Source organism: Rhodospirillaceae bacterium (assembly GCA_002746255.1).
Classification (GTDB): Bacteria; Pseudomonadota; Alphaproteobacteria.
The window spans coordinates 1-57,671 of record NVWO01000002.1 but is presented as its reverse complement, the minus strand read 5'-3'; the positions used below and the strand labels follow the sequence as shown (position 1 = coordinate 57,671).

The following is a 57,671-nucleotide window of genomic DNA, read 5'->3' as shown; positions in this document are numbered from 1 at the left end:
AGGCGTTCCGTCTCCACCCGGTCGAGGAAACGGGCCAGTTCGGCGGCAAGGGTGGCGGCCTGCTCTGGCGTTGGGCGATCGCGCCCGTCCTTGCGGAGCAGGCCCTCATGCATCAAAAGTTCGCTTAAAAGCAGGCGGCGGCGCAGCTCCGAAATTGCCGGGGGCAGGTTCAGGGCGTCTTTGGCGAACGGGCTTTCCTGAAAAAGAAAGGCCTCTTCATCCACGTCGCCGATTGGCAGCATGGCTGGAAGCACCATCGGCTGCCCGCCACGCAAACGCAGAAACGCTTCACGAAGGGCGCGAACGGCGCGACGGGTCGGAAGAAGAATGCGGTAATCGGCAAGACGGAAAACGTCCTCGCCAATTTCGTCCAGAATGCCGGCAGCAAGCGCATCGACAAAACCCTTGCCGGGCGCAATCGACAAAACCTTCGGCCGCGTGGTCATGCTTGCCCGATCATGGCTGGCCTTCCTGAAAGTTTTCTTCGACCATGGCCAGGCCGGACAGGGTGCCAATATGAAACCATGCGCCTTTATGAGCCAGGCCGAAAAGGCGTCCCTTTGACAGGGCCTGATCGTATAGAAGGTTGAGGGAAAAACGCCCTTCCGGTGCCGTGTCAAAAAGCCTTGGATGAAGAAGCTGCACGCCGGTAAAGACGAAGGGGGCCGAGGACCCCTGGCGGCGTTCTAGGCACCCATCCGCCGCCATTTCAAAATCCCCCGCACCGTCGTAGCCGACGGCACGCGCAACGGGCTGAAGCAGGAGAAGCCCATCCATCTTCGCGTCGTCCCAGGCCGCCGCCAGCCGGGCCAGCGCCGGGGGCCCAAAGTCCTGCCAAAGCACGTCGCCATTGATGGCAAAAAAATTCCGGCCCTGAAAATGGGCCAGCGCATGGGCCAGACCGCCGCCGGTTTCAAGGGCTTCGGCCTCTTCGGAATAGGTGATCTTCAGGTCACGCCGGGGGGCAAGCTGTGTGCGAATCTGCGCGCCCAGATAATGCAGGTTAACAACGACGTCTTCGATGCCCGCCACCACCAGCCGGTCCAGTGTGCGATCGAGAAGGCTGCGCCCGGCAATGGGAACAAGGGGCTTTGGCAGGCTGTCCGTAAGCGGGCGCAGGCGTTCGCCGCGCCCCGCCGCCAATACCATCGCCCGAAAGGGTATTGCCTGCGAGGGTGCGCCTTGTGCCATCTTCAAGATTTCGCCTCTGGGGCGTTCCGCAACGCCGGCGGCAAATTCGCGTCCAGCCAATCGCGCAACGGTGCCAGTTCGCGCGCGGCCAGATTTTCTTCCAGCAACCGCCAGACACGCGGGATGTGCGAAAGATAAAGCGCCTTCCCGTCACGCCGGAAAAGACGCGTAAAGATGCCGAGGATCTTGCAATTTCGCTGGGCGCCTAAAATGGCGTAAGCGCGTGCAAACGCCTGATGGTCCAGATCCGGAAAGGCGGCAAGGTAACGCGCCTTCATCCGTTCGACACAGGCAAGCGCAACATCGCGGCGCGCATCCCCAAGAAGGGAGACAACATCATAGACCGCCGGGCCGCAAAGCGCGTCCTGAAAATCAAGAAGGCCGCACGCGCCAACCCCGTCCCGGTCCGGCAGGTAGAGAAGGTTGTCCACATGGTAGTCGCGCAGGACAAGCGTTTCTGAGCCTGTGCGCGCCAGGTCAAGCAATGGCGGCCAGAGCGCGGCAAAGGCTGCACGTGTTTCCGGCGAAGGCATGTCGCCCGTCATCGCCGGCAGATACCAATCCACCAGCAGCATGGCTTCTTCAAGAAAGCGTGCATTCGTATAGGCCGGAAGTTTTTCCGGCACCGCAATTTCCAAAGGGTGCCGGTGAAGGTTGATTAAAAGATCGACCGCAAGGCTGTAGAGGGGTTCTTCCATTTCCGCGTCGGCAAGCATGCGCGCATAGGTCGCCTCGCCCAAATCTTCGAGAAGCAGAAAGCCGTTTTCTGCATCGACGGAAAACACTTCCGGCGCGCTGTAACCAAGGCCCTGAAGATGCCGGGCGATTGCCACAAACGGACGCACATCTTCGCAATCGTGCGGCGCGTCCATCAGAATAAAACCGCCGTCCCTGCCAGCAACGCGCGCATAACGGCGGAAGGACGCGTCGCTTGCAAGCGGCGTCACAGCCGCATCCCCCAGCCCGCACGACGCCAGAAAGCCCTGCTGCAATCCGCTTCGTTCAGTCATCGCTGCCCGCCCGGGCTTCAAATTCCACAAGCGCGTCGGCAGCGTCCAGGGCTTCCAGCCGCATCACCCAACTGCCATGACCCACCAGCACGGCCTGGCGAGCGTCCACAGCCACCCCTTGCGTCAACAGGATGTCGAGTCGGTCCCTGGGCAGCAAGGGCCCAAGCCGCCCTGGCCATTCGATGAGGGAAACCCCGTCGGCAAAGGCGTCCTCAATGCCAAGTTCCACGGCGTCTTCTGCCTTCGCAAGCCGATAGAGATCAAAATGCCAGACAGGAAATTCGGCAAGGTCGTAAATTTGCGCAAGCGTAAAGGTCGGCGATGGCACATCCTCTTTCACGCCCCCGGCACGCGCATGAATGAACGCACGCGCAAAAGCCGTCTTGCCCGCGCCCAACTCCCCGCCAAGGCCGATTACGTCGCCACGGCAAACGTGATGGGCAACAAATCGGGCAAGGGTTTCCGTCGCTGCAAGGTCGGGAAGATCCAGTTTTACAACCCGGCTTGGAAAATCTTTTTCAGCCATAAATCCGTTTCCCGTCATACCGATCGCGGCACGCCGCCTTGCCGCCAGATGTCAGCTGTCGCGCTTCAAAGACGGGTCCGTGACCTGCCCCTGCGCAGACGCAAGCCTTTCCCCACCAACCAGAGGCCTGGCAACCGGCCGATCATAGGGCAGGTAGCAGCGAACGGTCGTGCCTTTGCCAGGCGTGGATTCAAGCACGACCCGGCCGCCGCTTAATTCAATGAACTTCCTAACCAGCGGCAGGCCAAGGCCCAAACCAAGGCCCTTGCTTGCGCTGCCGCGTTCAAACCGATCGAAGATGCGTTCTTGCTCCTCCGGCGGAACACCAATGCCCGCATCCGATATTTGCAGGACGAGCGCCTTCTTTTCCTGGCGCGCGGAAAGCGAAATCTTTCCGCCCGGCATGCTAAATTTGATCGCGTTGTTCAGAAGTTTGAAGAGCGCCTGCTTCAGGCGCTGCTTGTCAGCATGGATCGGCGTTAAATTTGGCACGCAATCCATCACGACAATCACATTTTTTTCATTTGCCCTTTGCTGAACGAGCCCAAGCACGTCTTCCAGCAGGGGACGAACGGCCACATCTTCCCATTTTGGCTCCAATTGGCCAGCCTCGATCATCGCCATGTCCAGAATGTCGTTGATAAGCGAAAGCAGCACTTGTGAAGAATCGAGAATCCCACCCACATAAATTGTCTGCTGATCCGTAAGCTCGCCAAAATAACGTTGTTCGAGCATCTGGGTAAAACCGATGATCGTATTCAGGGGGGTGCGGAATTCATACGAAACATGCGCAACAAATTCCGACATCAATTTATCCGCCGCTTCCAGTGCTTCGTTGCGCTCGCGCAGGGCGCGTTCCACCCGTGTGCTGTCCGTCACATCAATGTAGCGCCACAAAACCCCGCCGTCGGTAAGCGGCAGGCTGGCAAAATCCACCGTCGTGCCGTCTTGGCGGTGGAAGCGGCCACGCTTTGAGACGCGCGCGCAGGTGCCAACGACGATCTTTTCACGCAACGTCGGCCAGTCGCTCGCACAGGTAAATTCCTTTATCCCATCCACCAATTGGGAGACATGCGGGTCGCCATCAAGGTCATCCGGCGAAAGCTCCCAGATCCGCGCATAGGCCGGGTTGCTGAGCTTCAGACGCCCGTCGCTGCCAAAGACAGCCACGCCTTCGTAGAGGTTGTCCAGGGATTGCTGCTGAACCTTGATCAAGGTGTTGTAGGAGCGCTCAAGGGCCAGTTTGTTTGTCACATCCTCATAGGTGCAGAGCAGCCCCCCAAAGGGATGCGGCAAAACCGTCGAGCGCAGCGTCGCGCCATCGGGAAGGTGCAAAAGTTCTTCGACAGGGTCGATCAACGAGGTGAAACGGGCAAGTTGCTCGTTCTTATAGGCAGGGAAATCGACCGTTTCCGGCAACCGTCTTCTAGCGCGCAACGTTTCCAGAACTTCGCCCTGCATCGGTTCTTTCTTCAGCCAGCTTTCGTTCAGCCCCCAGAGCGAAGCGAAGGCCTGGTTGAAGAATTTCAGCCGCATGTCCGGCCCATAGATGGCAATCGCGATTGCCAGCGCACCCAGCACCTTTGCCTGGGCGTCGACGTGACGGCCAAGCTCATCCTGGACGCGCTCGATTTCCGTAAAGTCCTGGGCATAGCCGGCCATCCCGCCCTGATCCAGCAGGGGAATTTCGGTAATTTCAAGAAGACGGCGGAAGCCTGCGACGACAAAATGGTGGCTCTCCGATTGCGGCGAACCGACACGCTGGGCACGCCTTGCCACCTCCTGACCGCCGTCACCAACGACCCCTGCGGCAAGTTCCCGCTTGTGCGCAACAACCTCGTCGGGACGCACGCCGAGGACGGATGCATAAGCGCGGTTGGCAAAGGCAATCGCCAAATCCTTTCCCCGCCGCCACACCGGAAAGGGAATCTGATCGAGAAGAAACCGAAGCTGGTCCCGATCCTGAGAAAGCCTTGCCGTTTGTTCGGAAAATTCCGCCGCGTGGGCAGCGGCTTCCGTCACGTCCTCGAACCAGACGCCTTCCCCAAGACTGCCCTCATCAAGGCCGCTTCGACCCGGCGCTTCAATCCGCCGGCCATGGGCTTTCAGCTTGCACCCATCCACCGTCGCAACATCCAGGGAAAAGCTCTTGCCCGTCGTGCGAAGTTTTGCAACCGCGTTGCGAAGCGCCTCGGCCATAGCCGGATCGAGGCAGGCCAGCACGCCATCGAAGCGGGTTGGCTGATTTGCCGGCAACGTCAAAAATTCCGAAAAATCGCCGAAGGCTGTCTCCGCCTCACCACCTGCCCGCCAAAAGAAGAAGCCGCCCGAAGCGGCGCCAAGAAATGCGCGCAGGCAAGCCACATCCGCCACGGCCCGCTTTGCGATCCGTCGCGTGGCCCCTAGCCGCCGCCGCAGGGGCCGCACAAAAAGAAAATAGCCAAAGGCCAGCCCGACAGCCAGCAAAGCCGCGCCTTGAAAAACAGGGTCCAATGCCACGTTCAACATGCCCCCTTTCCCCCAGACCCTCCGGCGGGCGGCGTCATGGTAAAAAGATTCCGCAGCGGCCGGCCGGCGAGAGGCCGCAGCCTATCCCCGATTTCCACATGGCGATGAGTTTAAGCGCGAAAAAAGGCGCGAACAAGACATCCCGAAAGCATCGCCCGAAAGCATCGAAGATCAAGAGAGCCGATTGCCAGGAACGCTAGTAACGGTAGTAATCGGGTTTGAAGGGGCCTTCCGGCGTGACGCCTATATATTGCGCCTGTTCCTTCGTCAGCGTCGTCAGCTTTACCCCAAGCCGCGCAAGGTGCAACGCCGCAACCTTTTCATCGAGATGTTTCGGCAAGACGTAGACCTGGCGCTCATATTTTGTATTTCCCTGCCACAGCTCGATCTGCGCCAGCACCTGGTTCGAGAAGGAGGCACTCATCACAAAGCTTGGATGGCCGGTGGCGCACCCTAAATTGACGAGCCGCCCCTTCGCCAGCACAATCAGCCGCTTGCCATCCGGAAAGACAACTTCATCAACCTGGGGTTTGACTTCCTCCCAGGTGTAATTGCTCAACGCGTCGATTTGAATTTCGCTATCGAAGTGACCGATGTTGCAGACAATGGCGCGGTCCTTCATCTCGCGCATGTGATCCAGCGTAATCACGTCCAGATTGCCGGTCGCGGTTACGAAGATGTCGCCAATTGGTGCCGCCTCTTCCATCGTCGTGACCTGAAAGCCTTCCATGGCGGCCTGAAGCGCACAGATGGGATCGACCTCTGTCACCAGAACGCGCGCGCCCTGACCCTGAAGCGAGGCAGCACAGCCCTTGCCCACGTCGCCAAAACCGTTCACGATGGCGATCTTGCCGGCCAGCATGACATCCGTTGCCCGCTTGATGCCGTCAATCAGGCTTTCGCGACAGCCATAGAGATTGTCGAATTTTGATTTCGTCACCGAATCGTTCACATTAATGGCCGGTGCCATCAACCGGCCCGCGTCCTGCATTTCACGAAGGCGCAGCACGCCGGTCGTCGTTTCTTCGGAAATACCCTTTACGTCCTTCATCAAGTCTGGAAATTGTTCGTGCATGACGCGGGTCAAATCCCCGCCATCGTCCAGGATCATGTTCGGTCGCCAGCCATCCGGGCCCTGAACGGTTTGCGCGACGCACCAGTCATATTCTTCTTCCGTCTCGCCCTTCCAGGCAAAAACGGGAACGCCGCTGTCTTTTACGACGGCCGCAGCAGCGTGATCCTGGGTCGAGAAGATGTTGCACGAACTCCACCGAAGCGAGGCACCCAAATGGAGCAGCGTTTCGATAAGAACCGCCGTTTGAATCGTCATATGCAGGCAGCCAACGATGCGCGCGCCCGCCAGGGGCTGGGACTTGCCATATTCCTCGCGCAGCGCCATCAACCCCGGCATTTCCGTCTCGGCGATCGCAATTTCGCGACGCCCCCAACCAGCCAGTGCGATGTCTTTGATCTTGTAATCGGTCAAGGCTGCCATGGAACGCCGAATCCTTCTGTTGCCGCCGGATGTTTCCGTCTGAAAGCACCGGCACGGTACCGGAGAGTGGGCCTCGACATAGCAGTATTTTTACACGGCAATCAAGGGGCGAACGCCCCGGCATGCGTCAGCTTTCCTCAAATTTATCCCGCACCAGCGCCGCCAGCGCCGCCAGCGCCGCCGCCGCCTCCTGGCCAGAAGCCTTGACCTCGATCCATGTGCCGCGACTGGCCGCAAGGGTCAACAAGCCCATGATCGAAAGCCCGGAAACGCTATTCCCCCGACAGGCGACGACAATTTCCGCTTCGAAGCGCGCCACGCAGCGAACAAATTTCGCCGCCGCCCTGGCATGCAGGCCGCGCTCATTCTGGATCCGGAGATGTTGACACAGGCCATCCCCTGATTCGGTTTCCCGCCCCACTGGCTTCGCTCCGCTAGGTGTTTTCTTCTTCGGCGAGAAAATGCGAAGCAACGTTGATGTATTTGCGGCCCGCGTCCTGTGCCGCCGCCACTGCCGTCACAACGTCGGTTTTTGCACGAACGCTCGCAAGCTTGATCAGCATCGGCAGGTTCAACCCGGCAATCACTTCAGCGCCGGCGTGATCCATGGTCGAGATGGCCAGGTTTGACGGCGTGCCACCAAACATGTCCGTCAAAACAACGACACCATCGCCCGTGTCAACGTCCGCAACGCGCGCCAGGATTTCCTCACGGCGTTTTTCCATATCATCTTCCGGATGAATGCAAACGGTTTGAAGCTGCTTTTGCGGCCCGACAATATGCTCAAGCGCTTTGGCAAATTCATCCGCCAGGCAACCATGGGTTACGAGTACGAGTCCTATCATCTGGCCCTCTTAAGAAAATTCCGCCGGCAAAACACCGAGATCCCGATGCCGAAGGGATACTTTCCGGCCTTCCTTCGACAACCATGCATAAAGTTTTTCGGCGACAAAAACCGAACGGTGCCGGCCACCTGTGCAGCCGATCGCAATCGTCAGATAATTTTTTCCTTCTTCTTCGAAGCGGGGAAGCAACATGGCCAGCATGGCCGTCATCCCATCGAAGAACAAATCAAAACCCGGATCTTTTGCAATGCATTCCCCAACCTCCCTATCACAGCCGCTAAGCGGTCGCAACGCAGGCACATAATGGGGATTGGCCAGAAAACGAACGTCGAACACCAGGTCCGCCTCACGGGGAAGTCCGTTTGCGTAGGCAAAAGACGTGACAAAAAGCCGCAATTTGTGCGTGGTGCCGTCAACAAAGATTTCTTTCAACTGCCGGCAAAGTTCCCGAGGCGAAAGCCGCGTCGTATCAATGGCAATATCCGCACGCTCACGGATGGGGGCAAGCAACTGACGCTCATGGGTAATTTCGTCCAGCACCGGCCGATCGCCGCCCAGCGGATGCCGCCGACGCGTTTCCGTAAAGCGACGCAACAACACGTCGTCGTCACAGTCGAGGAAAAGAAGCTGTAGATCAAACCCATCGAACGCACCCAGCGATTCGATTTCCTCCAACAGGTTTGCAGCTTCGAAATCCCGCGTGCGAATGTCCACCCCAATGGCCAGGGGGCGCACAAAACTATCCGGGGAATGCAGAAGATGCCGGAGAAGCGAAAGCGGCAAATTGTCGATTGCTTCAAAGCCAAAATCCTCCAGCGCACGAAGCGACGTCGTGTGACCGGCACCGGAAAGGCCGGTGACCAGAAGAACGCGCCGATCCGAGGCGGCCGCCGTTTTTTTCCTGTGCGCCGTCACGCCGCACGACCGTCGTTGCGGGCTGCTTCGATTGCGTAACGCAGTTTCACCACCGCCGAACCCTCAAAGGGCGCAATGAAAACCTGCGGCAGCGTTATCCCCAGATAGACGCAGCACGCTTTTTCCGGCATGCGCACGACCGCCTCGGGCCGCACAAGATCCACAACCAGTTCGAGTACGGCTGGCCGGGCGCTTGCCACCTTGACAATGCCAATGCCGCGAATTTCGAGCAGGCCGGAAATCGGCGGCGGGGCGGACGCGATAAGCCGCCCCGCCTGAATTTCAAGGATGGTCCGATCGTCAGCAATCAGCGCGCCTCCGGCCTCGACCAGGCGCAAGGCCAGATCGGATTTGCCGCTGCCCGACGGGCCGCGCAAAAGAAGGGCCGCGCCCTTCCAAACGATGCTGGTACCGTGAACCTGGAGCATTCGGCGGTGAACCCTCGCCGATCTTTTTTTGCCTGACGGCAAATCGGCGGCCTCAAAAGGGGCTTGAAGACACCGGGAGGATCGCAGGATTGTGGAAAACCCGCAAGCCCAGGGTCGCCGGCGCACGAACCTGATCTGTGCCGGAGACCCGCCGGAACCCAGCGGCCCATGAAAGCCCGTGGCAAACCACCAAAAATCCGGGAGGCTCCCTCCCAAATGCCACAAAAAAGGTTGCTTTTCAGCAGGGTTGTCAATTTGATTAGAATGACTGCTTCCGGCATGATACACGGCATTGGAGAGGGGGGTCGCATGTAGCCGAAAAAGCCCCCGAACGGTAACAGCACCTTCCAAAAGAAACACCCGCCAAAGAGGACAAAACCTTGCAGCAAACTGGCCCCGTACAAAGCAGCCATGGACTTGAGAAGCATGGCATCCGGAACGTTTCAACCGCCCATTGGAACCACACGACCGCTTCGCTTTACGAAGAGGCCATCCGGCGCGGCGAAGGCCATCTTGGTCATGGCGGCGCGTTTATCGCGCACACCGGCATCCATACGGGCCGCTCGCCGAACGACAAGTTCTTCACGAAAGAACCGGGAAGCGAAGCCAACATCAACTGGGGCAATGTCAACCGGCCTATGAAACCGGCACAATTCGACGGTCTCTATGCACGCATGCTTGCCTATTTCGAGGGCCGCGAACTCTTTGTTCAGGATTGTTATGCCGGGGCCGACCCCACCTTCCAGTTGCATGTGCGCGTCGTCACGGAGACGGCATGGCACAACCTTTTCGCTCGCAACATGTTTATTCAGCCGACCGAGGATGCGCTACGCAATTTCACACCGCAATTTACCATCCTGCACGCGCCCTCTTTTCAGGCCATGCCGGAGATCGATGGGACGAATTCGGACGTTTTTGTTGTTGTCGATTTCTCGAAACGCCTGATCCTTATCGGCGGTTCAAGCTATGCCGGTGAAATCAAAAAATCCGTCTTCAGCATCCTGAACTATCTGCTGCCGGAACGCGGCGTCCTGCCGATGCACTGTTCAGCAAATATCGGGCCCGAAGGCGATTCAGCGATCTTCTTCGGCCTTTCCGGAACCGGCAAGACGACCCTGTCCGCAGATGCGTCGCGCACGCTTATCGGCGATGACGAGCATGGCTGGGGGGACAATGGCGTTTTTAATTTCGAGGGCGGCTGCTATGCGAAAGTCATTCGCCTGAGCCAGGAAGCCGAGCCGGAAATTTTTGCCACCACCCAGCGTTTCGGCACGATTCTGGAAAACGTTGTCTTCAACGAAGGCAGCCGGATCCTGGACCTGGACGACGCGACGCTGACGGAAAACACGCGCGCCTCCTACCCCATCGACTTCATCCCCAATGCCAGCGAGACGGGCACCGGCAAGCATCCAAAAACAATCATCATGCTGACGGCGGACGCCTTTGGGGTGTTGCCCCCAATCAGCCGTCTTTCACCGGAACAGGCGATGTATCATTTTCTGTCCGGCTATACGGCACGCGTCGCCGGCACGGAAAAGGGCGTCGGGGCCGAACCTCAGGCCACCTTCTCGGCCTGCTTCGGAGCGCCCTTCATGCCGCGCCAACCGACCGTTTACGCCGAGTTGCTGCGCGAAAAGATCGCGAAACACAAGGTCGATTGCTGGCTTGTCAACACAGGCTGGAGCGGCGGCGTCTATGGCGTCGGCAAACGGATGGCAATCGGGCACACGCGCGCCATGGTTCATGCCGCCCTGGATGGCCGGCTGGCGAAAGCCCCCATGACCACGGATCCAAACTTCGGCATGGCCGTACCGGAAAGCTGCCCGGACGTCCCCGATGGCGTTCTAAATCCACGGGATACTTGGGCAGACAAGCAGGACTATGACACGACGGCCCGCGACCTGACCCAACGTTTCGAGAAAAATTTCAAGCAGTTCGAAGAACATGTGGACGACAAGGTAAAAGCCGCCTCGATCCGCGCGGCCTAAAAAACAAACCGTCTTTCACGGTTTTTCGGAAGGCGACGGAAAGAAAAGCCGGCCCCCCTGGGGCCGGCTTTTTAATGGGCCTCGGCCCAGTTCAAAGCAAAATTTGTTTCAACAACAATCGGCACGGAAATCGTCACGGCAGGCGCCGCCGCCGTTTCCATTACATCGGCGACGAGGCGCGCCGTTTCCTCGGCCTCAGCCTCGGGTACTTCTAAAATAAGTTCATCATGGACCTGCAACAGCATGCGCGCGGAAAGCGACGCGGCCTGAAGTGCGGGGCCCAGGCGGATCATCGCCCGCTTGATTAAATCGGCGGCGGACCCCTGAAGGGGCGCATTGATCGCCGCGCGTTCGGAAAAATTGCGCCGCGCCGGGTTCTTGTCCTTAATGCCGGGGACGTAACAGCGCCGCCCGAAAAGCGTTTCGACAAAGCCGTGGCTCCGCGCAAATTCCTTTGTTTCTTCCATATAGGCGCGAATGCCTGGGTAGCGCGCGAAATAGGCTTCGATATAGGCCGTCGCCTCCCCCTGGGCGATGCCAAGCTGGCGGGCCAACCCAAAGGGGCTGATGCCATAAATGATGCCGAAATTGATCGCCTTTGCCTGGCGGCGGATCATCGGATCCATGCCTTCAACCGGCACGCCGAAGACCTGGGAGGCGGTCAGGGCGTGCACATCGACCCCATCCTGAAACGCCTCGCGCAGGGCCGTGATGTTTGCCATTTCCGCAAGCAGGCGCAGCTCAATCTGTGAATAATCGGCGGAAAGAAGCCGCATTCCTTTTTTGGCAATGAAGGCCTTGCGGATTTTGCGGCCTTCTTCCGTGCGAATGGGAATGTTCTGCAAATTCGGGTCCGACGAAGACAGCCTTCCCGTTGACGTTACCGCCATCGCAAAGGACGTATGCACGCGGCCCGTTTCGGGGTTGATCTGCTCGGCCAGGCTGTCGGTATAGGTGCTTTTCAGCTTGGCCAGTTGCCGCCATTCCAGAACAAGTTCCGGAAACCCATGGCCCTCAGCCGCCAGACGATCCAGCACGTCCGCGCCGGTGCCATAGGCCCCCGCCTTGCCCTTCTTGCCACCCGCAAAACCCATTTCCTCGAACAGCACTTCACCAAGCTGCTTTGGCGACGCGACGTTGAACGGGTGGCCGGCCGCCTCATGAATTTTTGCTTCCAGCGCAGCCATACGGCCCGCGAAATCGGCGCTTAATTTTCGCAATTGCGCCTTGTCGAGAAGAATACCGACGCGTTCCATCGCAACAAGGACCGGCACAAGGGGACGTTCGATCGTTTCATAGACCGTTGTGACATGGGCCGGGGCCAGCCTGGGCTTTAGAAAGCGGTAAAGCCGGCCCGTCACGTCGGCGTCTTCGGCGGCGTATTCGCAGGCCGGTGCAAGGGGCACCGCATCAAAGCGAAGCTTCTTTTTGCCGCTGCCAACAACGTCTTTGTACGTGATCGTCTCGATCCCCAGATGCAGGCGCGCCAGTTCGTCCATGCCATGGCCATGCAGGCCGCCCTCAAGGACGTAGGACATCAGCATCGTGTCGTCAAAGGGGGCGATGGAAATGCCATGGCGCGCCATCACCACCATGTCGTATTTCAGATTCTGGCCGATTTTCAGGACATGTTCGTTCTCAAGCATCGGCTTTAGCAAAGCCATGGCCTCGTCAAAATCGATCTGGGAAAAATTTTCTTCTGATGGCGCATCAAGGGCCAGCGTGCCCGCATCCGACCGACAATGGGCAAGGGGGACATAGCAGGCCTTGCCCGATGCAACGGACAGGGAAAAGCCGACAAGTTCCGCCGCCATGGCGTTTAGGCTTGTCGTTTCCGTATCAAAGGCGACGACGCCCGCTTCGCTGATTTCATCAAGCCAGGCCTGCAATCGCGGCGCCGTCTGGACAAGCTCGTAAGCATGGGGCGTTTCTTGCGGCGAAACCGGCGCGCCGGGGCCTGGGCCATCGCCCACGGCCAGGCGGCTTTCCACCCGCGCGGCCAGGGTCTTAAAGCCCTGAAACCTTAAGAATTCCAACAGCTTCGACGGGTCCGGCGCACGGACTTTGAACGATGCGATGGGGGCCGGAACGGCTACGTCGTCGCGAAGCTGAACCAGCCGATGCGAAAGTCGCGCCATCTCGGCATTCGCTTTTAAGCGTTCGCGCCGGACCGGCTGTTTAATCTCGTCGGCATGGGCCAGCAGGTTTTCAACGTCCCCATATTTCAAAATAAGTTCGGCCGCCGTCTTGATGCCGATCCCCGGAACTCCCGGCACGTTGTCGCTGCTATCCCCCGCCAGCGCCTGAACCTCAACCACGCGATCGGGCGCGACGCCGAATTTTTCTTTCACTTCTTTTGGGCCAATGCGACGATTGCGCATCGCATCGAACATCGTGATGTTGGCGTCGACAAGCTGCATCAGGTCCTTGTCCGAAGACACGATGGTTACTTCCGCGCCGTCGCGCGCGGCAGCGCGTGCGTAAGTCGCAATCAAATCATCCGCTTCGAACCCCTGCAATTCGACAGATGCCAGGCCGAACGCCGCCGTCGCCTCGCGGATCAAGGCAAATTGCGGGATCAGATCTTCCGGCGTTTCCGACCGGTTGGCTTTGTATTCCGGGTAAATGTCGTTGCGAAAGGTGATGCGGCCTGAATCAAAAACAATGGCGATGTGATCAGCATCCGTATCATCAATCAGCTTCATCAACATCTGGATGAAGCCATAGACGGCACCGACCGGCGTACCGTCCGACCGGGTTAGCGGCGGCAACGCGTGATAGGCGCGGAAGATAAACCCCGAGCCATCGACAAGAAAAAAATGTTTTGGAACGGCGCCCAAGGTGCTGCGCCTTTCTAGCTGTTTTTCTTTTCCAGAACAAAATAGCGCGAACAATAGGGACAGGCAATTTCGCCGCGCTTCTTCACATCAAGAAAAACACGCGGGTGGCCAGCGGCCCCATCGCCGCCATCGCAGGCAATGCTCGGCGTCGTTACAACAATCGTTTCGTCTTCCATACGCGCATGCTTTCTTTTATCCAGCCAGCCTTAAGCCAGCAAACCTTGCTCTTGCGAGCCTTTCGACGGATGATAGCGATTGGAAGCGCCCAATCAACCGTCCGTCCTTTCAATTCCGGCAAAATGAACAAAACCCATAAAAAATCCGCAACCAGCGTCGAATCTGCGGCCGCACCGCCGCGTGAAAACGCCACTGAAAACGCCATCGAAATCCGGAGCCTGAAGAAAGTCTATCGCGGTGGCGTGTGCGCCCTTGAAGATTTTGATCTGACGATCCCGCGCGGCAGCTTCTTTGGCCTGCTGGGACCCAATGGGGCCGGAAAATCGACCCTGATCAACATCCTTGCCGGCCTAGCCATCAAAACCGCGGGCACGGTAAACATCTGGGGCTATGACATCGACGGCGAGTCACGGCGGACCCGCGCCGCCATCGGCGTCGTGCCCCAGGAATTGAACATCGACCCCTTTCTGACCCCGCATCAGGCGCTGGAAGTTCAGGCCGGGTTTTACGGCGTGCCCCGGCGGGCGCGGCACACGGACGAAATCCTGCGCGCCCTGCACCTTGAAGACAAGGCGGACGCGTATGCGCGCACGCTTTCCGGCGGCATGCAGCGCCGCCTGTTGATCGCCAAGGCGATGGTGCACAACCCGCCCATCCTGGTTCTGGACGAACCGACCGCCGGCGTCGATGTCGAACTCCGCCAGCAGCTCTGGAACCTGCTCCGCGAATTAAATGCAAAGGGCACGACGATCCTGCTGACGACCCATTATCTGGAAGAAGCCGAACAGCTTTGCGAACAGATCGCCATCGTCAACCATGGCCGCCTTGTCGCCTGCGACCGGACGGAAAATCTGCTGCGCCGGATGGACAAACGGGAAATGGTGGTCACCGTGGCCGAAGACCTGCACGCGGTGCCGGAAACGTTGCTGCGCTTTCGCGCCACCCTGCAACCGCCCCGGTGCCTGCATTTTGCGTTTCGAACCAGCAAAACCAGCATTGGCGATATCCTGAGCGCCGTGCGCGAAGCGGGGCTAACGGTGGCCGATTTAACAACACGCGAAAGCGACCTCCAGGACCTTTTCCTGCAATTGACGCGACGGACGCCCGACCAGAAACCGTCCGCCGAAACAGCTGCCGGAACGGTCGCCGGGGCCTGAAAAAAAAGAAGCCGTTTTCGGGGCCTCGCACCCTGATTTTCCCCACCGATTTCGCGCGCGAGCGCAATTTGCGCGGCGTTTGCGGCGGCGGCGGCTTTGGAGTAGGTTTTCTGGCCCGACCCGACAGGTCAGGCATGGCACCCGTAGCTCAGCTGGATAGAGCGCTGCCCTCCGAAGGCAGAGGTCGTGAGTTCGAATCTCGCCGGGTGCACCAGTTTTTACTTAAAGCGGCCTTTTGTCAGCGCAGCTTCAATCACCACCGACAAGCAGGCTTTGCCTATCCGATGTCTTACGCTTTCTCAAAAAAAGCCTGCCGGTGCCTTTCCAGAAAGATCTGATCGGGAAGAAAGCGCGTCGGCAGTTCAAGGCGGCCTGACTCCGCCCGCTCCAGTTCCTGTCTCGCCACAGCCGGTACATGGGAAAACTCAGTGACAGCATCTATTCCGCCTTAATACGGAAACTTTTTGCAATTGCTCTTTTCACATACCAGCAGTTTTGCAATAAACCGCCTTTTTTTTCGAAATGGATCTCACTCACTCCATCTAGGCCATGAGTATAAGCGGCGAGAATTAGATCATCGGTAAGTGTCTCATCGGAAGGAGCATCATCACCCAGATATTGATGACACCTCTGGACTTGAATATCCCGCACATCAAAAGCCGCATCAGGGATTTGTTGATAAACTTTTACTGTAAGTCGCGCTTCTCTCTGCTCTTTCAAAGAAACCGCCGTAAGGTGTGCGTTTCCGCGAGGCCCAGCCAAGTTTGGGTGGCTCAAACAACCGGATAGCATCGGCAAAACCGCAAAAATAATCAAATATCTAAGAAGCATTTTTATATACATCTTATTTATGAAGTCCCTACACATGACCTGCCCACATTAAGAGGCTCAGTTTTTAAGTTAGAACTTGGCCACTATTGCCATCCAGTATCTATGGTTTACGCTATGCTCCAGCCTCCGCAGCATCTCAAACCAATCGTCATCCGTGACGGCGATTATGAAGTTGATACTCACCGCTATTCAATCTGAAGGCCGGGATAAACTATTGTGCGGCGTTTGATGGTCACGCAACCTCCCTCATATCCGCGGCCGGTTCCAACGCCTCGTGCAGCGAAAGACCAAGCAGGCGGCGGCAGAATAGATCAAAGCATGCTGTAAAATTATGGCCGCTCAGCCTCGGTGTAACCGGCTGGAATCGGAATGTCTAAAATTACCATCCGCGCGCGAACCTCTTCATCCGTCGGTTTTTCCGGCAGCGCATCCGTTCTAGAACGCGCATAATCGAAGAGCTTCGAAGCGTGAATAAAAAAGCAAACGGCGTCCCAAATCGCCCGCTCATACCTTCTTGGCATATTGATGCAATGGCGGCCAGTTGCCTCTACCGTTACCTCCTGCCTCGGCAAATTAAGCATTCTCGCGTGATGCACCTGAACATCTGAAATCAGATCGCGCAGGGCATGCCCGACTTTATCGTCGTCAGCATATTCAATGACTTCCCGCAAAACGGGAACAACATCATCAGGAAGCTGTGGAAAAGCATCCTCATACGTTTCAGACTTGTCGAACTTGTCTTGACCAATCAGGGAAAAATCTAGCGCGTGCTCGGCATAATCAACCAGGCGGTTCAGAGCCAATGGCAATATTGCACGCGCCGATTCAAATTTTCTGCTGCGCCGGTCCTTGTTATGACGGTCCGATTGCCTAATTTGGCAAACCAACGCAATAATAGTGAACAAAGCCGCAAGGAGTGCCGCCAAACCGGCTGTCAGGGTTTCATGCTGATAAACCCAGTCCATAAAACCTGTTCCCCCGTTTATCATGCGGCCTCCAACTGTTCCGAAGCCAACACCTTGTACAGCAGCCCACCCCGTGCGGCCCTGCTATGCACCAACCAGCCTTTACTTAAAGCGGTTGCACTCGCGGGCACCATCGCCCCAGAAATCGGTGCATTGGGCTTTTGTCATGTCGCCCTGGCCTTTGATTTTTGCAAAAACATAGGCCGCGACCCGGGCAATGTCGGCGTCGCGTAGGCGCTTCACCGGTTTCGGCGGTTTGTCCTCGCCAAGGTCGTCCATTGTCATGTCATAGCAATTGTATGTTTTATACGCCTTGCGGTGGAAAGCCGGCATGCCGGTCGTCGGCCGTCCACAAGCAATAACCTCGACCAGTTGTTCCTGGTCTAGAAACGTCTCGCGAAGCGAGAGCGCCGCGCCGCCATACCCGCCGCCGCCATCGCCATGCCATTTGTGACAGCCGATGCAATTCGCTTTTTTGTAGATTTTCTTCCCTAGGGCAAGATCGGAGGTGGCGCCGCTGTCCGCCGGGGCTGCCGCCGGTTTCGCCGATGCGGCCTCGGGGGCGGAACTTGCCTCGGAATTATTTCCGAACCAAAACAGACCCAAGACCCCAAAGGCCAGAAAAACGGCGGCAAGCGAGGGGAAAAAATTGCGGAAATTCATCGGGTCACATTCCTTTTAAAAATAGCGGGTTCAAACCCGCTGGAAGAGCAAAGGATGCCCTGCCATCGCTGACAGGGCATCCTTTCCCCCCTGAACGCTTTGACCCTTTATTGCAGGGCAAAGATAAAAAGCATGCTCCCAGGGTTGATGTCCTCCAACCCCTTCGTGCCATCGATAAACCATTTTGGCCACGCACCGCCAAGGCCAACGGCCACGGCAACATATTGCTTACCGGCCACTTCATAGGTAATGGGTGGCGCATTAATGCCGGCGCCGGTTTCAAACCGCCACAGCTCTTTCAGGGTTTTTCCGTCAAGGGCCACAAAAGCCCCTTCCGGATAGCCGACAAAGACAAGGTCGCCCGCCGTCGCCAGAACGCCACCCAGCATCGGGTATTTCGTTTCCTGCTTGGCAACAACCTTGCCGGTCGTCACATCAATGGCCGTCACGCTGCCGGTGATTGGCTGAAACTGCGAAGGCCCGCCGCCGGTGAACCAGTCGCGAACCTTCCGACTGCCGGGTTCAACCGGCTGATTGTCGATCTGGTTGCAGCTTTCAATCACCGGGATGTAGACGACCTTGCGATCGGGGTTGTACGCCATCGGCGGCCAGTTTTTGCCGCCCATGTTGCCCGGGCAGGTGCGGCCCGTTTTGTCCTCACGCGTTGGCGCCGTGCCGGGCTCGTATTTCTGAACGTCAACATCGGGGTCATAGGAATTTGGCCGGCCCGTTTTGGGGTCCAGGCCCTTCGTCCAGGTTACTTTTTTGACAAACTGGGTCGCCCATTGAAACTTCCCGTTCGTACGATCCAGCGCATAGAGATAACCGTTGCGGTTGGCATGGAAGGCCAGCTTCGACGCACCCTTGGCGTTTTCAAGATCCACCAGGATATGTTCGGAAACCGAGTCATAGTCATAGGGATCGTTTGGCGTGTACTGGAAGTGCCACTTGATCTCGCCGGTTGTCGCGTCCAGAGCCAGCACACTTTCCGTATATAAATTGTCGCCGGGACGATAGGCATTGTCCCAATCGGGGCCAGGATTGCCGACACCCCAATAAATGAGATTCAACTCGGCGTCATAGGACCCCGTGACCCAGGTCGGCCCGCCGCCGGTCTTCCAGGCTTCGTGGTCGTCCTTCCAGGTTTCATGGCCCGGTTCGCCCGGCGCCGGGACGGTGTAGGTGCGCCAGATTTCCTTGCCACTATTCAAATTCGTCGCCGCCAGCCAGCCACGAATGCCGTATTCGCCACCGGCAACCCCGGTAATCGCCAAGTCCCGGACGATCAGCGGTGCGCCCGTAATCGTTTCGGAATCGTCGGGGTCGGCAACCGTCCGCTCCCATAGAAGCTCGCCGGTCTCCTTATCGAGAACCAGCAAACGGCCATCGAGAACGTGGGAAACAACCTTGTCTTTCCAGAGTGCGACGCCACGATTGTTCACGCCACAGCAGGTGACATTCCCCGCCCAGTCGCGATCAATTTCCGGATCGTATTTCCAGACCAGTTTAGGGACGCCCTCACGAACGTCATATTTGTAGACGGTGCCCCAGCCATCGGGCAGGTACAGATAGCCGTCTTCAACAAGGGGCGTGCCCTCATACCCTGCAAAAGGCCAGATGCCGCCCGCCTCGATTCCCCCAAGGGCGACCGTACCGGTCACCTGAAGTTTGCTGACATTCTTGCTGGTGATTTCGTCAAGGCCGGAAAAACGATGGGCGTTGTAATTGCCATGATGGGTGATCCAGTTCTCCGGCTCTTTGTAGGTGTTCATGAGCCGTTCGTTTGTCACCTGCGCGATGGCGACGTTCTGCTCACCGCTTTCGACGAAGAGCACGACCGCCAGCAGAACAACCCCCGCAACCGCCAGAAGCCAGGGCCAGCTCTTTGCACTTTTCTTAGATTTCATGGATGCTCCCCATCGTTTTCATGATTTTTTCCCGCCGACCGTTTTTATCGACGGTTGCCGCCGCTTCGGCGGGCTCCCCATGATGCCGCCTTCTTAATTGGCTGCCAACCCTATTTTCCAGACCACAGGGCCGCTGGAATTCAGCCGCCCTCCTGCCCATTCAACCACATTTCGGCGGTGCATTTTTCAGTTGAAGCGAGGCCGCGTGCTGGCCCACACTCGCCCTGGCCCTCACAGCCGCCAAAAGGCGCTGGTCCGGCCATATCCAAGCGAGGGACAAGATGAACCGACAACAACGCCGCCGCCAGGCCCACAGATCGCGACACCGCGAGGGCCAGCCCCAGGGGGACGCCACTTCAGAGCGCCGCCTGGACGATGCCCTTCGCCTGCACCAACGCGGCGAATTCGAACGCGCGGAAGCCATCTATCGAAACGTGCTGCGCCAGCAGCCGGATCATACGGACGCGCTGCATCTTCTTGGCGTTCTCCGCCACCAATGCGGCGCCAGCGAGGAAGCCCGTGAACTTCTTGAACGCGCACTCGAACAAGTCCCATCCTCACCGGACACCCTCTACAACCTTGCCGATATCCTGCTGGCCCAGGGAAAGACGGCGGCGGCGATCGCGCGTTTTCAAAGCGCCCTTTCGCTGCGTCCCGATTTTGCCGAAGCACAGATCAGCCTCGGCGTCGCCTATCGCGCCGATGGCAACATGGAAAAAGCCATCAGCCAGCTTCGCGAAGCGGTTGCAAAACACCCCGATTATGCGGAAGCCCATTACAACCTTGGCGACACGCTCCGCATTCAAAATGACATTGCCGGTGCCAAGGCCGCCCTTGAAAAAGCGCTGGAGATCCGCCACGATTTTCCCGAGGCCGCAAACAATCTTGCCACCATTCTGCGGAACGAGGGCGATATCGAAGGCGCCGCCCGGCATATCGAAAACGCGCTGCGCACCAATCCCGACTTTGCCGAGGGGCATAACAATCTTGGCAACATCCGCAAGGCGGAAGGCAACGTCGAAGACGCCATCCCGCATTTTGAGCAGGCCGTCCGGCTGCACCCCGGATTTGCCGAAGCCCATTACAATCTGGGCAATGCCTATTTGGCGACGGGACGCATTGAGGCTTCGGCAGACGCCTTCAAGAAGGCGCTTTCCCTGAACCCCGATCTTGAAAATGCCCGCGCCGGCCTTTCCGAGGCCCAGCAACGCCAGGTGCCGCGCTGGCATTTTGCCATGATGAACGATCGCGCGCGCAACGAAGCCTACGATCAGGCAATCCGGGAATGCGTTTCAAACGACACCACCGTTCTCGACATCGGCGCCGGGGCGGGCCTGCTGTCGATGATGGCCGCACGCGCCGGGGCGTCGCATGTCACGGCGTGTGAAACCGTCGAACCGATTGCAAAAATGGCGGGCCGCATCGTCCATAAAAACGACCTTGCCGAACGCATAACGATCCTGCCGAAACATTCCTACAACTTAAAAATCGGCGACGACCTGCCGGAACGTGCCGATGTGCTGGTGACGGAATTGCTAAACGCCGGTTTTCTTGGCGAAGGCATCCTGCAAGTCATCGCGCATGCACGCGCAAATCTTCTAAAACCAAATGCGACCATCCTTCCAAAAGGCGGCACCGTCTATGCGATGCTGGTCGAAAGCGAGCGTCTTTTTGAAGAAGACCGCACAAGCGAAGCCTGCGGGTTCGACATGCGGCTTTTCAACGAATTTGCAAGCGCCGAATATCTGACAAAACGCATCAACGCCTATCCACATAAAATGCTTTCTGATTCGGTCGAGGTCTTTTCCTTCGATTTTCTGGATGCCACCCAAAAACCCGAAGCAAAGGAAATTGCGATCCCCGTTACGGCGGACGGCGTTTGCCACGCCGTGCTTCTGTGGTTCCGGCTGAACCTGACGGACACCATCACCCTTGAAACAAAGCCGCGCGAAGACGACACCCACTGGCGCCAGGCAATCTACCTTGAAGCGGCACCGCGACGGGTGCAAACCGGCGAAGCCTGTCAAGTTCTGGCACAGCACGATTGCCGGTATATTTCCCTGAAACTGGCCGCCGGGTAACGGACACGACCCGTCACGCGCGCGCCGCTTCAGGAAATTTCGCGCAAAAGCGCAAGGCCTGAATCACAGGTCACATAGCGCAGCCGGTAACAGATGCCCGATTTTGCAATTTGCAAAAGGCGTCGGACTTTCGCCTCGGCATCAATGCCTTGTGTAAAATTTCGCTTCATGAGGTCGCGGAGAACCTCACTTTTTCCTGTTTTCTCGAGAGCAGGCGTGCCGTGTTCGATGCGATCAAGCAACACGATGGCTGCAATCGGCGCCACCGAACCAAAGCTGGCGATTTCACCGGATTTCAGGCCGACGAATTGTCCGTAATCATTTTCCAAGACAGACCGATCCTTGAGAAAGGCGCGAAAATCCGCCGTCACATTTGCGGGCAGCGGCAGACGAAGCCTGGGCGCGACGCCCAAAGAAAGACCAAGCCCCTCGTCGTCGCGAATGGGCAGCACATCGTCGGTAAAAAGAACAGCCCCCGCCGCCGCCCCATGGACCGCCAGCGTGCTTTTGCCAGCCTTGCCGCTGGCTGGAAAGACGAACAGGCCACTTTTAAAACGTAGAGCTGCCGCATGAATACAAAGAAGGCCTGGGTTGGCGGCAATGAACGCAATGTAGAGTTCGGAAAAAAACCCCGCGACGGCCTCATAGGCATCCGCATAATCATAGGACGTGACGTCATGAACGCAGGACGAAACGCGATACCCTGCCGCCGTCCGGGCAAGGGTCAGGATCGGCTTGGACGCCTCGGCTTCCCCGACAGCAGCTTCCTCGACCGCATGGGGCCAGGCTGAAATCGGTGGGTTCAGAAAGGGAAGAAGGTCATCGCATCCCTGAAAAGAAACGGGACGAGGAATGCCTTCGAAATGAAGCCGCATGAATTCTTACCGGCCCATGAGGGTCAACGGAAAGGCCTTGAAACCTATGACGGTCGCGAAGGCCCAGATGGCCGCGAAGGCCCAGAGGGTCTGGAAGGCCGCGAAGGCCCAGAGGGTCTGGAAGGCCGCGAAGGCCCGGAAGGCCCAGAGGGTCCGGAAGGCCGCGACGGTCCACTCGGACAATGCCCCTTTCCTTTTCCTTTGCCGCAGGGAGAAGGTTTGATCTTCGCCATGGCGCTGCCATCAAGATGCAGCAGCACCGGCACCGTATAAACAGCGGCGGCACCCAGTCCAAGCCGGGCCAGCGCCTTGCGGCGGCTAACCATTTTCGGTCTCGACGCTTTGCTCATCACACCCTTCCCTGGCCCAAATGCTTCCGCCCTTTATCAAGGCCAGCATGGACCCATGCCTTATCTTGAAAATATGGGCCTTATCCTAGCCGATTTCAATAATCAGGAAAACCTGATCAAAAAAATTTACATTTTCCTGTTTAAAATCAACAGCCTAGAAGGCTCGTGCCGTCATAGCCTTTCAAGCACATAAACCCGTTCGACGACGGGCGCGCCAAATTCACGCCGCAGGACCGCCTCGTCCGCAGCGCGAATGCGAAACCGGTCCGCAACCAGCCCCGACAAATAATCCGGATGATGCGCATAGCGGCCGGATGTCTGCAAAACAAAGCCCGGCGCACGGCCCTTTTCAAGGGAGAGGACGAAAAACCCGCCTGGCCGCAACGCCTGGACGGCGGCAGCAATCAGGGGTTCAAGATCGCCGATATAGACGAGCGAATCACAGGCTATCAGAAGGTCGTACCGGCCTGCGGGGGCCTCGGCCAAAAACATCACCGCCTCGGCAATGTGAAGGGCGTCGTAAAGGCTGCGCGCTTTTGCCTGCGCAATCATTCCCGGGGAAAGATCGACACCCGTCAGGCTGCGCGCAAGGCCGTGAAATTTTTGACCGGCAAGGCCCGTCCCACAACCAATGTCGAGAATGTCGAAGCGGGCCCGCCCCTGGCCAAGGAAGCGCCGGGCATGGGCAAAGAGAATTTCCGGCCCGCGATAATCCAGACTTTCGCAAAGATGCTCGTCAAAACTTTCGGCATAATTGTCAAAATAACTCCGCACATAGGCTTCCGGCGCACAGGCGGGCGCGTTCTCGCCCCCAAGGGCGGCAATCATGAAGTGCAATTCAACATCGTCCGGGCTTAATTCCAGGCAGCGTCGATAACAGCGAAGCGCCTCCGGCGTCCGCTTTAGGTGGCTGAACGCTTCGCCAAGCCGCCAAGTGGCTTTCAGATAATCCGGCTTCAACCCAATTGCGCGTTCGAAGAAAGGCACGGCGCGCGCATGTTGACCTTCCCTTGCCAGCGCCTTTCCGATTGCGTACGCATTCTGCGCCTCAAGCCCTGTGCGGCGGCGGCCAAGGACGCGCGCTTCTTCCTTGCTGCCCTGGCCCTCCAGCAGGATTGCCAGCGCCGCCATAGCCGCAAGATGCCGCGGTGCCATGCGAAGAAGTTCACGGTAAAGCGAGATTGCCTGCGCGACCCGGCCAGCCTTTTGCTGCTGCCCGGCAAGATGATAGAGACGCACCGCGTCTCCGGTGTCCGACGATGATTCCGAAGATTGCTTCGGTGGCGGCACGCCGCTTTCCCTTATTTCGAGATCCGGGTGATGGTAGACGTCGTGCTATGCCCGGGCGTGAGATCGGCCAGCAGAATTTTGCCGCCATAGCTCTTCACAAAATCCGCGCCGACCACTTCATCCACCCGGTAATCCGCCCCCTTCACAAGCACGTCCGGACGAAGCGCCTTTAAAAGCCGGACCGGGGTATCTTCCGCAAACAGAACAACCAGATCCACATCGGCAAGGGAGCCCAACACCGTCGCCCGGGCCATCTCCGCCTGCACCGGGCGGTCAGGGCCTTTAAGGCGCGCAACGGAAGCATCGCTGTTCAAACCGATGACCAACCGGTCGCAGGCGGCCTTCGCCTGACGCAGCAGCGACACATGCCCGGGATGCAGCAGGTCAAAACAGCCATTTGTAAACCCGATGCGCAAGCCCTGTCGGCGCCAGCGCTCAACCGCCTCGTTCGCATGTTCCAGTGAAACGCAGTTGTCCGCATTGGCAAGCAGGTCGCGTTCATGCAGGGCCGCAATCAGGTCGTCCGGACGCACAACGGCGGTGCCCACCTTGCCAACGACAATGCCGGCCGCAATATTTGCGAGATAGGCGGCATCCGCAAGGGTCGCGCCGCCGGCAAGGGCGGTGGCAAGGGTTGCAACAACCGTGTCACCGGCCCCGGAAACATCAAAGACTTCCTGCGCGCGGGCTGACAGATGCGTGATCTCTTTTTCCTTCGTCACCAACGTCATGCCGCTGGCACTTCGCGTGACCAGGACGGCATCGACCGCAACCGTCTTCAGCAGGCTTTCCGCTGCCGTAACCACGTCCCCATCCGTTGCAACCGGCATCCGCGTGGCTTCGTGAAGTTCGCGCAAATTAGGCGTCAGCAGCGTTGACCCGCGATAGCGTGAATAGTCAAACCCTTTTGGATCAACGATGGTCGGCACCTTCGCCTGCCTGGCCATGTCGAGAATGCGCGGCACCATGTCGCCAGCCAGCAGACCCTTTCCATAATCCGAAAGCAGCAGCATATCCGCTGCCTGAAGGGCGTCTTCTATGCCGCTTAGAAGTTTGCTGCGCATGACCTCGTCAAGGGCGGTCGGTGCCTCCAGATCGGCCCGCAGAAGTTGCTGGCTTGCTGCAATAAAACGATTCTTGACCGTCGTCTGGCCGCCGTCCTCGATAAAGATGCCGTCATTGCCAGCACCCGACGCGTGAACAAGCTCGCGCAATTCACTACCCGCCGCATCCTTGCCGACGACCGCAAAGAAGCGCGGCTTGGCCCCATAGGCGATGAGATTCCGAAGCACGTTTCCCGCACCGCCAAGAACCGTCGTTTCCCGGCGAATGCAAAGAACCGGAATGGGGGCTTCCGGTGAAACGCGTTCCACATCCCCATAGACGAAGCGGTCCAGCATGACGTCGCCAACGCAGATTACGCGCGCATCATGAAAGGATTCTACTTCGGCTACGAATGCGGATGGATCTGGGGCCGCGCCCGTTTTCTTCTTCATCTGACGCCCTCCTAGACGAGGCCGAGTTCCTGCTCCAGCGCCGCACAAAACATGTGGCCAAGCATAATATGCATTTCCTGAATGCGCGACGTGCGATCGCTGGGCACAATCAAAAGCGGGTCGGCATATTCGTTCAGCCGGCCGCCGTCTTTGCCCCCAAACGCTGCGGCGACAAGACCCATTTTGCGGGCCTGTTTCAGCCCAAGAAGAACGTTCGGACTTTGACCGGAGGTGCTGATGCCGATGGCCACATCACCCGGCCGGCCAAGCGCCTCTACCTGGCGGGCGAAAAGCGCATCAAAGCCGAAATCGTTGCCGATTGCCGTCAGGGTCGACGTGTCCGCCGTCAGCGCAATCGCAGCAATCGCCTTGCGGTTTTCTGAAAAACGAACGGTCAGTTCCGTTGCCAGATGCTGGGCATCGGAAGCGCTGCCGCCATTACCGAAGAAGAGCAGCTTGCCACCATCGCGGATGGCCGCCGCTGAAGTTTCAAGAAGACGTTGAAAGGGCGCGTAAAGCGCCCGTTCCGTCGCCGTGGCGACGGCGGCGTGTTCGGCGAATTCGCCGTCAAAGAAGGTCTGAAGCGGGTCTTTCGTCATCGGCTCAAACGCGTCCCGTCTTTGATAGCAACCATGAAGCGAGAACGTACCAGATAAATTGGCTGTTTGTGACCAAATAGCGCCGCCAGAGACGCCGTGGCTCCGCCCATAACCGAAACAGCCATTCAAGGCCGGCCGCCTGCATCCAGCGCGGCGCGCGTACAAGCGTGCCGGCAAAAAAATCAAACGCCGCGCCGACGCCGATCTGCACGCCCGTAAGATGCGGCGCGTACGCCGCCATCCAGTATTCCTGTTTTGGACAGCCAAGGCCCACAAAGACAAGGCGGGCACCTGTGCCATTGATGCGCGCAACCGTCCCGGAATCCACCTCTGGCGCAAGGGGCAGCAGCGGTGGTGCCTCGATTCCAGCCAGAACAAGGGCTGGAAACTGCGTTTCCAATGCGGCCTTCAAGGCAGCAACGGTCGCCACATTGCCACCGAAAAAATAGACTGGCACACGCGCCGTCTCCGCTTTTTGCAGCAAATGCCGCATCAGATCCGGGCCTGCTACCCGGCGCGCCTTTTCATGGCCGTGACGCCGCAGCGCCCAGACAAGCGGCATGCCGTCGCTGGTTACCCAAAGCGCGCCTTCCATGGCCGCCAGCAGGCCCGGGTCCTTTTTTGCCGTCGTCACCATGTGCACATTCGCGACGCAGACATAGCCGCCCTTGCCCGCCTCGGCTGCGGCAAGGATCGTTGCCGCCGCGGCATCAACGTCACCCACCGTCACCGGTGCGCCAATCACGGCACCCTTTTCAGGCATGTCCAGCGCCGCCGTCCCGATAGGTGCGTTCCCAGTTAAAGGCCGTCTCGACGATGAACTGCAAATCGTCATATTGCGGTTTCCAGTCGAGGGCCGTGCGAATGCGTGACGCATCGGCCACCAGTTCCGGCGGATCGCCCGCACGCCGGGGGCCTTCCTCAACGCAGAAATCGATACCGGACACCTGCTTTACCATCGCGATGACCTCACGCACACTTGCCCCATGGCCATAGCCGCAATTGAGAACCAGCGACGCACCCCCTGCGCCCAGATGGTCTAGGGCGGCCCGATGCGCTGCCGCCAGATCCGAGACGTGAATGTAATCACGCACACAAGTGCCATCCGGTGTTGTGTGATCGGTACCAAAAATTTTTATTTTTGGACGGCGGCCGAGGGCCGTCTGCACAGCGATGGGAATAAGGTGGCTTTCCGGGTCGTGGGCTTCGCCGATCCTGGCACCTGAATCGGCCCCAGCGGCGTTGAAATAGCGCAGGATGACGTAACGCAAATCTGACGCATGGCTCGCGTCCTGCAACACACGCTCGCTCATCATTTTCGATGCGCCATAAGGATTGATGGGAAGCAGGGCATCTTCCTCGGAAACCACCGGGTTCGAAGGCATGCCATAAACCGCCGCCGTCGAGGAAAAGACGAACGATTTGACGCCGAAGCGGAGGCAGCGTTCCAGCAGCGCCAGCGTGTTCCGCGTGTTGTTTCGGTAATATTTCAGCGGATCGGCAACCGATTCGGCAACCTCGATATGGGCGGCGAAATGGACGACGGCATCGAAGGCATGTTCTTTAAAAAGCGCCTCCATCGCCATGTCATCGGCCAAATCCGCGATCACCAGCTTGCCGGCAAGCACCGCCCAGGCATGGCCCGCCGAAAGATTATCGACGACGACCAGATCGTGACCGGCGCCTGCAAGTTCCAAAACCGTGTGGCTGCCGATATAGCCGGCACCCCCGGTGACCAATATGCGCATTTGTAACGCCTCTTTTATGTCCGCTTCACGCGGCGCGCCTCGTCATAAATTTCCATCAGGCGCGTATAGTTTACGTCCGCCGTGTAGTTTTCCGCATAGATCTTTCGGGCATTTACGCCCATGGCGCGCATCGCGTCCGGATTGGCCACGGCGAAGCGCACTTTCGCCGCCAGATCCGACGCGTCCCCCGGTTCAAAATGCAGGCCGGTTTTTCCATCCTCCACGATTTCCGCCATCGCGCCCAGTTTTGATGCGATCACCGGAAGCCCGGCCCGAAAGGCTTCCACCAACACCATCGGAAAGCCTTCGTACCATTGCGATGGCAGGACGAGAAAAGCGGCGCGCGCCATTGCCGCCGCAACGTCTTCTTTCGCCACCGCGCCAGACACCGTGACCGCCGGACCCTTGCGACGGCGCGCCTCTTCCAGAAGCGGCCCCTCGCCAATCACCCGCAACGGGACGTCCAGACCCTGCCAGGCGTCAAGCAGTGTACCAATGCCCTTCTCCGGGCTAAGACGCCCGACAAAAAGGCCGCCGCACCGCGCCGCAACATGTTCACCAGCCGCGCGATTGTCGGGAAGAAAGTTTGCCTTCACCCGTATATGCGCGCCCGGCAGACCGCCTTCGATGAATTTGCGTCTGGCGAATTCAGTCAGCGCAATGAAGCGATCGGGCCGGGTTGCCCAGGTGCCACGCCTGCGATGGCGGGCGACCATGCGCGCAACGGCAAGGGATCCGGAGCGCGAGCCGCGATAGCATCCGTGCAAAACGGCGCGATAGGGCGAGCCCGTCACGCATTCCTCGCAAATCCGGCCGCCACGATACAGGGTCGCCGCCGGACAGATCAGCCGGTAATTGTGCAGTGTCATCACCGAGGCGACGCGCGCGGCCCGGCAGGCATCGAAAATGGACGGCGTCAGCAGCGGAAAGAAATTATGAACGTGAACGAGGTCCGGCGCGTGTTCCGCCAACGCACGCGCCATATGCCCGCGAGCACGCACCGAATAGGGCACCGCCAGGGCGGTACGAAAAGCCCCAAGCGGCCCCGCAATGGCATCATTCGCAATCGTAAACTCCCGAACGTCATGACCATGGGTAGCCAGCAATTCGCCTTCGTGTCCGAACACGGCGTCTTCGCCACCCGCGTGGCGGTAAAAATTATGGACGAGAAGAACGCGCATGGGCCTGGCCTTAAATGCGGCTGCGAAGTGGACGCCTGGTAACCAGAGGCGCTTTCAACTTCGCGCGTAAATATAAGGAATAATGCAGAACGATGCCCCAGAAAAAATAATAGGGGATCGTATTAAAGGGCTTCTCGAACGCATCTTCCCCAATGCCAAAAATCCACACCAGCAGGAAAAAGACAAAAAGCACCAGGAGCCTCTCCTGACCAACGCGGTATTTCGCCCGCCGGCAAAGGCGCATGGCGCGAAACCAGACGGTCAGTAAAACCGCGTGCATCCAGATAAAGGCAAAAAGACCAAAGAGTCCTGTGCGAGCAAAAATTGAAATATAGGAATTATGCGGCTCGCGAACGACCGAGCCTTCCCGGTTGACGAAATCGACCAGCGGCTCGCCATAGCCAAGACCAAAGAGCAAGCTATCCAAACTGGACGTGACCCGCTGCCAGATATCGATCCACCATCCAATGCGGAGATCTACGCCCCCGGCCGCCCCCGCAAATTCGCCGCTGCCTTCCCCCATGATCGTACCAAAATGCGCAATCACGAAGTCAAAGGAGATGGCACCACCGAGACGGCCGGTAAGCTGAATGCCAAACGCAGAAACAATGAGAAAGGCCACCATGCCCACAACCAGTGAGGACGACATCTTTACGAAAGAGCCACGATATTGCCACGCGAACAGCAACAGCATCGCGATCACCTGAAGGTAGACCGTGCGCGCCTGAAAAAAGGCGACGGCATAGGCCAGAAGCAGAGGTGCCAGCAACAAAGGCCCAACAACAAATGTTTTGGGCCGGACAATCATCAGATAGGCCGCGGCCATCAATACCATCACCGACGTGTTTATGTACTGGAAGAAGATTGTAACATCGTTTCCAGAGGGTGAAATGATCGCCGGCGAAAGACTTTGGAAAAAGTCCCTGAAAGGATAAGTCAGGCCGAAAACAACGCCGATTGCAAGCAGCGTTGGAAGCCACCGGAAGAACCGCTCAATATTTGCTTCCCTGGCCGCAAAGACAAAGCCAACCCACAGGAAAAGGGATTCGATCATATGGGTCGCGTCGCGAAACGCCCACATTCCATGCTCTGGAAGGTTGATGAAGAGCTGTCCAAACCCGAGCCCCCACCAAACAAGAAAAGGCAGCAGCATGATTGTACGTGAAAAGCGCGGTAAAAATCGCACATCGGCAAGCCATAGAAGATAGCCCAGCAGCAACAGCTCGCCGAACGGCGCCCCAATTCCCGGCGGCACACGCAAGATCATGACGCCGTAATTCAGGATCAGATAACAGGCGAGGATGAAAAGAGCCAGCCGGTCTCGAGCGTTTGCGAGAGTCAAGACTGCCTCCTTCCGAACAGCAACGTTGTGACGACACCCGCAAATGGAGCGCCCGCGCCAAGCCTGCAATCATTGCCTTGGCATCCCGGCCCTTCGTTGCAATGATCCAACCTCACGACTCTATTCTACTTCATACAGTCAACGTATAAAGATCCCGGCTTATACTCGTTGCCTTCTTCATCCACCTCAAGGCCAAAAGATTGCCAATCTGGAATATTGCTTTCGTTGAAACGGCGAATGGCAATGCCATGAAACCCGGCCTGCCTTAGGATAAATTTTAAATTGCATTCATCATACATCCATTGATGCGTCTCTCCACGCTTGCGCGCGTCGCCCAAGATCAGGTTTTCCAAATATCGCCGCACGGGCGGTTGATGCTGCGTTCCAAAGGGCTCTCGCCGAACGCACTGCTCAATCATCTCTGCAATACAATTATCATGGTGATCGAGCGCCGTTTCGTCCACTCTACAACGCTCCAAGCTGCTGAGATAATCCCGCGCGAGCGCTTCTAAATTCGGCACACAAATTCTCTGCGTGCCGCCCGATTTCAGCACACGATAAATTTCTTTTTGAAAGGAAGCGACATCCTTGCGATCGATATGTTCAAGAATATGCGAATGATAAACTGCATCGACGCTTTCATCTGGAAAAGGGATACCTTTTCTCAGATTCCAAGCCATTACGTTGTCCGATAGCATGATCAGGCGATGCCGCCGCTCCTCATTAAGGAATGGTGCAACGAGCACACGTAAAAGCTTATTTTTCTTTACCCGAAGATAGGGAGACCAGTCGATGTTAATGCATCGACTGGAGGTCTTCGAGCCACAGCCCAGATTCAGCACACGCATGGAACATCCAATTTCTGCATAAATCCCTCGCCCACCCCATGAGGGGAACGTTTCCTTATTCCGGCTCCAATGAAGAGAGCAGGCAGTCCTGATAGCCCATACTTTGCATCGCCCCAGTCACTATCATAGCGCAGCGATAGAATTTCGAAATACGGTTCGAATCCTCCGCTTCCAGATGAAGCCGCCCACAGAAACCTTCCCCCAAAAAACCGACCGGAACAACGGCAGATGCCGTCAGCCCTTATATCCAGCCCGCTTCAGAAGCCGAATAGATATCCCCCTATCATTGTGTAAATTCTTCAAATTGGATAGGATTGCATTCGGTCCAAAGATCATCTGGAGAACATTGGACAGGGGCCATTGCAGCATTGAACAAACGAAAAGCCGCCCAACATAAAACGGTCCTTACCTATGGAACCTACGATCTGTTTCATGTTGGGCATCTTCGGTTGTTTAAGCGGTTGAAAGATCTTGGCGATCGATTGATCGTCGGCGTTTCCACGGATGAATTCAATGCGGTAAAGGGAAAGCGAACGATTGTCCCCTTTCCCCAAAGGGCCGAAATCATCGAGTCATTATCGTGCGTCGACCTTGTCATTGCGGAAAGCAGCTGGTCGCAAAAAGTTGATGACATCAAAAAATATGGCGTCGATATTTTTGCCATGGGCGATGATTGGCGCGGGAAATTTGATGATCTGGAAGCGTATTGCGAGGTCCGATACCTTCCAAGAACCGCCTGCGTATCATCAACCGATGTAAAGCACGCCCTGGAATCAATCCATAAATTGAGCCCCAAAGAACTGGCGATTCAATATGAAATTCTTCACCGGCTTCTTGCCGATTTAAAATAGCGATCTTGCGATGCTTCGTATTGGCCCCTCCTGCCTAAAAGGAATCTTCCAAGCACTGAATTTCATAGTGCCCAAGCGGGCAAATCAGGTTTGCATCCATTCGTTCCCCGATTATGACGATATGACAAGAGGCTTGTTAGACGGGCTTTCGAAAAGCGCCGTTGCATTTCAGATCGTCATTTTGACGCATACGCTTGTGAAAACGCCTAAATGGATAAAGGAAAACCGTGCCCATGTGCGGCAATACAGAAAATTGTCCGCGCGGGGTATTTGGGCATATTTGAGATCGAAGTACGTTTTCTTTACCCATGGATGCTTTGCCTCGATCCGACCGGTTCAAAAGCAAATTACAGTGAACGTCTGGCATGGAATGCCTATAAAAAAAATTGGCTGCTATCTGGAGAAAAACCAAAGAATGCCTTTCTCGACATATACAATTTCAACGTCGCCCTTCTTTTCAAAAGTCCTTTCCACCGCCTTCGCCACGCCGGAAGAGAGGATTTTGGAAGTTGGGCTGCCCCGAAACGATATTCTGCTCAAAGCGCAAAATAGAGATTTAAAAAAGAAAATCTGTGGCGACCAAAAATTGGCCATATGGCTGCCAACCTACCGGAAAGTGGCCTTGGGCGAAAAAAGGCTGGATGGCAGACAAGCCGAGAATATCTTTAATCTACCGGATCTGGATATCGACGCATTGGACGGCGCCTTCAAAGATCTGGGCCTTATTGTTCTTGTGAAGCCGCACCCGATGGCCGCCAGGCTGGAGGCAGATTTTAACCCAGAAAGCCTGTCAAACATTCGCATGATCGACGAAGAATGGCTGGGGCAATCGGAAACAACGTTGTACGAACTGCTTTCCATGTCGGACATGCTTATTACGGATATATCGTCCGTTCTGGTTGATTACCTACTCTTGGATAGGCCGATCCTGTGCCATTTTCCCGACATGGCTGCCTACAAAAAAAGCCGGGGACTGATTTGGGATTTTGATCCGACGGAACATGGTATTCCCCTGGTTGTCCGCCAAAAAGAACTGGTCGAAGCCGTAAAAAAATATCTGGATCGCATCGGGGAGAAAAACTTATATCCCTCGCTTCTTAAGCTCCTGCACGCGGATCATAAAAACAGTTGCTGCGAGTTGATAAGAGCGTTGGACATGGAGAACTAGCCGCAGACAGACCCTATCGATACGGCCAGGCGTTCATCCTGGCGAATCCAGCGATTGCGCATGCATGACCAGAAAAAGCGTGCCACCGAATCTTGGGGCCAGTGACAAAAAAACCTTTCCTAGTTTAAATAGAATCCCATGCACCTTGGTATGCACTCGGTAACAGGTTGCCACATGGTCAATCTTGTAGTCATAGCGACGTAGAAGATTAAATAGGCTGTAAACACTAAAGGTCATTACATGCTCTTCTCCTTCTTCGAAGGTGCCGAATAAAAACCGAAGGTAGTTTGGCAATGCGAAGGCATTTGGCGTCGTAAGAATGACCTGTGTATCCGGGCGACAAAAACGTCTAATCCCCCCTAGCAGCGCACCCGGTAGAGCGAGATGCTCGATGATATCCGCGGCGATCACAACGTCGAATTTTTCATCAAGATCAATCTCTTCTAAACGTTCCACGTTGCCGTAGACGATGTTGCTGAATATTCCAAAACGATCCAACTCACCAATTACGTCTTTGCTATAGTCGACACCAGTGACATTGGCAATTTTGCTAAGTTTCCAGTGAAGCGTCTTCTTTATGAGTTCTATACGCGCTTCGGATGTAAGGTCCGTGTGTCCGACGCAACCCAGATGAAGGACCTTCTTCGACCGGGCGATTTCAAGAATCGCGGTATCGCCGTCAAGAAATTCGCTTGGCACCAGAGATTCATGCATCCCGGGTCTCCTTTCAGCCTAAGCTAGCCTTACGATGTGACATCCATTTTATGTTCAAGCATTTGCAAGTTCCACTCTAAGCGCTCTCAAAAGGACAACCAACGCCGTTAATTGTGCGCCGAAAAGCCCAATCATCGCACCCGTCAGCTCAAAGCCTGTCAATAGCGGATACACGGCAAGCAGAGTAAACAACGCGGCACACGCATAGCTTCGAAAAATCGGGCGCGTGCGTTCCAGCGCACGCAGACCGGCGCGAAGCGGAAGCGTCAGCGCCACAACCACATAAATAAGAGCCCACCAGCGAAGCACGTCGCCATAGGCAGCATAGGATGCTCCGAAAACGAGTTGTAGCCAGAAGGAAGGCGCGGCGGCGGCAACGATACCAAGCGCCGCCGTCGCCAGCCCAATCGCCCAGGCAACCCGGCGAAGATAGGCGGCAAGCGCACGCCTTCCCCCGCCCGTTAGATGCTCGGCAGCATGGGGCGGCACGATGTTTTCAAGCCCCTGGAGAAAAATATGATTGATGCCGATCAGCGTTTGCGCGGCGCGAAGGCCGCCGAGCGCAGCCGCACCCAATATGCCGCCTACGGCAATGTAGAAAAGGTAAGTCGAGGCCCATTGAAACAAGGCGGAGGCCCCCATCCATTTTGAAAAATGCCAGTGCCGCCTGCAAACACCGGTAAAGGCCCCCATCCGCCAGGCAACATGCCCAAGAAAGGGCGGCGCAATCAGAACCGCCGCAGCGGACGCGCCACCGATAAGCCAAAGAATATCGGCGCCATCAAAATGAAAAAACGGCAGCAGCAGGAACAGCAAAAAAAGCAGGCCAAGATAGGCAACGGCGTCGCCCGCAAAGGCGATGGCCGGGCGGCGGCGTGTGAAAAAATAACGCCGCAAAAAATCGCGCAGTTGAAAAAGAACCGCCGTCACGGCCAGGGGAATGGCCAGGGGACGCAAATCCCATTCGGGACGGATCTCTGCCACAAGATGCACGCCTGCGAAAATAAGAAAAAAGGTGATCGCGACAAAGACAAGCAGCTGAAGAAAAAGAGCCCCAAAATAAGCGGGCACATCTTCCGGCTTCTGCTTGGGGCCGATGCTCATCATCGGCGAGACAATCACCGCCATCTGCAGGCTCGTCGTAAAAAGAACGACCAGCCAGGCCAGGGTAAACCGCCCGAATTCCTCAATGCCCAAATGACGGGCAATCAAAATGGTGGTGAGAAAATTCGCGCCGCTCACCATTCCCTGATCCGTCAGCGCCCAGTTCACATGACGGTGACGTTTGACCATTCCGAAAATTCGGTCGCGCATTCCAAGCCCCCCGGCTTGCAAATCCCTTAAGCCGCCGCCTTGCATTAAAGGCGCGCCACCTTAGCATCAAGGGCTTGGCTTTTCATGTCCCGGCGGCAAGCCGCCATGGGGACGGACGAGGCCGCGCACACGACGCCAGTTTCGATAGAGAGCGACGCGCATATCCGTCGCCAGAAGAAGCTCGCGGCGCAAGGCCGTGAAAAGGCCCGGCACCACCGGAAAAAGGGCGTCGGTATCAACCGCAAGGGATGCAAATTCGCGCGCCGCAAGCCCGTGAAAAGGCCTGCGAAGATGTGCCGGAACATCGCCAAGATTTGCTCCAAGATGTTGGAGCAATTGCAAAAAACTGCGAAGCGCTTTGCCGGACCGGCCCGCCTGCGCCAAAGCCCCGATTTCACGCCAGTCAAGGGCTTTCGCCTTTTCAAGCATGCGCAACGCATCGACGGTCTTGCGCACGCTCGCCGGCCCAAAGGAAAGCTTGGCCGCGTTCGTCAACATAAGAAAAAAACCATGCTCCGGGCAGGGCACGCGCAAGCGCAAACCCTCGATGTTCAACCAGCGCGAGGCGGCAAAAACCGCTCCCGTCGACAGCACACGCGTTGCTGGATACGCGTCTGGGGCGATATGAAGATCAAGATTGGCGCTGGCATCTTCGGAAACAAAAGGAAGAAAACTGGTGTCGGAAATAAATCCCCAGGGCGAACGCGCCTCGCCGCTGAAACGAAACCCGCGCCCGGATAGAAAATGAATGAGCGGGTCAAGGTCCTGTGCGTGCACCAAAAGATCAAGATCGCCAATCACACGCGCATCGGGATCGTCGTAAAAAAGATGCGCATTTGCAAAGCCCTTCATGTAAACGGCATCGAACCCCGCCTCGCCAATGGCGCGCACCCAGCGAAGCTGGACATGGCGAAGAAAGCGATTGTAAAGCAGGCTTTTGTCRGCKGYCGCCGGATCGACRAGTTCACGTCYCAGMTTYGCCRCAGCCGGACGGAGCAATTCCCGGGCAAGGGCCGGAGAAAGAAGGTCKGMAAAYMGTCGMAGCATCTCTGGCGTCGCCGCGGCRGCCGCRGATGACGCKTCTTCCGGCAACGTRACGAGCGACCAGAACCCGCCCGTTTTYCTRCCCCCGTTCTCTTGCAACGGCTTCAAAGAAAMCCCTTTAYCCGGTTTGCAGAATRCGCTGCGTCTCGCCATCCAGGGCAAGGGCCGTCAGTGTTCCGCTGGCAAAAGCRCCGGTRTCGATACCAAYCCGGTTYGGYYTGAATTCCACYTTGAAGGCAATCGAATGGCCATGCACGAYRACTTTGCCRAAATCYTCCTCGGAAAGAAGGAACGCATCCCGGATCCAGAGCATATCCTCCTCCTTTTGCGCATGCAGAGGCCGCCCGGGGCGAACCCCGGCATGGACGAAATAGTAATCGCCTTCTTCATGGGTGAGACGCAAATGGCGAAGAAAATCGAGATGGCGGTCGGGAAGTTTTTGCAAAAAATCGGCTTGCATCTCGCCCAGTCTTTCAGGCGTCAGGGGCGGACGCGGCACCTTGACGCCATAGCTGTAGAGGGTGGCATCGCCGCCATAGGCCAGCCAGTCGGGAGCAATTTCGATCTCTTCCAAAAATTTGAGCATGGCATCTTCGTGATTGCCTTTCAGATACACGCTTTCAAAGCCAGGAAGCGGGTCGTCAAGCAGACAATCGAGCACCTCGCGCGACTGAAGACCGCGATCGATATAATCGCCGACATAGACGGCAACGTTGCGCGTAGCCTTGCTTGTGCGCGCGTCTTCCATGATCTGCCCATGCAAATCACGCAACAAATCCGCCCGCCCATGAATATCGCCAATCGCGTAGATACGGGTACCTTCCGGGGCCCGAATTTTCCGGTCCGGTGCCCTGGAGCGTCGAAAAAGATTAAAAAAACCATTCTGCATATTGTTTGGCTGCCTCCCCGACCACGATAACGCCAGAAGAAAGCAAACCGCAACCACAGCCCCCCAAACCGGGGCAGCCTGGCCCAATCCCGGCCATAAGACGCAAAAGGCGAGGGGCACGCCTTTTCTTCCCCTTGATCAGGCCGAAGAGTGCCGTATCCTCACCCTTGTGAAAACAGACAGCTCCTCCCCGTCCCGAAGGGTTTCAACCGACCTTAAGATGTTTCTGATGGGCTTTCTGCGCGTCGGGGATGTGGCGGTTGTGCTCTTGTCCGGCACGCTCGCCTATCGGATTCGCGAACTAAATTTCGACCTCCCGGCCGCTTACCAAATCGCCATGGCCCTTGGGATGTTGCTGACGCTCAACTATTTCCACTTCGCCCGCCTGTACCGTTATCCACGCTTTGCCTCACATCTCGGACCGTTTGGGCGTTTGGCCCTGACATGGACTTTCGTGGTCGTGACCTTGATCTTTATTGCCTATTTCACGAAAACTTCGGAAGACTATTCCCGCATCTGGGCAATGCTTTGGCTCTCACTCAGCTTCACCGGCTTTGTTTTTCTTCGCTTCCTCGCCATGCTTTTGATCAGCCGGTGGCGCAGAACGGGGGCGCTCACCCAAAACGTCGCCATCATCGGGACAGACAAACTTGGCCAGGCCCTTGCCGATCACCTGACAAAAGATGGCAAGGCCGGTGTTCACCTGACGGGACTCTTTGACGACCGCAAAGGGAACGCTCCGGAAAAACCGGGCGAACATCCGGTTGCCGGCACCGTCGAGGACCTGCTCAATTACAGCCGGAACCACAAGGTCGATGAAGTTATCCTCGCCATTCCCTGGTCGGAAAGCGAAAGACTGCTGGACGTTTTAAAGAAATTGCGCACGCTGCCAAGTAGCATTTATTTGTGCCCGGAAATCGTCAACGCGCATATTCCAATCCACACGCTTTCTCAAATTGCCGGATGGCCAATGCTGGCCGTCCAGGAACGCCCGCTTAGCGGTTGGGACCTGCTTGTGAAAACGACAGAGGATTATGTCCTTGGGGGAATTCTTCTTCTCCTCGCCGCACCGCTGATAATCGCCATTGCCATCGCCATCAAGCTGGAGAGCCGGGGTCCGGTCTTTTTTCGCCAGCAACGCTATGGCTTCAACAACAACCGGATCGAAATCTATAAATTTCGATCCATGCGCCATACGAAGGAAAGCGAAGCGGCCGCCGCCGCCGAACAAGAATTGACGCAAGCGACACGAAACGATCCGAGAATAACCCGGGTCGGACGCTTTCTACGCAAAACCAGCCTGGATGAACTGCCGCAGCTCATCAACGTTCTGCAACGCCGCATGTCCCTGGTCGGACCACGGCCCCATGCCGTTGTTCACAACGAACAATATGCCACCATCATTGATGATTACCTTGGGCGGCACCGCATGAAGCCTGGCATCACCGGCTGGGCACAGGTCAACGGTTTCCGGGGAGAAACGGATACCTACGAAAAAATGCGAAGACGGGTTCAATGCGATCTCTACTACGTCGATCACTGGTCCCTTCTTTTCGATCTGAAGATATTGCTTCTGACGTTTTTCGTCCCCTTCATGCAGGAAAACGCCTATTGAGCCCGCGCAATTTCCTTTTCTGGTCCCTGATCGCGATTGTCACCCTTTCGCCATTGCCGTTCGGAAGCAATCAACCGTGGTCGTGGGCGTTGCTAAGCCTTCTTGTAGGGCTTCTCGTGATTGCATGGGCCATCGCTGCCGCGCGTGACCGCAGCCTGATCCGGATCGAATGGCGGCGATCCCGCCTGATCGTTGTACCGTTTTCCATCCTCGTGCTTTGGTTTCTTATCCAGGCAAGCGGCCTGACGCCGGAAAGCTGGCACCACCCTCTATGGCAAGAGGTGTCGGACGCACTCGGCATACCCCTTTCCGGGGCCATCAGCCTGAACCCGGAAGCGAGCCACACGGCGGTGATGCGCCTGCTGGCCTATGGCGGCGTTTTCTGGCTGGCTTTTCAGTTCGGTAGCGACAAAAAACATGCGAAGCAGGCGTTCTGGGCCGTGGCAATTGCAGGCATCCTCTACGCGGTCTACGGCCTTGGCGCGCATTTAAGCGGCAGTGAAAAAATCCTTTGGTATGCAAAATCGGCTTATCGGGATTCGCTCACCAGCACGTTTATCAACCGCAACAGTTATGCCACCTATACCGGCATCGCCTTGCTCGTCACACTTGCGCTGCTGTTGGCTGAAATTCGCCGCGTGCTACGCTATAGCCCCATTTCTTCCGGCGAATTCCTGGCTTTTTTTGACGCCTGTGGTCTTCGCTTTTATTTTCTCGTCGTGGCAGCAGGCACCCTTTTTACCGCCCTCTTGCTGACGCAATCGCGCGGCGGCTTCCTTAGCATCGCGGTCGGCATCGGTGCCTTCGCCGTCGTTTCCAGCCGACGCTTTAAAAAACGAAAAAAAACCTTCGCAATTCTGCCAATCGCAATCTGGGGCGCACTGGCCCTCGGCAGCGTTGGCGTGATTCTTCTGATGAGCGGAGACCGGACCTTCAGCCGGATGAATGCGACGTTGAGCACCGGAGGCGACCGGATAGCCATCTATCAACGCACCGCAGACGCCATTCAAGATGCACCCGTAACGGGGATGGGCATCGGCGCTTTCAAGGAAAGTTTTTCCCTTTATCGGGACGAGACGGTGCGTTTTTACGTCCAAACGATCGATCGCGCCCACAACACCTATCTGGAACTTGCCCTTGAGGGAGGCCTTCCGGCCCTGATGCTTATGCTTCTGCTGATTTTCTACCTTACCTTGCTGTGTTTTCTGGGCGCGCTAAACCGCACGCGAAATGCGCTGTATCCTGCCACCGGCGTAGCGATAAGCGCGTTGGTCTGCACCCATGCCGTGGTCGATTTCAGCATACAAATCCCGGCCGTCGCCGTGACATATCTTTTGATACTGGGCGTTGCCTGTGCGCAATCCTGGTCAACACGGGAAGCGCCACCCGCCAAGGCGCGTTAGAGACGCCGGTAAATCCGATCAAAGCGGAGGCGAAGCGCCGGGTCTTCCGCCAGAGCGTCGCGAACAAGCTTCAGCGCGTAACGTTTTTTCGTCATCACCGCCAGCTTTGTTGGAAAGTAGCGCGCGGCAATGACCGCCTGCTGTTTAAGAAGCATCACAGCCTCGCCATCCAGGAACGTCCAGAAAGAGAGCCCAAGCGCCAGACGTCGCATGACCAAGGGAGGGTCAACCGGGCCGGTGCGAATGGCCATGATAAAAAGCGGATTTAACGCCGCCGATGGCCCTTCAAGGGCCAGCCGCGCCTGGAGAAGCTGCACCCAGGCATAGGGCTGCACCGGGGAAAGGCTTAAACTCTGCCTCTCGGCAGCGATGCTTTCCGCCAGAAATTTTTTTCCCCGTTGCGTTGCATAGCCCGCCCTTCTTGCCTGCAACAGGCGAAGGCCGCCGAGCTTCGATTGCGACTTGGGTTCCGCAAGCCACGCAAAGGCAGCCATGCGCGCACCAGCCGCGTTCTCAATCGCCATCTCGGAAACCGGCATCCCCTTTCCGATCGCCCGCACCGTCTCCTGGGAAGGCAGGAGTTTCAAACTCGCAATTAACTTTGGAATCGAAAACCAGACTGCGAAAAGGGCAAGAACGATTGGAAAGACCAGAAGAATGCGATAATCCGAATTTTCCCGCATTTGAAAAATCCTCAGCCCTCTTTGTTGTAATAGTGGCCGTAATTTTCATGATAGGAGGAATTCCCGCCATATTGCGCGCTCTTGCGAATGTCGACAAGGCTCAGGACAAGCCCCCCTATATCGGCAGATGTCTCCCGCAACTGCTTTAGACCAGACTGAACGGCGCTACGATCCGTCGTTGCCCAACGCACCAGATAGATTGTTTTATCGACGTTGCGAACAAGAACCAGCGCGTCGGACACGGCGAGAAGCGGCGGCGTGTCCAGGATGACAAGATCAAACAATTCTTCCAGCCGCCGCAGAAGGTCGCGCATCTCTTGCGAGCCAAGCAAATCTTCCGGATGGGGCACCGGAGGACCTGCCGGGAGGACACGCAACCCCGACCGAAGATCCGCTTCGAGTACGTCGCCAAGTTTTTCCTGACCGGCGAGAAAACTGCTCAGACCCTTCACATTTTTCATGCCAAAGCTGGCATGGACACTTGGGTGACGAAGATCGCAATCGACAAGAACGCATTTCTGACCGGACCTGGCCGCCGACACGGCAAGGGCGATGGCGGCGGACGTCTTCCCCTCCCCAGGCACGGATGACGTAATCAGCAATTTCTTCGGAGCCCCATAGACGCTTGAAAGCGTTAGCGATGTGCGGATGCGCCGGATTGCTTCGCCAAATACGCTGGTTGGTCGATCGCGGACAATCTTGTATGGAACTTGACCGTCCTGAAGGTACGGGAAAATTCCCAGCACCGGCCAACCTGTCACCCCTTCCAGCTGTTCGACCGTGCGAAAGCCGGAATCGAGATATTCAAGAACAAAAGCCATCGCGATTCCACCCGCCAACGAGGCGAAAAGCGCGGCCAGGATCATAAGTTTTTTCTTTGGATAGTAAGCCCCGCCAGGTTCGACGGCCCGGGAAATGACCCGGGCATTTGCCTGAATAAGCTCGTTGTCCTGAACCTTCGTTTCCTTAAAGCGGGCAAGGACGGTTTCGTAGAGATCCTGGTTTGCTTTGACTTCGCTTGCCAGCGCCTTCATCGTCACTTCAGCATCGGCCTGGCCTTCGACCTTGCCTTGCAGACTGGTAATCTCCGCATGCAAATTGGCCTCTTGCACCCGGGAAATTTCGAGTCGGTTTCCCAGATTAAGAGCGATTTTTTCGATTTCCGTCGCGATGCTTTTCCGAAGGTCCGTCAGTTCGTTCGCGGCAAGGACCATTCGGGGATGGCCCGCGCGCAATCGGGTCTTGTCTTCGGAAATCCGGCGGAGAAGTTGTGCCTCCTGCTCGCGAAGCTTTTGAATGAGCCGCGAATCCATCACGGCGGCCGCCGATTCGATATTGCCCGACGACGCCTCCAGCTTTTGAAGCTGGGCATATTGTGCTTCTGCCTCGGCCCGTTTTGTCCGGGCGGAAATCAGTTCGGAGCTTAGATCGGCAAGCTGGCTCTGATAGACATTCTTCCTGCCAATTTCGACAATACCGGACGCACGACGGAATTTCTCAAGGCGCTGTTCCGAATCAATGACCCGACGGCGCAACTGATCGACACGCTCGCTCAACCAGTCCGTGGCGCGAACGGTCGCGGCACCGCGTGTTTCAAGCTGATCCAGAATATAGATTTCAGCCGCTGCATTGGCCAGCCGGGCCGCAACTGCAGGCTCCGCGGATGAATATTCCACAGCAATAATGCGCGAAGACAGCGACGGTGAAACCGACAACCCGGCAAGATAGGTATCCGTCACCACTTCAAGGGTGAAGACACGCAATTCTTCTTCGGACATCCAGGCTGTCCAGTCTTCTTCTTGTTCTTCTACGTCACCGCCCCCTACAAACCAGCTGCGGATCTGATCAAACAGGCCCGGAACCGGCGGCACAAGAAACGGGTTGAACATCGGATCGTCCACAAGGCCCAGCCGTTCCACGGCCTGGACAGCCAATTCCCGTGAACCGATAACGGCGGCTTCGGTTTCGTTTGTATAATAATCCGTGCGCAGGCCTTGCGTGATGGCATCGATGTTGAGGACGTTTTGCTGATTCTCTTCCAGGACCAGCAACGTCTCGGCCATATAGAGAGGCGTGATCTGGCTGACGAAGAGCGCGGTAAAACTGGTCACCAGGAAAGCAATCCCAATGATGAGATATTTCCGCCGCCGTATCACCCCAAGGAGGTAGGAAAGGTCGAGCTGTTCCTCCCCGTCACTGCCGAGCATATCGCCCGAAGCAAGCGCGCGATCACCTTCCGAACCTGGAAACTGGCGAATGCTTCCCATACGATTTACGTTCTCTTCCAAAATCAACCTCGGACGAAAGCCCACATACACGGCGCCGGAAAGCGCTTTTCCCAAGCGCCGCAGCAATTATATCTACAATATTACAGATAGTTATCTATCTTTTTAAAGATTTTAGATAAACAAGACGTGAGGGAGCCGCATATCCCCGATGCCCTAAAAAGGGAGGCTCGGGAATTCTTCAATTTTTTCAAATAGTTAAATATTTTAATGCCACGAAAGGCCGTGGTGCCCGCAACATCCGGTCCGGCCTTAAAAAAGCCGTCGCTCAACCACAATTGTATCCCCGGGCAGGACCGGGACATCGAGAGTCGCACGGTAACGGAGCTTGCCCTCTGCCGTCCGGCGAATGAGGGTGACGGTGGCCGATGCCGCGCGCCGCGTGAAACCGCCACCGATAGCCACCGCCTGACGAATGTCGATGCCGCTTTGATAGGGATAGCTCCCCGGCTTTTTTACCTGGCCTAAAATGAAAAAGGGACGGAAGTTCCGGACTTCGATGCTTACCCTGGGATCGACAATAAATTCCCGGTCAAGACGCGCTTCAATCTGGTGCTGCAATTCCCGGACTGTACGATCCGCTGCGGCTATCTGCCCAAGAAGCGGGAGGGAGATATGGCCGGCGACATCGATCTCAAATTCACCGGAAAGATCCTGATGCCCAAAAACAACGACGTTCAGCTTGTCCCCGGGGCCAAGATAATATTCCGACGCCGAATCCTGGTCCGGCGCTTGCGCCCTAGGGGAAACAACGAAGACCGCCGCCGAAAAAACAACGGCCATCAACAAACAAAGGGTAGCCTGACATGCCCCCATGCCAATTTGCCACCGACCGCACCATCCGGTTTGTTCGAGGCATGCCGTTTTTCTCATGGCGTGCCGCGCTAGAGACGCAGAGTCAAACTTGCTACCCATCGATTGTCCTTAAAGCTCTCACCAACTTCATTTGAATCACGTTTCTCGAAACGGTATTTGAGTTCCGCCACAAAATTCGGACGGGGAATATATTTTGCTCCGAATTGAAATTTGATTGTATCTTCTTCTCGTGAAACGCCTTCGAATTTTTCGTTTTTAAACGCGCCTTCAAGATTAAAAATAAGATTTTCCAGCGGATCATAGTCCATCGCAAGGCCCCATTCCGTCTTCAGAATACCGGTAGCATCAAGAATCGTCGTTTCCTCGACCGATCGCGACAGGCGGCTCGTAAGGGTCATCAGATCCGTCGCATTCCAGATAAAATCACCGCTGAAAGAAATGCCATCGATCGTTTTAAGACGCGTGTCGTCGCGTTTTTGCTGAAGAAAACCGGCACCAAGCTCCAGAAACGTAACGCCCGAAATATCCCAGGAAAACCCGCCCTGCACTTCATAGCCGCCGCCGCTGCGTTGCAGCCCGCTATCGTCAAACGTGTCGTCATATTCAACAATGTTGTACCGGGGTTCGACAAAGAGAGTCGTGCCAACAACAAATTCATAACCGACCCGGAACCGACCCTCATATTCTGCGCGATCCTGATCGTCATTGTTAATTGGCCCAGCATCGTCGAAATCAATAATCTCGGCTTTCCCGACAAGGCGAAAGGAAAAGCGCTCGCCTTTAAAGGCCGCGTTCAAATTATATGTGGTTTCGACATTTTCCGTCAGCGGAACGCCCAGTCCGCTGTCATCGGGCGAGCTTCGCGCCGTATGTGCTTTTGAAAAAGCGATGCCGGCACCTAGCCGCGTCCGTTCCGACAAATCCACCCTGCCCGACGTGCCAAAATTATAATCTTCATAATCTTCGCTGCCGTTTTCGTTAAAGCGGCCGACATTGGCACCCGCACTGAAATTTAGCGCGTGGTTGTCCCAATCCGACTTGACGCGGACGGAAGGCTGGAAGCGAAGAATGCTGTCGGAGCGCACGTCCTCTTCGATGCGAAAAATATTGTCGTCATGTTCCACACCCATTTTGAACTTGGGAAAAATCAGGAAACTGCCCGTCGCAGGATTGGCTGGAATGCCCAGCCGGGCAAGCAAATCCCGTGACTCGACGCCCAGCGGATCGTAATCGGCGCGCGCGCGCTTCGCCACCGAATCCTCTTTTGCTGTCTGGGCAAGAGCCGGGGGAAAACCGATCGCGACAAGCAGCCCCAAAAGGACCGCCCCCACCCGGCGAAGCCCGCCGGGCACACGTCGCCCACGCGCGTTTTCACGTCCGCCGCCACCGTATAAAAAATCGCGAGGCTTCAAATCAGCTGGGGCTTGCGAGCCGCTCATCCTCAAGGATTGGCTCCGGCAGGTCGAGTAGCTCAATTTTTTTCTCATCCCCGGCTTCCGGCACAAGTTCGGCAACGATCTCGGCCACCAGCAAACCAACATCGGCTTCGGCCAGCAGGCGCTTGTCGTCCGAATAGATAGCATCTTCCGCTTCCGGCGGCAGGTCGAGAATGCTTTCCTGGTCCGCCGGTTCGAAAATCGCGCCCGTCAAATAGGTCTGGACGCCGTTGTCATTTTTGGCATTGAAGGCAATCTCAAGCACGTTGCCCGGAATATCGACCTCCAGAATGATAATACCGCCGACGAAGCGGGCAGACGGCGACCCATCTCCCGGATCGAAAACCTCGGCAACCGACCTGCCGCCCTCCTTCAGACGCGCAATCCGCACCCAATCGTCCGGCAAGGCCACCGAAATCGGAATTTCCACCCCGTTCACGATGATTGATGCGCCGAACGGCGCCGTCACAGAGCCGCCTTCGCCAACGGCCTCGGTCATAAGAATAATCCGCCAGCGCCCGGTCTTCGTCATCTTTATCTTGAGTCTGCTCACGCCGAGCAGGCCGTCTGACTGCAACCCGTCCTGGCCCGGACGGCGAATGGCCTGCAGCCCGTCCGCCGTTCCCCCCGTAATGCGGGGATCCTGGTTTGTTACCCGCTCGAACCCTGGGGCCAGATGCCCATCAGCCGGTCCGAAATCCAGTGCGATGACATTGTCCGGCGGCACGAAGCTGTTGCTGGGAGAAAATTCCACAATCTTGGCGCCACCGCCGACATTCGAGACAGCCGCCTGAATGATGCGATCGGCCGCCGTCATCACTGCCGACGCATCTTCGATAAAACCGGCGTCTTTCAATTGCTGCAGCAAAGACTTTGCGCGCGTCTTGATTTCTTCCGTACCGGCGTCGCCCTCGGTAAGCAGGTCGTTCAGGGCCTTCAGACCATCCGATGTGCCGGTTACGGCGCCGACCAGGGCGGCCCGCTCCAAAGCCGATAGTTCAGGTGCCGGCGGCGCAGGGTCCGTCTTGGCTTCCGTCGTGGCTTCCGTGCTCTCTTGGGCGCCAAGGGGCGCGGCGACAAGGAGAACACCGGCAAAAAAGACGGCGGCAACCGCCTGCCGGGGCCAATATCCTGCCCAATCCCTTGCCGTGAAAATTACGCCAGCCATGCCAAAGCCTACCAGAACCGCCGCCGCGCAGGAAATCAAAAAGCTTTCCACACGGCAAAGCGTTTAAAAAAAAGACGTTTTCTCAATAGGTTGCGCCGAATTCGCCCTTTCAAGACAGGGTTCAATCCTCGGCAAAATTCCTTAAGAATTTCCCAACCCACCGCGCCACGCGCACAGCGCCACATAGCCGAAAGGCTTCGGTTTAAGTGTTCGGTTTCTGGATTGTTTCTAAAAAAGCCTCTACCGTGCTTTGGATTAAAATGGTGTGCAGGCAACGTGCCACGCAGAACCGCAACCTAAACAACGTGGTCGAATAGCGTGCCAAGGGACACCGGATTGCACCCACCGCGAAGCGGCGAGGCCAGAGGGAAGGCCGGAGGGACGGGAGACCAAAAGCCGGTCGCCCAGGCCGATCCTTTTTTCAGCGCGCTTCGGGCGCTGGGCATCCACGCCGGAAAACCTCTCGACATCGCCGATTTGCAGGCCCTCTTGCCGCGCCGGCGCGAGGGAGCCACGGCAAAAGACTTCGCGCGCGCGGTCGAACGGCTTGGCTATCGCACAAGAAAAATGCGCGGCCGTCGCACGCATCTGCGCCCGCCTTTTTTGTGCCTGGGCGCCGGGGGTGAGGCAAAAGCCCTACTGCTGGAACGGCGCGGCGATGCTTTTTTCCTGTTCGATCCCGCCACCGGCAAAACCCGAACCGAGCCGCATGGCGACGCACCTGGCGACGCGGAAGACATCCTGCTTCTGACCCCCGCCCCGGACCGATCGGAAACGAGCATGCTTCGCCGACTTATCGGCGGCCGCTTTCGGCGCGTCTTTTTCGAAATTCTGCTGGCCTCTACCATGGTCAATCTTTTTGCCCTGGCAACACCACTTTTCGTCATGACCGTTTACAACAAGGTGATTGCCCAGGCCGCTCTGGACACGTTGAACGTGCTCGTCATCGGCATGTTGACGCTTTATGGCTTCGACGCCGCGCTGCGTGGCATCCGTGGTTACATCGTTAGCCACACTGGCGCCCGCCTCGATGCCATTCTCGGCGGCGAGGCTATGCGTTGCGTCCTCAATCTCCCCTATCGGATTTTAGAGACCGCCCCGGCAGGCCGGATGAACGAGCGCCTGCGCCAGATCGATGCGGTGCGGGATTTTTTCGCCGGGTCGGCGCCAATCCTTCTGGTTGATCACCTTTTTATCCTGCCCTTCCTCGCCGTTCTCTTTTTTCTGAGCCCCCCGCTTGGCACCATTGCCTTGATCGCGCTGCCGATATTCGCGTTGCTTTCCTTTGTCCTGCATCGCATGCAGCGCGGTTTTTACGAGGACCGCTTTCACGCGCTTGCCGCACGCTCATCGGCCTATCTCGAAAGCCTGCGCAACGCCTTAACGGTGAAATCCCTTGGGCTGGAACCGGAAATCGAACGCCGCTTTGAAGAACATGTGGCGGCGACCGCGACAACCGGGTTCCGGGCCGGCAACCTTACGGCCATCGCCAATGCCGCAGGCGCCCTGTTGCAACAGATAACGGCGCTGGCGATCGTCTTTTTCGGCGCCAGACTGGTCATTGATGGCGAGTTAAGCATCGGCGCGCTGGTTGCTGCGAACCTGCTGGCCATGCGCGCCCTGGCGCCTGTACGCCAAACCGTCGCAGCCTGGAACCAGTTGCAGGAAACACGCCACGCCTTTCGCGAATTGGCGGCATTTCTCAAGCCCGCACAGCAAGAGGCGTCCGGCATCGCGCCGGCACCGCCTGCCTTTGCGGGAAGTCTGCGGCTTGAGGGTTTGAGTTTTCGTTACGAGCCCGATGCGGCCCCGGTTCTCGACCGCATCCAGCTTGAACTCCCAAAGGAAAGCATCGTTGCAATCGTCGGTCCGGCAGGGTCCGGGAAGAGCACCCTTGCAAAACTTCTACAGGGACTTTACGCGCCCTCAGAAGGACGCATCCTCATCGACGAAACCGATATCGCCCATCTCTCACCAGCGGCGCTGCACCGGCAAATCGGCTCGGTGCCTCAGGAAAATCAGATTTTTTCCGGCTCGGTTCGTGACAACCTTCTCTTCGGCCTTCGCGGCGTGCCAATGAAACGCGCCGTCACGGCCGCAAAATTCGTCGGCGCCCACGGGTTCATCCAGCGCCTTGCCAAGGGCTACGACACACGCCTTGGCGAGAACGGGCAGAACCTTTCCGCCGGGCAAACGCAGATGATCTGCGTCGCACGCGCGCTTGTGCGGAATCCAAAAATTCTTCTTCTCGACGAGGCGACAAACGCCCTCGACCCGGCCGCCGAAAAAGCCCTGCTTCGCAAACTTCGTCAAACGGCAAAAGGGCACAGCATCCTGCTGCTGACGAACCGCCTGACGCCCGCGTCGATTGCCGATTACATCGCCCTTCTTGTCGATGGGCGGATCGAAGGTTTTGGCCCGCGCGCAGAAATGATCGACGTGGTGCGCGAACGTCTGGCGACCTTGGCAAAGGAAACGTCATCATGAAGCGGCGCTGGCGCAATTTTTCCGAATTTCATCCCGCGTCCGTGGCGGCCTTCGATGCCGAACCCGCGCCGCTGGCGCGTGCGCTTCTTTTTACAATTGCCCTGTTTTTCGGCATCGCCCTGGTCTGGGCAAGCCTTGGCACCGTCGAACAAATGGCCAATGCGTCCGGTGTCGTGCGGCCTTTTGGCCGGATCAAAACCATCAACCACCTGGAGGGGGGGCGCGTCGCTGCCATCCATGTTCGCGAAGGCGACACCGTCAAACGCGGACAGCTTCTTCTCGAACTCGACGCCGCCGCCCTGGATGAAGAAAGCGCACATCTAACGGATCAGTGGCAAAATCTTGTCGCTGAAATCGCCCGCCTTGAGGCGGAAGCCGACGGCGCAAAGCCGAAATTCGATGCCACCCTGGCCGACGCGCGCCCCGATCTTACCCGCGCGCAAAGCCGTCTTTTCAATTCCCATTTGCAGGCCCTGAAAAGCGAACGGCAAATCGCCGAACGCATCATCGAACAGCGCTATAGCGACGTGAAAATCCTGGCACGAAAGAGAGTGGAAACGAGGGGCAGCCTTGCCATCCTGAAAGAACAGGAAACGGCCGTCGGCGAACTTGCCGGAAAAGGCTATTTTCCGAAATTGCGCTACCTTTCCATTCAACGCCAACGGGCCGAGGCGGAAGGTGCCGTAGCAAAAACCGGGGAAGAATTAATCGCCGCCTTCGCAGCCCTGGCGGAGGCGAAAGAGCGCCGCAAAAGCCTGGATCATAAACAGCACGCCGATGCCCTGGACCAATTGGCCACCACCCAGAAAAAGCACGACCAGACCTTCCGCACCCTGACGCAATTAAAAGCCCGGCGAAAATCCCTGAGGATTGCCGCACCGGTCGCCGGCATCATTCAAAATCTGCATGTCACCAGCGTCGGCCAGGCAATTGGAAAAAACGAGCCCCTGATGAACCTTGTGCCGACGACGGACCGCCTCATCATCGAGGCCCGGGTGCAAAACCAGGACATCGGCTATGTCTCGGTCGGACAAAAGGCGCGGATAAAATTCCGCACCTATGATTTCCTTCGTTACGGAAGCCTTGACGGCATCGTCGAACAAGTGGCGGCAACCGCCCTGGTGCCGCCGGACGGGGGCGCTTCCTATTTTCCCGTCGTCATTCGCACGTCGCGGAACTATCTCGGCAATCGGCCGGAGGAAAGACCTGTGCAGCCCGGCATGGAAGCGGATGTCGATTTGAAGATCGGGAAGAAGACGTTTCTCTCCTACCTTACGGATCGGATTTTTCGGACCCAGGCCTTTCAGGAACCCTAACGACAAGCCCGCGTTGGATCATGTCGTCGAGGGCGGTGGTAATATCGTCCGCAATTTTCCGATGCCCCACATCTGGAAAGGCTTGCGAATAGATGCTAAAAATGGCTTCGCGGTCATGGGGCATTTCCAAAAGCCGCCAGATTCCGCTGGTAACGGCGTCTAAATAATAGACGTCCTGCCCCTCCGGCTCGACCAGGAAAAGGTCGGATTCAACCGCCGTGGTGCTGACCGCCGGATTGCGCAAATAGCATTTGGCCTCTGTCGCCATGATCCCTCCGCTGGGACTATGAAACCCCGGCCCCCGACTGGCAAGGCTGGAAATCCCCCTTGCCAGAACGGTCGCAGAATTGATTACTTACAGGATGATGAAAACAGCCATCGAGGTCGAAGGCCTCACAAAATATTATGGCGGCATTTGCGCCATTGACGGCATCGACTTCACCGTGGAATGCGGCACCACGATGGGCCTGCTTGGCAGCAACGGTGCCGGCAAGACGACGACCCTGGCCATCCTGCTTGGCCTGCTTCTGCCGACCCGTGGCCGGGTACGCGTTCTTGGCACCGACATGGCAAAACATCGCTACCGCGTGCTGCCAAGGATGAATTTTTCCTCACCTTACGTCGATTTGCCGCGCCGGCTCACCGCCGCCGAGAATTTGAAGGTCTATGCCCGGCTCTACGGCGTTGAAAATGCCGGCGAACGCATTGCAACCCTTGCCCAGGACCTTGATCTTGGCGATTTTCTGCACCGACCCATCGGCAGCCTTTCTTCCGGCCAACGCACACGCGTCGCCCTTGCAAAGGCCATGTTAAACACGCCCGCCCTTCTGCTTCTTGATGAGCCGACCGCCTCCCTCGACCCGGATACGGCGGATTGGGTACGCGGCTATCTGGAACGTTACCGCAGGGAGACAAACGCAACCATCCTGCTTGCCTCGCACAACATGGCCGAGGTGGAGCGGCTCTGCGACAGGACCATCATGTTGCAAAATGGGCGCATCGTCGATCAGGGAAGCCCCAAGGCACTGATCGAACGCTATGGCGCGGGCGGCCTTGAAGAAGTGTTCCTGAAAATCGCGCGTGACAAATGCGCGCCGCCACGCAACGCATGATGGCGTCCGGCCCCTCCTTTTCGTGGCAGCGCATCACGGCTCTTTTGCTTCGCTATCTCTATCTGCTGCGCGGTTCCTGGCCACGCGTTCTGGAGCTTGCCTATTGGCCAACGGTGCAGATGGTCCTCTGGGGACTGATTACCCAGTTTTTTCTGACGCATAGTTCCTGGCTGATGCAGGCCAGCGGCGCGTTGATTGCCGCCGTGCTTTTGTGGGACGTGCTGTTCCGAAGCCAGATCGGCGTTTCAATTTCCTTTCTCGAAGAAATGTGGTCGCGCAATCTGGGCCAGCTTTTCGTCAGCCCACTGCGTCCCTGGGAATTCATCGCCTCGCTTCTGATGACAAGCCTGCTGCGCACGCTGATCGGCGTTATCCCAGCGGCCTTTCTGGCAAGCCTGCTGTACCACTATTCCATCTTCGATCTGGGGCTGCCCCTGCTTGCCTTCTTTGTGAATTTGCTGGTCATGGGCTGGGCCATCGGCCTGCTTGTCTCGGCCATCATCCTTCGCTATGGGCTCGGCGCGGAAAGCCTTGCCTGGCTGGCGATTTTCGCGATTGCGCCTTTAAGCGGCATTTACTATCCGGTCGCGGTGCTGCCGGACTGGCTGGAACCACTGGCCTACGCGCTTCCCTCCTCCCACGTCTTCGAAGGCATGCGGGCCGTGATGTTCGACAAATCTTTCCGTTGGGATCACCTTGCCTGGGCAATCGGCCTAAACATGTTCTACCTCGGCGGCAGCATCGCCGTTTTTCTTGCCGCCTTCCGCATTGCGCGCATTCGCGGCCTGCTTCTTCAAATCGGCGAATAAGCGGGTGAAATTGTAGGATCGGAAAAACTGCCCTATAACGGGGCTAGACAACTTAAGGGTGGAATGGACAACGCCTTGCTATTACCTGTTTTTTACAGCCTGAGGCAGCGATGACCCAAACCACCCGCTGGTGGTGGGTGCGCCACGCCAAGGCCCTTGGTCACGATGGCCGCGTTTATGGAAGCACAATCGACGTCGCCGTCGACACCGAAAACCCTGCGCCCTTCCGCGCGCTGGCGGAACATTTGCCACAAAACGCGGTCCTTGTGCGAACCGCCCTGCGCCGCACCAAGCAAACAGCGGATGCCATTTGCGCCCAGGGGTTTCAGCCCGCATGCGCGCACATTGCCAAAACGATGGGCGAACTTAGCTTTGGTGACTGGCAGGGCCTGACCTACGAAAAAATCCGCGACATCAGCGGCGGCCATCCGGTCTGGTTTACCCCCCTCGACGTGACCCCGCCAAACGGCGAAAGCTTTTTCCAGATGCGCGCACGCGTGATTGCCGGCATCGAAAAACTGACCGGGGAATATGCGGGCCGCGACATCGTCTCCATCTCCCATGGCGGGCCGATCCGTGCCGCCATCGGGCATGCCCTTGGCCTGGCGCCGGAACGTTCCGTTTACTTTCGCATTGAAAACCTTTCCCTTACGCAAATGGAATTCCGCCACGACGCCAACCCTAAAAATGGCAGCTGGCATATTGGCTGCGTCAACAAAAAACCCGACGCCCTTGCCCATCATGGCGTCCCCTGAAAATTTTTCCCCGTAGCCCGGAGGGCGATCCAATGCCAAAAAATATTTTCTTATTGCCCGTGTTTCTTTTTGTGTTCGCGATCTTCACTGCGGGTGCCCCCCCGGCAAAAGCGGAATCCGATCAGCAAGAACTGATCGACAACGCCAAATACACGGTGGCGCGCATACTGGAAGATAAATTATTCTCGCAAGTGCCGAAATATCTGGAAAAGGCAAAGGCAGTCCTGATTGTGCCTTCCCTGTTCAAGGCCGGCTTCTTTTTCGGGGCCGAGGGGGGCAACGGCGTGCTTCTTGTCAAGAACGCGGCGGGCGAGTGGAGCGACCCCGCCTTCTACACGATGGCCGGTGCCAGCTTTGGGCTGCAATTCGGCGCGCAGGATGCCGAGGTGCTGCTGATCGTGCTGACAGATGGGGGGCTTGATTCCGTTCTCAATTCGAAAGTAAAGCTTGGCGCCGATGCCAGCTTTGCCGTGGGGCCGGTGGGGGCCGGCATCGAAGGCGCCACAACAACCAATCTTAACGCCGACATCATCGCCTTTTCCCGCGCGGTCGGGCTGTTTGGCGGCGTCGCCGGTGAAGGCACCGTAATCTATGCACGCGATGCCTGGAACAAGCTCTATTACGGCGAAGACGCGACGCCTAAAAAAATTGTTCTGGAGAATACCGCCAGCAACGCCGGTGCGAACGCGCTGCGGGGCACCCTTGCCGGAAAATAGCGTCCGGCGCGTTCCGGCCCTGATGGTCCAGGGAACCGGGTCGGATGTCGGCAAAACGCTTCTCGTCGCCGGGCTTTGCCGCGTCTTTGCCCGGCGCGGGCTAAACGTTCAGCCCTTCAAGCCGCAGAACATGTCGAACAACGCCGCCGTCACGGTCGAGGACGGCGAGATCGGACGCGCCCAGGCGTTGCAGGCGCGCGCCGCAGGCATCCCCCCCAGCGTTCACATGAACCCGGTTCTCCTGAAGCCGGAAACGGACACCGGCGCCCAGATCGTTATTCAGGGAAAAATTGCCGGCCACGCGGAGGCCCGCGCCTATCAGGAAAAAAAGCCGGACCTTTTGCCATTCGTGCTGGAAAGTTTTGCCAAACTCTCCAGAGAGGCCGATCTTATCCTGGTTGAAGGGGCGGGCAGCCCGGCCGAGGTAAATTTGCGCCACGGCGACATCGCCAACATGGGATTCGCCGAAGCCGCCGATGTGCCGGTCGTGCTGGTCGGCGACATTGAGCGCGGCGGCGTGATCGCCGCCATCGTCGGCACAAACGACGTCATCACGCCATCGGAACGGAACCGTATCCAGGGATTTATCGTCAACAAATTCCGCGGCGATGTGACGCTGTTCGACGATGGCGTTGCCATTATCGAAGCGCGCACACACTGGCCGTGTTTTGGTATCGTCCCCTTTTTTTCCGCGGCCAAAAGACTGCCGGCGGAAGATGCCCTGCCCTTAAGCGTCTACCGGGAAAGCGAGGGGAAGCGCATCCGCATTCTCGTGCCCGTGCTGCCACGGATGGCCAATTTCGACGATTTCGATCCGCTTCTCGCCGAGCCCGATGTCAGCCTTGAAATCGTGCCGCCGGGAGCCCCCCTGCCAAAGGGCGCCGATCTTGTCATTCTTGGCGGCACAAAATCGATCCTGGCCGATTTGCGTTTCCTGCGCGCCCAGGGCTGGGAAGAAGACCTGCACGCCCATTACGCCCATGGCGGCAAAATTCTTGGCATCTGCGGCGGCTATCAGATGTTGGGCCGGCACGTCCACGACCCCCACGCCATGGAAGGCGAAGGCGGGGACGCACCCGGGCTTGGCTTCCTCGATTGCGAAACCGTGCTGGATCGCGAAAAACGGCTGCATGCCATTGCCGGCATTGAAATCGCCAGCGGTGAGGCGGTCCAGGGCTATGAAATGCATCTCGGCATCTCGAAGGGGGACGCCCTTGCACGCCCCGTCTTCAAGCTGGATGGCCAGCCGGAAGGGGCTCAATCCGCAGACGGGCAAATCTTCGGCACCTATCTTCACGGCCTGTTTTCCGCAGATTCGTTCCGCCACGCTTTTCTCAACCGCATCCGGCCAAGGGAACGAAGCCGCGTAAATTACGAACGCCAAATCGATCAGACCCTGAACCAGCTGGCCGACCACCTCGAAGCAAATCTCGACATTGAGAGGCTGTACGCCATTGCAACGGCACGTTGCTGAAACAATCAGACGGCGGCGACTGAAACGGCGGTGACTTAAACGACGAGGACTCAGACGGCGAGGGCTCAGACGGCGAGGGCTCAGACGGCGATGGCAAGGGCCGCCATCAGGCCAAAAAGAAGAAAGGCCGCCACGGCGAAAAGGTAAAGGGCTTGGTGAAGGTCTAAAACGCCGGCGCGCGCGCGGCCGCTACCAACCCAAGACGCGCCCGGCCGGCCCTCCTTCCCGGACCCCGGGCCACCCAGTGCCAAATCCAGCGCGCCGGCCATGGCAGCTACGGGCCAGCCGGCATGAAGATCAAACGCACCGCCCCCTTCGCCCTTCAACACGCGAAAGCCTTGGACCGGTTTTGCTCTCGGCGTGAAGATCGCCGCCGCCACCAGAAAAAGTCCCGCCAGACGAACGGGAATCAGGCAAAGGGCGGCATCGAACCGCCGGGGAACAAAACCAAAGGCCAGATGGCGGGCGGAGCCATCGCCAAGGCGCTGGCCAAGCACGCGCGCCGCGCGCGCAAGAAACACACCCGGAAGGCCTAAAAGGATAAACCAGAAAATGGGGGCGACGACATCCTTGCCAAAACGCATTGCCAGGTTTTCGATACCAAGGCGGGCATAGCGATGCCGATCGCCCTTCGTCACGCCCGCCAGAAAAGGAAACGCGGCGGGCAAAAAACGCTCCCCTTTAAGAGCGCGGGCAAGGGACCGGCCTTCGTCGAAAACCGGCCGCAAAGGAATGAGAACGGCGAGAAGCAGGATTTCAATCGACCGCCCGAACGCCGCCCGCGCCGCAAAATCGAGAAGGACCACGCCAAGAACGACGGCAAGACCCCCCAGCACAAAGACGACAAGCCCGCCACGAAGGATACGGTTCCGTTCGCTGCGCTTCGCCCGGTTGAGGCGGCGGTCGAACCCGTCTGCCAGGCGTCCGAAAAGAACTTCCGGATGGAACGACCGGAGAAAGGAAAACCAGCGGCCACCGAAAAGCGCATTGACGGCCAACGCAATCAGCAGAAAAAACAGGGAATCGGGACTGTTCCCGAAAAGAACCATTGGCATGAGGTAACATGGGCTGCCGCCACCACAACGTCAATGCCGCGACGTCAATGCCGCGACGCCAATGCCGCAACGGGCCCTACAGAAACAACGCCCCCACAAATCGGGACAAATCGTGACGCCATGAACAAAAAACCTGCCATTTTTCTCTGCGGTCACGGCAGCCGGAATTGCGAAGCCCTTAAGGAATTTCATGCGCTCGTCGCCCGGCTGCGTAACCGTCTTCCCGATCGCCAGATCGGCTACGGCTTTCTTGAATTTGCCGAGCCAACCATCGCCCAAGGCCTGGAAAATCTGCGCGCCCAAGGCGCCCGGGAAATCCATGCCGTGGCGCTGACGCTTTTCGAAGGCAAGCATGCCGCAAAAGACATTCCCGCCCTTCTTCGCGATTTCGGCGCGAGCCACCCAGACCTCCGGCTGCACTATGGCGGCGGTTTGGGCGGCGGTTTGGGCGGCGGTTTGGGCAGCGGATTGGGTGGCGGCCTTAACAGTGACGAAAAAATTCTCGCCATCGTCGATAGCCGCATTTGTGAGGCCGAAGCCGGGGCCAAACCTGTAAAGCGGGCGGAAAGTTTTCTTCTTCTCGTCGCCCGTGGCACGGCAACGGAACGGGCCGGAGAAATTTACCAAAAAATGGCCGCCCGTCTTCAGGAAAGCCATGGCTTTATGGGCGCGCTCGCCGCTTTCAGCGGGCTGACCGAGCCTTCCGTGGCGGCGGGCCTGGAAATTGCGAGGCAGACCGGGGCCGCCCGAATTCTGGTCGTTCCTTGTTTTCTGTTTTCAGGTAACTTATTGAAAGACCTGCATAAAGAGGTCGCAGCCGCCACCGCAGACGCACAAACAGAATTTCTGGTTGCGACCCATCTCGCAGGCCACCCCCTTCTTGAAGATGCCCTGATGGAACGAATTTTGGAAAAGCCGTCCGATTGCGCGCGCGCCTAAAGCCGCCCGCCAAGCTGCTTAACAGGCGTATGGCCGCCAATTGCCCGGCCTCTTCTGCGATCGCGCGCGCCGTCTGGCCGGCGTGGTTTCGACGATTGACCACAGCACCCGCAAAAAGCAGCTGGCGAAGAACCCTCGTCTGGCCCGAGGCGGCGGCCCAAAAAAGCGCTGTCTCGCCATTCCCATCCCGGACATCAACGCGCGCACCATGTGCAAGGAGCAACCCAACGCCTTCTTGAAAGCCCAGCCACGCGGCCATCATGAGAGGTGTCACGCGGCCATCATAGTCCGCCGCCTGCACGTTCGGGTCCGCGCCCGCATCCAGCATGGCGCGCATCAGCGGCCCATCCCCAAGAAACGCTACCC

General features: G+C 57.5%; 53 protein-coding genes, 1 tRNA gene and 2 pseudogenes (1 of these 56 running past the window's edge). 21 read left to right on the top strand and 35 right to left on the bottom strand.

Annotation, left to right across the window (positions count from 1 at the left end; translation table 11 throughout):
- The 10 genes from addB to COA65_02160 form a co-directional block, all read right to left on the bottom strand.
- Positions 1–446 carry the 5' end (the start) of a double-strand break repair protein AddB gene (gene addB, locus COA65_02205; GenBank protein PCJ61054.1) on the bottom strand. It extends 2,536 nt beyond the left edge of the window, so only the first 446 of its 2,982 coding nucleotides appear in the window; its start codon is at positions 444–446; its stop codon lies beyond the left edge, outside the window.
- A gap of 10 nt (positions 447–456) precedes the next feature.
- Positions 457–1,191 carry a mannose-1-phosphate guanylyltransferase gene (locus COA65_02200; GenBank protein ID PCJ61053.1) on the bottom strand — a complete coding sequence of 245 codons (735 nt, stop codon included), beginning with the start codon at positions 1,189–1,191 and terminating at the stop codon, positions 457–459.
- Between the two features lie 2 nt (positions 1,192–1,193).
- Positions 1,194–2,201: an aminoglycoside phosphotransferase gene (locus COA65_02195; GenBank protein PCJ61052.1), complete on the bottom strand. Its 1,008-nt coding sequence runs from the start codon at positions 2,199–2,201 to the stop codon at positions 1,194–1,196.
- Positions 2,194–2,727 (bottom strand): tRNA (adenosine(37)-N6)-threonylcarbamoyltransferase complex ATPase subunit type 1 TsaE, encoded by a 534-nt coding sequence (locus COA65_02190; protein PCJ61176.1) that lies wholly within the window; start codon positions 2,725–2,727, stop codon positions 2,194–2,196. Before COA65_02190 ends, COA65_02195 begins: the two co-directional genes overlap by 8 nt.
- A gap of 51 nt (positions 2,728–2,778) precedes the next feature.
- Complete coding sequence (locus tag COA65_02185) at positions 2,779–4,926, bottom strand: sensor histidine kinase (GenBank protein ID PCJ61175.1); 2,148 nt, start codon at positions 4,924–4,926, stop codon at positions 2,779–2,781.
- Positions 4,927–5,431: 505 nt separating this feature from the next.
- Positions 5,432–6,730 carry an adenosylhomocysteinase gene (locus COA65_02180; protein PCJ61051.1) on the bottom strand — a complete coding sequence of 433 codons (1,299 nt, stop codon included), beginning with the start codon at positions 6,728–6,730 and terminating at the stop codon, positions 5,432–5,434.
- Positions 6,731–6,857: 127 nt separating this feature from the next.
- A complete protein-coding gene (locus tag COA65_02175; GenBank protein ID PCJ61050.1) occupies positions 6,858–7,151 on the bottom strand; it encodes an HPr family phosphocarrier protein in 294 nt (97 codons plus the stop codon).
- 13 nt (positions 7,152–7,164) lie between these two features.
- A complete protein-coding gene (locus COA65_02170) occupies positions 7,165–7,575 on the bottom strand; it encodes a PTS fructose transporter subunit IIA (GenBank protein ID PCJ61049.1) in 411 nt (136 codons plus the stop codon).
- A 9-nt stretch (positions 7,576–7,584) separates the two neighbouring features.
- Positions 7,585–8,490 carry an RNase adapter RapZ gene (locus tag COA65_02165; GenBank protein PCJ61048.1) on the bottom strand — a complete coding sequence of 302 codons (906 nt, stop codon included), beginning with the start codon at positions 8,488–8,490 and terminating at the stop codon, positions 7,585–7,587.
- Complete coding sequence (locus COA65_02160) at positions 8,487–8,918, bottom strand: hypothetical protein (GenBank protein ID PCJ61174.1); 432 nt, start codon at positions 8,916–8,918, stop codon at positions 8,487–8,489. The genes COA65_02165 and COA65_02160 overlap by 4 nt, the downstream gene beginning before the upstream one ends.
- A 380-nt stretch (positions 8,919–9,298) precedes the next feature.
- On the opposite strand from COA65_02160, the gene COA65_02155 reads away from it, so the two are divergent.
- Positions 9,299–10,906 carry a phosphoenolpyruvate carboxykinase (ATP) gene (locus COA65_02155; GenBank protein PCJ61047.1) on the top strand — a complete coding sequence of 536 codons (1,608 nt, stop codon included), beginning with the start codon at positions 9,299–9,301 and terminating at the stop codon, positions 10,904–10,906.
- A gap of 71 nt (positions 10,907–10,977) precedes the next feature.
- On the opposite strand, the gene COA65_02150 is transcribed toward COA65_02155, so the two are convergent.
- Both COA65_02150 and COA65_02145 read right to left on the bottom strand, forming a co-directional pair.
- Positions 10,978–13,746, bottom strand: coding sequence for a DNA polymerase I (locus COA65_02150; GenBank protein PCJ61046.1), 2,769 nt, complete (start codon positions 13,744–13,746; stop codon positions 10,978–10,980).
- Between the two features lie 14 nt (positions 13,747–13,760).
- Positions 13,761–13,922, bottom strand: a complete 162-nt coding sequence (locus COA65_02145; protein PCJ61045.1) for a zinc-finger domain-containing protein — start codon at positions 13,920–13,922, stop codon at positions 13,761–13,763.
- 123 nt (positions 13,923–14,045) lie between these two features.
- On the opposite strand from COA65_02145, the gene COA65_02140 reads away from it, so the two are divergent.
- Together COA65_02140 and COA65_02135 are read left to right on the top strand one after the other, a co-directional pair.
- Positions 14,046–15,080: a multidrug ABC transporter ATP-binding protein gene (locus COA65_02140; protein ID PCJ61173.1), complete on the top strand. Its 1,035-nt coding sequence runs from the start codon at positions 14,046–14,048 to the stop codon at positions 15,078–15,080.
- Positions 15,081–15,217: 137 nt separating this feature from the next.
- Positions 15,218–15,294 (top strand) — tRNA-Arg (locus COA65_02135).
- Positions 15,295–15,518: 224 nt separating this feature from the next.
- Here COA65_02135 and COA65_02130 read toward each other — a convergent pair.
- From COA65_02130 to COA65_02115, 4 genes are all read right to left on the bottom strand, one after another.
- Positions 15,519–15,947 carry a hypothetical protein gene (locus COA65_02130; protein ID PCJ61044.1) on the bottom strand — a complete coding sequence of 143 codons (429 nt, stop codon included), beginning with the start codon at positions 15,945–15,947 and terminating at the stop codon, positions 15,519–15,521.
- Positions 15,948–16,240: 293 nt separating this feature from the next.
- Positions 16,241–16,876: a hypothetical protein gene (locus tag COA65_02125; GenBank protein PCJ61043.1), complete on the bottom strand. Its 636-nt coding sequence runs from the start codon at positions 16,874–16,876 to the stop codon at positions 16,241–16,243.
- Positions 16,877–16,978: 102 nt separating this feature from the next.
- Entirely contained in the window at positions 16,979–17,539 is a 561-nt protein-coding gene (locus tag COA65_02120; GenBank protein ID PCJ61042.1) for a cytochrome C, read from the bottom strand.
- A gap of 107 nt (positions 17,540–17,646) precedes the next feature.
- Positions 17,647–19,446 carry a quinonprotein alcohol dehydrogenase gene (locus tag COA65_02115; GenBank protein ID PCJ61041.1) on the bottom strand — a complete coding sequence of 600 codons (1,800 nt, stop codon included), beginning with the start codon at positions 19,444–19,446 and terminating at the stop codon, positions 17,647–17,649.
- Between the two features lie 281 nt (positions 19,447–19,727).
- On the opposite strand from COA65_02115, the gene COA65_02110 reads away from it, so the two are divergent.
- Positions 19,728–21,527, top strand: a complete 1,800-nt coding sequence (locus COA65_02110; protein PCJ61040.1) for a hypothetical protein — start codon at positions 19,728–19,730, stop codon at positions 21,525–21,527.
- Between the two features lie 29 nt (positions 21,528–21,556).
- Here the strand turns inward: COA65_02110 and COA65_02105 are convergent, their stop codons facing one another.
- Entirely contained in the window at positions 21,557–21,979 is a 423-nt protein-coding gene (locus COA65_02105) for a hypothetical protein (GenBank protein ID PCJ61039.1), read from the bottom strand.
- A gap of 117 nt (positions 21,980–22,096) precedes the next feature.
- Here COA65_02105 and COA65_02100 point away from each other — a divergent pair, with 117 nt between their 5' ends.
- The 3 genes from COA65_02100 (at position 22,097) to COA65_02090 (ending at position 22,945) form a co-directional block, all read left to right on the top strand.
- Positions 22,097–22,318 carry a hypothetical protein gene (locus COA65_02100; GenBank protein ID PCJ61038.1) on the top strand — a complete coding sequence of 74 codons (222 nt, stop codon included), beginning with the start codon at positions 22,097–22,099 and terminating at the stop codon, positions 22,316–22,318.
- A 72-nt stretch (positions 22,319–22,390) separates the two neighbouring features.
- Positions 22,391–22,675 carry a hypothetical protein gene (locus tag COA65_02095; protein ID PCJ61037.1) on the top strand — a complete coding sequence of 95 codons (285 nt, stop codon included), beginning with the start codon at positions 22,391–22,393 and terminating at the stop codon, positions 22,673–22,675.
- A 69-nt stretch (positions 22,676–22,744) separates the two neighbouring features.
- On the top strand, positions 22,745–22,945 hold the full coding sequence (locus tag COA65_02090; GenBank protein ID PCJ61036.1) for a hypothetical protein: 201 nt from the start codon (positions 22,745–22,747) through the stop codon (positions 22,943–22,945).
- Here the strand turns inward: COA65_02090 and COA65_02085 are convergent.
- The 8 genes from COA65_02085 to COA65_02050 all read right to left on the bottom strand — a co-directional run bounded on the left by COA65_02085 (position 22,924) and on the right by COA65_02050 (position 31,256).
- Positions 22,924–24,042, bottom strand: a complete 1,119-nt coding sequence (locus COA65_02085; protein ID PCJ61035.1) for a hypothetical protein — start codon at positions 24,040–24,042, stop codon at positions 22,924–22,926. The genes COA65_02090 and COA65_02085 overlap by 22 nt on opposite strands.
- Positions 24,043–24,053: 11 nt before the next feature.
- Positions 24,054–25,538, bottom strand: a complete 1,485-nt coding sequence (locus COA65_02080) for a bifunctional heptose 7-phosphate kinase/heptose 1-phosphate adenyltransferase (protein PCJ61034.1) — start codon at positions 25,536–25,538, stop codon at positions 24,054–24,056.
- Between the two features lie 11 nt (positions 25,539–25,549).
- On the bottom strand, positions 25,550–26,137 hold the full coding sequence (locus tag COA65_02075) for a phosphoheptose isomerase (GenBank protein PCJ61033.1): 588 nt from the start codon (positions 26,135–26,137) through the stop codon (positions 25,550–25,552).
- A gap of 4 nt (positions 26,138–26,141) precedes the next feature.
- A complete protein-coding gene (locus COA65_02070) occupies positions 26,142–26,972 on the bottom strand; it encodes a glycosyltransferase (GenBank protein ID PCJ61032.1) in 831 nt (276 codons plus the stop codon).
- Positions 26,893–27,885: a UDP-glucose 4-epimerase GalE gene (gene galE / locus COA65_02065; GenBank protein PCJ61031.1), complete on the bottom strand. Its 993-nt coding sequence runs from the start codon at positions 27,883–27,885 to the stop codon at positions 26,893–26,895. Before galE ends, COA65_02070 begins: the two co-directional genes overlap by 80 nt.
- Before the next feature lie 14 nt (positions 27,886–27,899).
- Positions 27,900–29,066 carry a glycosyl transferase family 1 gene (locus COA65_02060; protein ID PCJ61030.1) on the bottom strand — a complete coding sequence of 389 codons (1,167 nt, stop codon included), beginning with the start codon at positions 29,064–29,066 and terminating at the stop codon, positions 27,900–27,902.
- 10 nt (positions 29,067–29,076) lie between these two features.
- On the bottom strand, positions 29,077–30,408 hold the full coding sequence (locus COA65_02055) for a hypothetical protein (protein PCJ61029.1): 1,332 nt from the start codon (positions 30,406–30,408) through the stop codon (positions 29,077–29,079).
- 125 nt (positions 30,409–30,533) lie between these two features.
- On the bottom strand, positions 30,534–31,256 hold the full coding sequence (locus COA65_02050; GenBank protein ID PCJ61028.1) for a hypothetical protein: 723 nt from the start codon (positions 31,254–31,256) through the stop codon (positions 30,534–30,536).
- Between the two features lie 368 nt (positions 31,257–31,624).
- On the opposite strand from COA65_02050, the gene COA65_02045 reads away from it, so the two are divergent.
- Both COA65_02045 and COA65_02040 read left to right on the top strand, forming a co-directional pair.
- Entirely contained in the window at positions 31,625–32,107 is a 483-nt protein-coding gene (locus COA65_02045) for a glycerol-3-phosphate cytidylyltransferase (GenBank protein PCJ61027.1), read from the top strand.
- 10 nt (positions 32,108–32,117) lie between these two features.
- Positions 32,118–33,275: a hypothetical protein gene (locus tag COA65_02040; GenBank protein PCJ61026.1), complete on the top strand. Its 1,158-nt coding sequence runs from the start codon at positions 32,118–32,120 to the stop codon at positions 33,273–33,275.
- Between the two features lie 33 nt (positions 33,276–33,308).
- On the opposite strand, the gene COA65_02035 is transcribed toward COA65_02040, so the two are convergent.
- Genes COA65_02035 through COA65_02020 form a run of 4 tightly spaced genes read right to left on the bottom strand, consistent with a single transcriptional unit; the run spans position 33,309 to position 37,236 of the window.
- The gene (locus COA65_02035; protein PCJ61025.1) at positions 33,309–33,989 is read right to left on the bottom strand and encodes a hypothetical protein; all 681 of its coding nucleotides are present in this window, start codon (positions 33,987–33,989) and stop codon (positions 33,309–33,311) included.
- Between the two features lie 54 nt (positions 33,990–34,043).
- Positions 34,044–35,348: a hypothetical protein gene (locus tag COA65_02030; protein PCJ61024.1), complete on the bottom strand. Its 1,305-nt coding sequence runs from the start codon at positions 35,346–35,348 to the stop codon at positions 34,044–34,046.
- 21 nt (positions 35,349–35,369) lie between these two features.
- The gene (locus tag COA65_02025; protein PCJ61023.1) at positions 35,370–36,500 is read right to left on the bottom strand and encodes a hypothetical protein; all 1,131 of its coding nucleotides are present in this window, start codon (positions 36,498–36,500) and stop codon (positions 35,370–35,372) included.
- The gene (locus COA65_02020; GenBank protein PCJ61022.1) at positions 36,466–37,236 is read right to left on the bottom strand and encodes a metallophosphoesterase; all 771 of its coding nucleotides are present in this window, start codon (positions 37,234–37,236) and stop codon (positions 36,466–36,468) included. Before COA65_02020 ends, COA65_02025 begins: the two co-directional genes overlap by 35 nt.
- Position 37,237: 1 nt before the next feature.
- Between COA65_02020 and COA65_02015 the strand changes: the two genes are divergently transcribed.
- Together COA65_02015 and COA65_02010 are read left to right on the top strand one after the other, a co-directional pair.
- Entirely contained in the window at positions 37,238–38,851 is a 1,614-nt protein-coding gene (locus COA65_02015; protein PCJ61021.1) for an undecaprenyl-phosphate glucose phosphotransferase, read from the top strand.
- Positions 38,752–40,254, top strand: coding sequence for a hypothetical protein (locus tag COA65_02010; protein PCJ61020.1), 1,503 nt, complete (start codon positions 38,752–38,754; stop codon positions 40,252–40,254). The genes COA65_02015 and COA65_02010 overlap by 100 nt, the downstream gene beginning before the upstream one ends.
- On the opposite strand, the gene COA65_02005 is transcribed toward COA65_02010, so the two are convergent.
- Complete coding sequence (locus tag COA65_02005) at positions 40,251–40,937, bottom strand: hypothetical protein (protein PCJ61019.1); 687 nt, start codon at positions 40,935–40,937, stop codon at positions 40,251–40,253. The two genes, COA65_02010 and COA65_02005, sit on opposite strands and share 4 nt — an antisense overlap.
- An 11-nt stretch (positions 40,938–40,948) precedes the next feature.
- Positions 40,949–43,204 (bottom strand): hypothetical protein, encoded by a 2,256-nt coding sequence (locus COA65_02000; GenBank protein ID PCJ61018.1) that lies wholly within the window; start codon positions 43,202–43,204, stop codon positions 40,949–40,951.
- 228 nt (positions 43,205–43,432) lie between these two features.
- Between COA65_02000 and COA65_01995 the strand changes: the two genes are divergently transcribed.
- Positions 43,433–43,690, top strand: a complete 258-nt coding sequence (locus tag COA65_01995; GenBank protein ID PCJ61017.1) for a hypothetical protein — start codon at positions 43,433–43,435, stop codon at positions 43,688–43,690.
- A gap of 24 nt (positions 43,691–43,714) precedes the next feature.
- Here COA65_01995 and COA65_01990 read toward each other — a convergent pair.
- Together COA65_01990 and COA65_01985 are read right to left on the bottom strand one after the other, a co-directional pair.
- A pseudogene (locus COA65_01990) lies at positions 43,715–44,137 on the bottom strand (hypothetical protein).
- Positions 44,107–45,621: a hypothetical protein gene (locus COA65_01985; protein PCJ61016.1), complete on the bottom strand. Its 1,515-nt coding sequence runs from the start codon at positions 45,619–45,621 to the stop codon at positions 44,107–44,109. Before COA65_01985 ends, COA65_01990 begins: the two are co-directional and overlap by 31 nt.
- Positions 45,622–46,978: 1,357 nt before the next feature.
- On the opposite strand from COA65_01985, the gene COA65_01980 reads away from it, so the two are divergent.
- Both COA65_01980 and COA65_01975 read left to right on the top strand, forming a co-directional pair.
- Positions 46,979–49,129: a hypothetical protein gene (locus COA65_01980; GenBank protein PCJ61015.1), complete on the top strand. Its 2,151-nt coding sequence runs from the start codon at positions 46,979–46,981 to the stop codon at positions 49,127–49,129.
- Complete coding sequence (locus tag COA65_01975) at positions 49,126–50,445, top strand: hypothetical protein (GenBank protein ID PCJ61014.1); 1,320 nt, start codon at positions 49,126–49,128, stop codon at positions 50,443–50,445. Before COA65_01980 ends, COA65_01975 begins: the two co-directional genes overlap by 4 nt.
- Here the strand turns inward: COA65_01975 and COA65_01970 are convergent.
- A complete protein-coding gene (locus COA65_01970) occupies positions 50,402–50,713 on the bottom strand; it encodes a hypothetical protein (protein ID PCJ61013.1) in 312 nt (103 codons plus the stop codon). The genes COA65_01975 and COA65_01970 overlap by 44 nt on opposite strands.
- 94 nt (positions 50,714–50,807) lie before the next feature.
- On the opposite strand from COA65_01970, the gene COA65_01965 reads away from it, so the two are divergent.
- From COA65_01965 to COA65_01945, 5 genes are all read left to right on the top strand, one after another.
- Positions 50,808–51,557: an ABC transporter gene (locus COA65_01965; GenBank protein PCJ61012.1), complete on the top strand. Its 750-nt coding sequence runs from the start codon at positions 50,808–50,810 to the stop codon at positions 51,555–51,557.
- A complete protein-coding gene (locus COA65_01960) occupies positions 51,554–52,366 on the top strand; it encodes an ABC transporter (protein ID PCJ61172.1) in 813 nt (270 codons plus the stop codon). The genes COA65_01965 and COA65_01960 overlap by 4 nt, the downstream gene beginning before the upstream one ends.
- A gap of 110 nt (positions 52,367–52,476) precedes the next feature.
- A complete protein-coding gene (locus tag COA65_01955; GenBank protein PCJ61011.1) occupies positions 52,477–53,121 on the top strand; it encodes a histidine phosphatase family protein in 645 nt (214 codons plus the stop codon).
- A 32-nt stretch (positions 53,122–53,153) separates the two neighbouring features.
- Positions 53,154–53,837 carry a hypothetical protein gene (locus tag COA65_01950; protein ID PCJ61010.1) on the top strand — a complete coding sequence of 228 codons (684 nt, stop codon included), beginning with the start codon at positions 53,154–53,156 and terminating at the stop codon, positions 53,835–53,837.
- A 22-nt stretch (positions 53,838–53,859) separates the two neighbouring features.
- Positions 53,860–55,311 carry a cobyric acid synthase CobQ gene (locus tag COA65_01945; GenBank protein ID PCJ61171.1) on the top strand — a complete coding sequence of 484 codons (1,452 nt, stop codon included), beginning with the start codon at positions 53,860–53,862 and terminating at the stop codon, positions 55,309–55,311.
- A gap of 80 nt (positions 55,312–55,391) precedes the next feature.
- On the opposite strand, the gene COA65_01940 is transcribed toward COA65_01945, so the two are convergent.
- Positions 55,392–56,366 carry a hypothetical protein gene (locus COA65_01940; GenBank protein PCJ61009.1) on the bottom strand — a complete coding sequence of 325 codons (975 nt, stop codon included), beginning with the start codon at positions 56,364–56,366 and terminating at the stop codon, positions 55,392–55,394.
- On the opposite strand from COA65_01940, the pseudogene COA65_01935 reads away from it, so the two are divergent.
- Positions 56,253–56,804, top strand: a pseudogene (locus COA65_01935) (hypothetical protein). The gene COA65_01940 and the pseudogene COA65_01935 sit on opposite strands and share 114 nt — an antisense overlap.
- Before the next feature lie 192 nt (positions 56,805–56,996).
- Complete coding sequence (locus tag COA65_01930; GenBank protein PCJ61170.1) at positions 56,997–57,305, top strand: hypothetical protein; 309 nt, start codon at positions 56,997–56,999, stop codon at positions 57,303–57,305.
- Positions 57,306–57,671: the final 366 nt, after the last annotated feature.

Coding starts and splice junctions, on each gene's coding strand:
- COA65_02200 (PCJ61053.1), bottom strand. CDS start 1,191: ATGGCACAAGGCGCACCCTCGCAGGCAATACCCTTTCGGGCGATGGTA.
- COA65_02195 (PCJ61052.1), bottom strand. CDS start 2,201: ATGACTGAACGAAGCGGATTGCAGCAGGGCTTTCTGGCGTCGTGCGGG.
- COA65_02190 (PCJ61176.1), bottom strand. CDS start 2,727: ATGGCTGAAAAAGATTTTCCAAGCCGGGTTGTAAAACTGGATCTTCCC.
- COA65_02185 (PCJ61175.1), bottom strand. CDS start 4,926: ATGGCCGAGGCGCTTCGCAACGCGGTTGCAAAACTTCGCACGACGGGC.
- COA65_02180 (PCJ61051.1), bottom strand. CDS start 6,730: ATGGCAGCCTTGACCGATTACAAGATCAAAGACATCGCACTGGCTGGT.
- COA65_02170 (PCJ61049.1), bottom strand. CDS start 7,575: ATGATAGGACTCGTACTCGTAACCCATGGTTGCCTGGCGGATGAATTT.
- COA65_02160 (PCJ61174.1), bottom strand. CDS start 8,918: ATGCTCCAGGTTCACGGTACCAGCATCGTTTGGAAGGGCGCGGCCCTT.
- COA65_02145 (PCJ61045.1), bottom strand. CDS start 13,922: ATGGAAGACGAAACGATTGTTGTAACGACGCCGAGCATTGCCTGCGAT.
- COA65_02140 (PCJ61173.1), top strand. CDS start 14,046: ATGAACAAAACCCATAAAAAATCCGCAACCAGCGTCGAATCTGCGGCC.
- COA65_02130 (PCJ61044.1), bottom strand. CDS start 15,947: ATGTGTAGGGACTTCATAAATAAGATGTATATAAAAATGCTTCTTAGA.
- COA65_02125 (PCJ61043.1), bottom strand. CDS start 16,876: ATGGACTGGGTTTATCAGCATGAAACCCTGACAGCCGGTTTGGCGGCA.
- COA65_02120 (PCJ61042.1), bottom strand. CDS start 17,539: ATGAATTTCCGCAATTTTTTCCCCTCGCTTGCCGCCGTTTTTCTGGCC.
- COA65_02115 (PCJ61041.1), bottom strand. CDS start 19,446: ATGAAATCTAAGAAAAGTGCAAAGAGCTGGCCCTGGCTTCTGGCGGTT.
- COA65_02110 (PCJ61040.1), top strand. CDS start 19,728: ATGAACCGACAACAACGCCGCCGCCAGGCCCACAGATCGCGACACCGC.
- COA65_02100 (PCJ61038.1), top strand. CDS start 22,097: ATGAATACAAAGAAGGCCTGGGTTGGCGGCAATGAACGCAATGTAGAG.
- COA65_02095 (PCJ61037.1), top strand. CDS start 22,391: ATGAAGCCGCATGAATTCTTACCGGCCCATGAGGGTCAACGGAAAGGC.
- COA65_02080 (PCJ61034.1), bottom strand. CDS start 25,538: ATGAAGAAGAAAACGGGCGCGGCCCCAGATCCATCCGCATTCGTAGCC.
- COA65_02075 (PCJ61033.1), bottom strand. CDS start 26,137: ATGACGAAAGACCCGCTTCAGACCTTCTTTGACGGCGAATTCGCCGAA.
- COA65_02070 (PCJ61032.1), bottom strand. CDS start 26,972: ATGACGATTTGCAGTTCATCGTCGAGACGGCCTTTAACTGGGAACGCA.
- galE (PCJ61031.1), bottom strand. CDS start 27,885: ATGCGCATATTGGTCACCGGGGGTGCCGGCTATATCGGCAGCCACACG.
- COA65_02060 (PCJ61030.1), bottom strand. CDS start 29,066: ATGCGCGTTCTTCTCGTCCATAATTTTTACCGCCACGCGGGTGGCGAA.
- COA65_02050 (PCJ61028.1), bottom strand. CDS start 31,256: ATGCGTGTGCTGAATCTGGGCTGTGGCTCGAAGACCTCCAGTCGATGC.
- COA65_02040 (PCJ61026.1), top strand. CDS start 32,118: ATGCTTCGTATTGGCCCCTCCTGCCTAAAAGGAATCTTCCAAGCACTG.
- COA65_02035 (PCJ61025.1), bottom strand. CDS start 33,989: ATGCATGAATCTCTGGTGCCAAGCGAATTTCTTGACGGCGATACCGCG.
- COA65_02030 (PCJ61024.1), bottom strand. CDS start 35,348: ATGCAAGGCGGCGGCTTAAGGGATTTGCAAGCCGGGGGGCTTGGAATG.
- COA65_02010 (PCJ61020.1), top strand. CDS start 38,752: ATGCGATCTCTACTACGTCGATCACTGGTCCCTTCTTTTCGATCTGAA.
- COA65_02005 (PCJ61019.1), bottom strand. CDS start 40,937: ATGCGGGAAAATTCGGATTATCGCATTCTTCTGGTCTTTCCAATCGTT.
- COA65_02000 (PCJ61018.1), bottom strand. CDS start 43,204: ATGGGAAGCATTCGCCAGTTTCCAGGTTCGGAAGGTGATCGCGCGCTT.
- COA65_01995 (PCJ61017.1), top strand. CDS start 43,433: ATGCCACGAAAGGCCGTGGTGCCCGCAACATCCGGTCCGGCCTTAAAA.
- COA65_01985 (PCJ61016.1), bottom strand. CDS start 45,621: ATGCTATCTATTCGGACGACAAGCGCCTGCTGGCCGAAGCCGATGTTG.
- COA65_01975 (PCJ61014.1), top strand. CDS start 49,126: ATGAAGCGGCGCTGGCGCAATTTTTCCGAATTTCATCCCGCGTCCGTG.
- COA65_01970 (PCJ61013.1), bottom strand. CDS start 50,713: ATGGCGACAGAGGCCAAATGCTATTTGCGCAATCCGGCGGTCAGCACC.
- COA65_01965 (PCJ61012.1), top strand. CDS start 50,808: ATGATGAAAACAGCCATCGAGGTCGAAGGCCTCACAAAATATTATGGC.
- COA65_01960 (PCJ61172.1), top strand. CDS start 51,554: ATGATGGCGTCCGGCCCCTCCTTTTCGTGGCAGCGCATCACGGCTCTT.
- COA65_01955 (PCJ61011.1), top strand. CDS start 52,477: ATGACCCAAACCACCCGCTGGTGGTGGGTGCGCCACGCCAAGGCCCTT.
- COA65_01950 (PCJ61010.1), top strand. CDS start 53,154: ATGCCAAAAAATATTTTCTTATTGCCCGTGTTTCTTTTTGTGTTCGCG.
- COA65_01945 (PCJ61171.1), top strand. CDS start 53,860: ATGGTCCAGGGAACCGGGTCGGATGTCGGCAAAACGCTTCTCGTCGCC.
- COA65_01940 (PCJ61009.1), bottom strand. CDS start 56,366: ATGCCAATGGTTCTTTTCGGGAACAGTCCCGATTCCCTGTTTTTTCTG.
- COA65_01930 (PCJ61170.1), top strand. CDS start 56,997: ATGGCCGCCCGTCTTCAGGAAAGCCATGGCTTTATGGGCGCGCTCGCC.